Raw genomic sequence first — 57,671 nt, forward strand, 5'->3', positions numbered from 1 at the left:
TAAGAAAATTACGCTAGAACTAGGCAAAAATTTTTATATCTAGTTGTTCTAAATAAAAAATTTTTAACGACGTTATAGTGCAATTTAATTCGTTAAATTGATCAAAGATTTATGCAGGTTGGTATAAGCATTCATAATTTACTAAATGCTACAATGCGGCATATAAACTCATAGGAGGCAGTATGATTGCACCTGTAAAAAACAAAGCCATTTTTAGCAGTAACACATTTTCGATAAACCTTGTTACTTACCCAACCAATCATAGCGTAATGAACCATATTGACCCTGTGCAGCAAGGGCGCTATTACAAGCTTAATTTTGTATTAGAGAAACCTAAAGCGGGTGGGGTATTTAAATGCTCAAAATGCATTATAAATTTATTTAATCGCGTGTATTTGTTCAGACCCGATAAGTACGAACACAGCGTATCTAAAATCGAGTCTGGAAAGCGTGTACTACTGAGCTTTGCGCTTAATATATAATTTGCACTTTTACTTATTAATAGTCGTAGGCCTGTCCGGTGCATAAAACAGATAGGTCGCAGTACGATACAGAGGTTTCACTACAAGAATTAATAGTAAAAGCATTCCCGCCCCTGCGCATAGCATCAGCTTTAAGTAAATCAATCGCGTTTGATTTAGAGCGATTGTAGCTTACATTATTGTTGCCCATACCGTCGCCATCACAGCTTTCACCTTCTATTCGGCCTAAAAGTGTTGCGCCACTTTCGTGTGCTTCTTGGTCGCTATAAAATTGCTGTAAATCTCTTTTATTAACGTAGGTGCCAATTTCTTGAGATAAAACACCGTTGTCTATGTCTGTATGATAGGTCATTCCTGAACAACCGGTTATTGTGGCCAGCACTGTTATTGCCGCTATAAAACGTAGCATATTTATTAGTCCTTTAATTTATTATTTAAAGTAGTAAATTACTAACAAAATCAAACGCTGGCAATGTTTGCTAACGGGTAAATTGTTAGCATTTGTAAATGTATTTAGATTTTACTGAGCATAGGGTAAGTAAACAAAAAGAAGTGAAAAACGTTCACTAACCAGTGGCATATAATAGCCCATTCTAAACGCAGCGTTTTATAAAAAATATAGCTATATCCTAAGCCTGCAATAAATGAAACCAATACATAGTTAATTCCTCCAGCAAAATGTGCTAAAGCAAACACTGCAGCAGTCATTATTGGGGCAAGTAACGCTAGGCGAGTAGATGAGATTATTTGGCTAAGTTTGGTTTGTAATAACCCTCTAAACAAAGCTTCCTCAGTTACACAGGTAAATAAAAGATTAATAGCAATAAAGGCTAACCAAAAGTCGGGCACTTTTGGGTTAAAGCTTACAAGTCCAAGTGTTAAAGCCGCAGTGAGCGAAGCTAAAACAGTAGCAATAATTATAAAAATAGGTTGTTTAACGTTTAATGGGCCTGCTTTATTAGAGTCTGCTTTTAAAGCTTTTTTACTCGAATAAAAGTAAGCACAAAGGAATAACCCAGCCATAGCTTTATCAAAATTAGCATAAAGGGTAAAAGCAATCGCATCGCTTGTAATACGCTCATCTATAACAATAGAGAGGTTATTAAAACCAGGCACCCAATGAAGTGCTAATACCAGTGAGGAAATTATAAAAAAAGTACCTAAAATAGCGCGTATTATTGCCCGCTTTGCATTTAGCACACAGTAGTATAAAACAACGTAAAGCCCAGTGCTGAGCAGAGCATACAAATTTATATAACCTTGAAAATACCCACTTACTACACTTAAAGCCATTAAGTAGTGCCAAAGGGGTTGCCGCATTATTGATATTTTGCAGTACGGAAAAACACATATAATTGATAGTGCTAATAAATAAAAGGTCATTGTTTTTTATTACTCTGTTTTATTTAGCCATTAATCTAACAGATTCGACCTCTCAATATTTTTTTTCTGGTAATATAGATAGGTTATAAGCAGTTTAAGCAGTGAACAAACTATGTTAAGTCCTTTTTTTCAGCAGCATGCTGATTATGTTTCTATCTCTCGTGAGCAGGGTTGTCGCTTCGCTAAATGCGTTGCTGATGATTACAATCCACTTCATGACAAAGATGCCAAAAAGTTTTGCGCGCCAGGAGACTTACTTTTTTCATTGGTACTAGACCGCTACGGTATTAGTGAACAAATGGAATTTACTTTTGCCGGTATGGTTGATGAAAACACCAAACTACATTTCCCTGAGGGAGCCGATGAGTTTGATGTTACCAATGGCGAAAAAGTAATTTTAAAGGTAAAGCGCAGCGGTAAAACCAGCCAATGCCCAGCACTAACTAATAGTCTAATAAAAAATTATGTTGAGTTTTCTGGTACTACCTTTCCGCATGTAATTATCCCATTAATGGGCAAGCAAGAGGTAATGATAAACCCTGCTCGTCCGATGGTAATTTACGAATCAATGCTTATTAATCTTGATAACCTTGATATAACAGCGCCAGTACTTGAATTTGCAGAGCCAAGCTTTGAGTACACTGGTAAGCGCGGAAAAATTACACTACGTTTTAACCTGTTAGAAAACGGCGTTAAAGTGGGTAGTGGTGAAAAGCACATGGTGGTTTCGGGTATTCGCGAATACTGCCAAGCAACAGTTGACGATTTAATAGCGTTTTACAACGAACGTAAAGCGACACTAAAGCCAGCTTAAAGCTACAGCAAATTATAAAAGGCGCTAAATACAACGGTTATTTAGCGCCTTTTTTATTATTTTAGCGCTAAAGCGAAAGAGAGCAATCACGATTAAATACTTTTCTGGACTGGTTAATTTACGCAGTACAGTAATATGCGTACAATAACGCTCTTTGTTATTTTAAAGCTAAGCCTATGTCTGCCACTACGTTCTCATCACTTAATCTCGACCCGTTATTATTAACAGCGATTGAGCAAAATAATTACACTCAACCAACCGCAATTCAGATTAAAACTATTCCGCCTATTTTAGCCGGAAGTGATGTAATGGGCAGCGCGCAAACAGGTACGGGTAAAACCGCCGCCTTTGTTTTACCTCTATTACATAAGCTTTTAAATACCCCTAAAAAGGATGAGCAAGGCCTTGCCCGCGTTGTAATTTTAACGCCAACACGAGAGCTTGCTCAGCAAGTATTTGCCAGCTTTGAAAAGTACGCACAAGGCACTAATATCAATGGTGCCTTAGCCTATGGTGGTGCAAGTATTGGCCCTCAAATTAAAGCACTTAAAACAGCACAAGTTATAGTGGCAACACCAGGGCGTTTACTTGATCATATAGTTAAAGGCAGTGTGGTACTTTCAAGCGTAGACTCTTTAGTGTTTGACGAAGCCGACCGCATGCTTGATATGGGCTTTATTGATGAAATTAGACGTATATTGCGACATATACCGGGCGATCGCCAAACTTTACTCTTTTCAGCTACGTTTGATGACAGCGTGTTTGAACTCAGTAAAAAACTACTTAAAAACCCTGAGCTAATTGAAGTTGATAAACGTAACTCAGCTGCGGTTGAAGTAGAGCAAGTTATTTACGCTGTAGATGAAGACCGTAAGCGCGAACTTGTATCGCATATGATTGGCATGAAAAACTGGCGCCAAGTGCTTATTTTTACGCGCACAAAACAAATGGCCGATCAGCTTGCTAAAGAAATGTGTAAAGATGGGTTAAAAACCGAATCAATCCATGGCGATAAATCGCAAGGCGCACGTGACCGTGCACTGCAAAACTTTAAAGAAGGTATTACACGCGTACTTGTTGCAACCGATGTCGCTGCGCGTGGTTTAGATATTTCTACACTTAGATACGTAATTAATTTTGAACTGCCGTACATTGCCGAGGATTATGTGCACCGTATTGGCCGTACAGGTCGCGCTGGTGAACAAGGGCTTGCTATGTCATTGGTAAGTCTTGATGAGCAATGGCTGCTAGAAGAAATTGAAGTATTACTCGATACGCGTTTAACGCCGCAGTGGTTAGAAGGTTACGAGCCTGACTTAAATAAAAAGCCCAAAGATAATCGTAAAAACACCAACAAGTCGCGAAAAGATCGCGATAAAAAACGCATTACAGGTAAAAGAGAGCCAAGTAGACGTCGTAAATAATAGCTTTTAGTTTACTTTTTTGCCTATACTGGAGCTATTAAATAGCCGAGGTAAAGTTAATGTTTGAAACTGATAAATGGGCATTCTCTGGTGTTGATGGCCAAATATCTTTGCATAAATGGCAAAAAACAATGGACCTTATCACGGGGCTTTTTTCAGCCCCGTCTGGTTATATAGTTCAGGCAACAAGCAAAGGCTATCGCGTTGTTATTAGAAATAACGAAGGTGGCTCAAGCTTTGAAACCAACCCGATACTTCCCCCTCAAACTCCTCTTTTTTGTCGGCACGTCGCTGAAACTAATAATATTTTATATGTTAATGATGCAAGCAATAACGATGCATGGAACACCCTCCCAGAAGTAGTTGAGGACGGTGTTGAATCCTACCTAGGCTTACCTATTCATTGGCCAGAAGGTGAAGTATTTGGCACGCTATGCTTAAAAGACACTAAAATAACTAGCTATACCGATGAATACTTTGAGCTCATAGAGCAACTACGCGATTTAATTGAAGACGACCTAGCGCTTGTTTACAGCTATGAACAAATGCGCGAAATAGCCATGTTAGACTCATTAACAGATATTTATAATCGCCGAGCACTTAACTTACTAGCTCAGCAAAAGCTTAATTTAGCACTGCGTTTGGGCTTCGACGTATGTTGCTTGTTTATTGATATAAACGACTTTAAAAAATTAAACGACACCTTTGGACATGAAGTGGGTGACAAAGCCTTAATTATATTGGCAGATACGCTAAAAAACCATTTAAGGGATGCCGACATAGTAGGGCGTTTAGGTGGTGATGAGTTTGTTGCAGTAATGCAATTAAGTGATAAAAGCAAAATTAACTACATTATGGATAAAATATCCTCTGAGTATACAAATGCTTTACTAAAAGAAGGTGTTTGCGATTTATCGCTCAGTATTGGTTATAGTTTTACTAATAAACAAAAGCAGCCCTTTGAAGCGCTATTAAATGATGCAGACCACGCAATGTATAAAAATAAACAAGCGTATAGGCTCGCTAAAAAAGCACAATAATAAAAGGAAGTTCGTCATGACTCATGCCACAAAAACTTGGCTGGTTTTTTCTGCGATAGGTTTTATTTTTTCATTAGCAATAATAAGCTTATTTGAAGCGCTTCCTAGCATTAGATTTATATCTGATGAGGGAATTATTTTTGGTGTTATGTGCTCCTCTATGGGGTTTGCCTTAAAAAGGCTTGAGAGTAATAACCAAAAATAGCTTCAATGAATAGCTTAAGCTGCAAATTTTTACTTGTACTTCTTAATTTATTTTTCAAAGTACGGACATAAAAAAGCAAGCCATGAGGCTTGCCAAGAAGGGTGTTAATTAGCTCTTACCTAGCCTTTAAGCTATTAGCTTTTCAGCAAGGTTTAATTCCATAATAGCTTTTAATAAACGGTATAAGTTAATTGATGCATCAATTTCTTCTTTACGGTTTGTTAAGCTTTCAATATTTAAGCCCAGCGGTACATCTAAATGCGCACAGCTTTTAAGTATTAAGTCGAGGTTTTCGCGGCAAATACGGACCGATTCGCTTAATGTATTGTCTGCATCAAGCATGCGCCATTTTGTTGCCTCTGGCACTGAGATACCCAACCATTGCATAAATTCTAAGGTTTTTTCGCCGCCGCACGGGGTAAACGTTAATATAATACGTTGTGGTGTAATACCCTGCGCTTTACATGTACGTGCGTAGCTAGTAATTAGCTCTATAGTCGCTTGTGCATCGTAAACAGCTTGCGATATAAAAAACTGACAACCTTGTGCTGTTTTTTCTATTAATCGTTCGTGCTCATTTCGTTTACTTGAATGGCGTTCAGCAATCGTAACGCCACCTAAAAAGAAATCATCTGATTGCTCAGCCAATGCTTTATAAGCATCTGGCAGGCTTAGCTTTATATCGCCTATCGATGATGGGCTACCTACTAAAACAACATTTTGTAAATCGTAGTCGTTTTTAGTTTCACTTAGCCAATCTTTAAATTCGCCTACGCCACGCTGCGCCACACTTTTATAAGTAATTACATCTTGTGCAGATAAATTACGAAGTAAATGGCTGTATTCACGCGGATCAACGGTTTGTTTAAACGCAAATGGACGGTCTTGATTAGTTCGGCTGCTTTCGTCTTGAATGTCGTAAATTATCACGCCGTCGTATTCAATTTCGTGTAAGCGACCTAATAGCTTTTCTGCAATGGTTTTTAATTGCGCTTTATCGGTGCCAATTTTAGGCGGGGTAGTACCAATAAGATAAACACCTTGATTGGTGTCCACTATCTTCTCTTTTAGTGATAAAGCCATAATCCTCATTCCAGCTAAGTTTGTTTTGATGGATTTAATATAGCAGCCATTTAGACGTCTAGATAGATTTATTTAATGAAAGTTTTTCAATTAACATGATGTTTATTCATAGTGCTTGTTCCCATAATTTATAATTGACACAGTTGTTTACACAATAAATTCCCTTGGGGCTCTTATATTTATTGGCTTTGGGGCATAATTAAAGAGTTAAATCTGACAACAAATTTGCTCAATTTAAAAAGGGACAACAATGAAATTTAAATTATTAGCAACCAGCTTAGCGGTATCGCTGGCGTTAACAGGTTGCGCCATGCAACAAAACCAAAGCACGCAGACAACAGCACAACAAGAACAAGTAAATAAAGCTGATGACCGTGTTTTTTCACAAGATTACTTAATTGAAGAGCTAGAAAACGGCTTACGTGTCATGGTTGTTAAAACCGATTACCCTGATGTAGTGTCGCTGCAAATTCCGGTATCGGTTGGATCGCGTAACGAAGTTGAAGAGGGCAAAACAGGCTTTGCTCACTTTTTTGAACACATGATGTTTAAAGGCTCACAAAAATACCCTGAAGATGTGTACTCAGACATATTAAAAAATTCAGGTGTTGATAACCGCGCATATACAACAAACGATTACACAAATTACCATTTAAACTTTTCAAAGCAGCACCTTGATAAAGTACTTGAGCTTGAAGCTGATATTTTTCAAAACTTAACCTACACCGAAGAGCAATTTAGAACAGAAGCGCAAACAGTAAAAGGTGAGTACTTAAAAAACAACGCGAGCCCAATTCGTAAATTATTAAGCGCTGTACGCGAAAAAGCGTTTGATAAGCACACGTATAAACACACCACTATGGGCTTTTTTAAAGACATAGAAGCCATGCCTGATCAAATGGCCTATGGTAAAGAATTTTTTGCTAAGTTTTATAAGCCTGAGTATGTGTCACTTGTCATCGTGGGCGATGTAGACCCACAAGCAACAATGGCAATGGTTAAAAAGCATTGGGGCAGCTGGAAAAAGGGTAACTATGTTGCTGACATTAAAGCAGAACCTGTTCAACAAGCACCAAAATATTTACACCAGCAAGATGAAGCGCTACCAGGGCATTGGTTACTCGTATCGTACAAAGGCGCTGCGTGGGAGCCTGCTAAAAAAGACAGAGCGGCGCTTGATTTAATCTCACAGCTTTATTTTTCTAGTAATTCAGATTTATATCAAGAGCTAGTGGTCGACAAACAAATTGCCAGCCAAATGTTTACCTATAACCCAGAGACTAAAGATCCGGGTTTATTACACGTATTTGTTAAAGTAGAAAACGCAGGCGATTTAGCCACTGCGCGCGATGCCATTAATCGAACTTATGCAAAAGCACGCACTGAGCTTGTTGATGAGCAAAAGCTAAGTGATTTAAAATCGAATCTTAAATACAGCTTTATTAATGGCTTAGATTCGTCGCAAGCGATTGCATCAACCCTTGCCAGCTACATGCATTTTGAGCGCGATCCTGAGGTTATAAACCAGCTGTATAAATCGGCAGATAACATCACCAGCGCAGATATTAAAGCCGTTGCTAATAAATACTTTACTGATAACGCACGTACCACATTAACAATGTCGGCACTTGATAAAGCCCCAGGTTTTGAGCAAGAAGTTAATTTAAATGCGCTTACTGCAAAGCTTGAACAAGCACCTGCGAAGCCTACATTTAAAGTACTTGATAAAACCAATAGCTCGCCATTAATCGATGTTAACTTTTTATTCAATACCGGCGCGGCTGCCGACCCTCAAGGCAAAAAAGGTGTTGCAGCGCTCACTGCGGCAATGCTTGCACAAGGTGGCTCAGAGGCGACAAGCTATAAAGATATTCAAAAAGCACTTTATCCGCTTGCAGGTAGCTTTGGTTATCAAATAGATAAAGAAATGCTGTCGTTTCAAGGGCGTATTCATAAAGACAATGCAGCGCAGTGGTATTCACTTGTGAGCGATCAATTATTAAACCCAGGCTTTAGAGACGATGACTTTAAACGCCTTAAAAAAGAAATGATCGATGGTATTAAATCAGGCTTAAAAGCATCTAACGATGAAGAGCTAGGCAAAGAAGTGCTATACAGTGCACTTTACAAAAATCACCCTTACGAAAGTCACAACTACGGTGATATTTCGGATTTAGAAGCGTTGACGCTAGATGATGTTAAAGCGTTTTATAACATCGAGCTTACGCAATCTAAACTCACGGTTGGCTTAATTGGGGCTGTGCCTGCAAACCTTAAAGCTAAAATGATGAGCGATTTTGCAACGCTACCAAAAGGTGAGCAAAGCCGTTTAAGTATTCCTGATGCGCCAGTGCTTAAAGGTCATCATGCAACTATTGTAGAAAAGTCAGCGCAATCGACGGCGGTATCGTTTGGTTTCCCTATTGATACAATAAGAAGTAGCGAAGACTGGACAGCCCTTTGGCTTGTGCGTTCGTACTTTGGTGAGCACCGTAGTTCTAACAGCTTTTTATATGAGCGCATTCGTGAAACTCGCGGCATGAACTATGGCGATTACGCATACATTGAATACTTTCCACGTGGTATGTTTCAAACCAAGCCAGATGCAAACCTAGGGCGCTCAGAGCAAATATTTCAAGTGTGGTTACGCCCACTTCGCTCTAATAACGATGCGCACTTTGCAACACGTACCGCCTTGTTTGAGCTAGATAAGCTAATTAAAAATGGTATGAGCGAAGGTGATTTTGAAGCTACGCGTAACTTTTTAATTAACTTTGTGCCGCAAATGGTTGCAAGTCAAAATCGCCAATTAGGTTACGCGCTTGATAGCGAATTTTACAACACTGATAACTTTGTAAGTTACGTAACTAATAAACTTAAAACGCTAACGCTTGCTGATGTTAATCGCGTTATTAAAGAAAACTTACAAACAGACAATGTTCACTATGTATTTATTACTGGTGACGGCGCTGATATGCAAAAACGTTTAGCATCGCAGCAAACATCACCAATGGTTTACAACACCGATAAACCTGCCGAATTAGTGGCTGAAGATAAAGTGATTGCTGATTATAAATTAGCAATTCCTGCAAAAAATATTGAAGTGATGAAAGTCGATAAAGTATTTCAATAATTTAAGTGTTTTTTAAGCGTTAAAATAATGCCTCGGTGCTATAAGCATCGAGGCATTTTTATTATTTAATAATGAAACTTAATAAACAGTTATACCTAATAACCAGAACAAATAACTAAGGGATTAACACCTTAGTGGTTAAATCCGTTAGACTTGGGAAAAGGCTATTTTATATCAACTTAAGGCAGTGCAGTATTATGCGTCATGCAATTTGGCAACAGCTTCGCGACGAAGCTAACGATGTAGTAAAACGTGAACCATTATTAGCAAGTCATGTTTATTCATGTGTTTTAAATCATGATTGTTTAGGTTCGGCATTGAGCTTTATTGTTGCTAATAAGTTGGCTGATGCGGTGGTATCTGCATTCACTATCCGAGAGCTGTTTGACCAAGCATTTGTAAAATGTGACCGTATGCTATCTTTTGTTGCTGAGGATATTAAAGCGGTAAAAGACCGCGACCCTGCATCAGAAACCTATCTTACGGTTATATTAAATCTAAAAGGTTTTCATGCTATTCAGGCGCACCGTTTGGCTAATTGTTTGTGGCAACAAAATCGCAAAGAGCTAGCGCGCTTTATTCAAAGCCGTAATTCTGAAGTGTTTGGGGTCGATATTCACCCAGCATGTAAAGTGGGTAAAGGCATTATGTTTGACCACGCAACCGGTATTGTTATTGGTGAAACAGCGGTAATTGAAGATAACGTATCAATTTTGCAATCTGTAACGCTTGGCGGTACAGGCAATGAGCAGGGCGATCGTCATCCTAAAATTAGAGCAGGCGTATTAATTGGCGCGGGTGCTAAAGTACTGGGTAATATTGAAGTAGGTGAGGGCGCACGAATTGGTGCGGGCTCAGTTGTACTTAGCAATGTTCCACCACACACAACCGCTGTTGGCGTACCCGCTAAAATTATTGGTCGACCGGATTGTGAGTGTCCGGCGCAAAGTATGAACCAAAACTTTTTAGCAAATCCTGAGCCTGAAAACGAATCGCACACGAGTGCAATGTTATAAGTAACTAAAAATAATAAAACTTAAAAGGAATTAACATGAACAAGAATAGTTTATTGGCTCTAGGGATTGGGTTTATTGCGGGTGTAGGTTTAACTTGGAGCTACTTTAATGCAGCTTCAAGTCATCCAGAATCTGTTAAGTCGCAGCCAAGTTATGAGAAACAGAAAAAGCTTCATACTGAACAACAAAGTAATGAGGTATTGAGTAATGCAGACTCTGCAGTACCTGAGCAAGTCGCTAGTATAGAGCCCGCTGAAATCTCGTCTACAACCAATTCAGAAACCCAAATGCTTGATGATCTACCTTTAGAAGAGCAAGTAACTCAGCTTAAGCAGCAACTCGCCGAACAGAAAGCGGCGCTCAAAAGTGTTTTAAAGAAAATGAGGGGCCCTTCAGATTTTGAGCAGATTTTACGTGATAAATTTGAAAATCAAACGCGCGATGAAGAATGGGCTTATCGTACTGAAATGGCATTACAAGATTTTTTATTAACAGCTGATTTATCAATTATTCCTGACGTTGTTAGTGCAAAATGTAAAAAAACAGTATGTGAATTTGAACTTGCCGCTCCCACTGATAACGACACTTTTGGTAATGCTCAATGGCGAGAGCTAAACGATAAGTTGATGGAACAAGAGTTTTGGCAACAATTTAAAAGCACTACCTCCACATCGAGCGATAGCGAACTTAAAATGTTGCTAAGTACAGAGCTTTAAATAATTTGTGATTCTATAGAGCCATCGACTAACTCTGTAACTAAAACATCGCCTGTTTTAATTTGCCCCACAGATTTAACTACTTTTCCTTGCTGTGTTTTAGTGATGCTATAACCGCGCGCTAAAACATTAAGCGGACTTACCGAGTCTAACCTGCTTGCTTGCAGTGCTAAGCTATTATTCGCTTGTTGTAACTGATTCTGTATAGCTTGGTTTAGCCTAGCTTGTAATTGCGAGAGTTGATGGCTTGCTGAAGCGAGTTTTTTATCAGGTGATTGGCGCATCAAACGCGGCGTTAAGTTATTGAGTGTGCGTTCTTGTTGGTATAAACGATTACGCATAGCTTGTTGCAGCGCAATGCTTAGCTCATCCAAACGTTGTGATTTTTGACTAAGCTGATTACGCGGATGACACAAATTAAGGCGGTGTTGTAACTGCGTTGCTAATGCGCGTTTATCGGCAATACCGTGCTTAAACGCGTTAGATAAACGATTAACTAATTGTGTTACTTTGTTGTGTAACTCTTGCGTATTTGGGCTTACAAGCTCAGCTGCGGCTGATGGAGTGGCTGCACGAACATCAGCAACGTAATCGCTAATGGTTGTATCTATTTCATGGCCTACTGCACTTACTATCGGTAATTCACTTTCAAAAATAGCTCGTGCGAGCTGTTCGTGATTAAAACACCATAAATCTTCAAGTGATCCGCCGCCTCGTCCTAAAATAAGTACGTCAACTTCATCACGAGCATTAGCTAATTCAATTTGATTAATTAAATGTAGGTGTGCTTCTTTGCCTTGTACCATAGCAGGGTAAATGATTACCTCTAGCTGCGGCGCACGGCGTTTAAGTACCGTTAAAATATCTTTTATAGCAGCGCCGGTTGCAGAGGTAATAACACCAATACGATTAATGTTTTGCGGAAGTGGTTTTTTATACGCAGAGCTAAATAATCCTTCGGCGGCCAAACGCATTTTAAGTGCATCGAATTCTTGTTTTAGCTGACCTTCGCCGGCCGGTTCCATATGCTCAACAATAAGCTGGTAGTCACCGCGAGGTTCATAAAGTGATACACGCGCTTTTACTGTAACTTGCGCGCCATTTGCAGGGCGATAGCTTTGGTTGCGATTATTCCCACGCCACATAGCGGCTTTAATTTGTGCTTTATCGTCTTTTAACGAAAAGTACCAATGTCCAGATGCAGGGGTAATAAAGTTAGAAATTTCGCCCGTGAGCACTAAAGATGCAAAACCTTGCTCAAGAATTGTGCGAATTTCTCTATTAAGGCGTGAAACGGTGTAAACCGCCTGCGAAGGCTTCGAAAACATAAAAAACAACCTAAAACTATTTATAAAGCAAGGGTCTATTGACCTTTGTAGATTAAAATTCGTTCAAACTAGGGGCGATTTAATCGCGGCGCGAGGTTTGTAACCTAGTGGGCTAAGTAAAAACCGAGTAACAAAGAGTTAATCGCCCCTAGGCTGAACCCTTTGGGCAGCGCTTGTTTGGAATTGATGCTACGTTATCGCCTATTTATAGGGAATAACCACACTGCATAGGCTCTGCCTTGCCTAAATACCTAAAAAACTGCTGCAAATTTAACCTTGAAAGGCTAATAGACCCTATATTATCATAAATATTTGCGAAATATTATTTACTCATGCCAACAACGCTGTTAAAATTTGGCCGCAATTCCTTATCTTAGATCCACATGTGAGAAGTTGCCAAAATGCTTAGAATCGCTAAAGAAGCTCTTACCTTTGATGACGTACTTTTAGTACCTGGTCATTCTACTGTTTTGCCACACACGGCAAATATTTCAACTCGCTTAACGCGTGGTATCAAACTTAACTTGCCGCTTATTTCAGCATCTATGGATACTGTTACAGAAGCTCGTTTAGCTATTGCCCTTGCGCAAGAAGGTGGTCTTGGTTTTATTCATAAAAACATGACTATTGAAGAACAAGCGAAAAACGTACGTAAAGTTAAAACCTACGAAGCAGGTATTGTTTCATACCCTGTAACGGTTACTGCCGATTTAACAATTGCAGATGCAATTGAGCTTTCGCACGAAAAAGGTTTTTCAGGCTTTCCGGTTACCGACAGCAACAATGTGCTTGTAGGCATTGTTACCAGTCGTGATATGCGTTTTGAAACTAAGCTTGAACAGCCTGTTTCTACCGTTATGACTAAAAAAGAAAAGCTTGTTACCGTTAAAGAGGGCGCAGCACGCGAAGAAATTTTAGGCTTAATGCACGAACACCGCATTGAAAAAATCCTTGTTGTTGATGATGAATTTAAACTCAAAGGCATGATCACAGTAAAAGATTACCAAAAAGCCCAAGACAAACCTGACGCATGTAAAGATGACCAAGGTCGTTTACGTGTAGGTGCTGCTGTAAGTGTTGGCGCAGGTACTGATGAGCGTATTGCTGCATTAGTAGAAGCGGGTATTGATGTTTTACTTATCGATACATCGCATGGTCACTCTCAAGGCGTTATTGACCGTGTTACTAAAACTCGCAAAGAGTACCCAGACTTACAAATTATTGCAGGTAACATTGCAACGGCTGAAGGTGCGATTGCACTAGCTGATGCCGGAGCGGATGCAGTTAAAGTAGGTATCGGCCCTGGTTCTATCTGTACTACACGTATTGTTACCGGTTGTGGCGTTCCACAAATTACCGCTATTTCAGATGCTGTTGAAGGCTTAAAAGGTCGCGACATTCCTGTTATTGCTGATGGTGGCATTCGTTTTTCTGGTGATATTGTTAAAGCACTTGTTGCTGGTGCATCGTGTGTAATGGTGGGTTCTCTTCTTGCTGGTACAGAAGAAGCACCAGGTGAAGTTGAATTGTACCAAGGCCGTTATTACAAATCTTACCGTGGTATGGGCTCATTGGGCGCGATGGATCAAAAAGAAGGTTCATCAGATCGTTACTTCCAAAAATCAAACGAAGCAGACAAGTTAGTACCTGAAGGTATTGAAGGTCGCGTAGCTTACAAAGGTCCTATTGCAACGATTATTCATCAGCAAGTAGGTGGCTTACGTAGTGCTATGGGCTTAACGGGTTGTGCAACAATTGAAGAGCTAAATACAAAACCACAATTTGTACGTGTTACTTCAGCAGGTATGGGTGAGTCGCATGTTCATGATGTGCAAATCACTAAAGAAGCACCAAATTACCGCTTAGGTTAAGCAGCGTAATTAATTTAATATACTGGGCTTGCTTTGCAAGCCCTCTTTTTAGTCGTTTACATTAACAAACGGCATTTAGCATCAGACTTTACGAGATACTCCATGAGCAAAGATATTCACGATTCACGAATTCTCATTTTAGACTTTGGTTCACAATACACTCAATTAATCGCCCGTCGTGTGCGTGAAATTGGTGTTTACTGTGAACTTTGGGCATGGGATGTGACTGAAGAGCAAATCCGCGAGTTCAACCCACAAGGTATTATTCTTTCTGGTGGTCCAGAATCAACAACACTTGAAAACAGCCCGCGCGCTCCTGAGTATGTATTTAATGCAGGCGTGCCTGTGCTAGGTATTTGCTACGGTATGCAAACAATGGCAGCTCAACTTGGTGGAAGTGTACACAGCTCTGATAAAAAAGAGTTTGGCTACGCACAAGTTGAAAAAGTAGGCAGCTGTGCATTATTTGATGCAATTGAAGACCATATTACTGATGGCGGCAACGGCATACTTGACGTATGGATGAGTCATGGCGATAAAGTAATGGACATTCCAGCTGATTTTACAACAACAGCTAAAACATCTACTTGTCCACATGCTGCAATGTCTAACGAAGAAAAGCGTTTTTACGGCGTACAATTTCACCCAGAAGTAACGCATACTCATCAAGGGTTACGTTTGCTTGAGCGTTTCGCTATTGATATTTGTGGCTGTGAAAAATTATGGACTCCTGCAAAAATCATTGATGATGCTATTGAGCGTATTAAAGAAACTGTAGGTGATGACGAAGTTATTTTAGGTCTATCTGGTGGTGTTGATTCATCAGTTGTGGCTATGCTTATTCACCGTGCAATTGGCGCAAAGCTAACATGTGTATTTGTTGACAATGGTTTACTTCGTTTAAACGAAGGTCAGCAAGTTATGGACATGTTTGGTAATAAATTTGGCTTAAACATTGTTAAAGTTGAAGCTGAAGAGCAGTTTTTAAATGATTTAGCTGGTAAATCAGACCCAGAAGATAAACGTAAAGCCATTGGTCACACGTTTATTAATGTATTTGATGAGCAAGCCAAAAAGCTTAAAAATGCGAAATGGTTAGCGCAAGGTACAATTTATCCTGACGTTATTGAATCTGCGGCATCTGCCACAGGTAAAGCGCATGTTATTAAATCTCACCACAATGTGGGCGGATTACCAGATGACATGAAAATGGGCCTTGTTGAGCCATTGCGTGAATTATTCAAAGATGAAGTGCGTAAAATTGGTCTAGAACTTGGTTTACCGTACGACATGCTTTACCGTCATCCTTTCCCTGGACCAGGCTTAGGTGTACGTGTACTTGGCGAAATCAAAAAAGAGTACTGTGATTTACTACGCCGCGCAGATGCGATTTTCATCGAAGAGCTACACAAAGCTGAGCTTTACCATAAAGTAAGCCAAGCGTTTACTGTATTCTTACCAGTTAAATCGGTAGGGGTTATGGGCGATGCACGTAAGTACGATTGGGTTGTATCACTTCGTTGTGTAGAAACAATCGACTTTATGACAGCACGCTGGTCACATTTACCATATGAGTTTTTAGGTGTGGTTTCAAACCGTATCATTAACGAAATTGATGGTATTTCTCGTGTTGTTTACGATATTTCAGGTAAACCACCTGCAACTATCGAATGGGAATAATTAATTTTAGTTTTAATTAACTAATTTTAAGTGATTAAAAAACGGCGAATTAGCATGCTAATTCGCCGTTTTGTTTATTTAAAAAGCAGTTGAACTAAAAGAGTGATTTTTCTCTTTACCTTTGGCGAAACTTCTCTATAATTCGTCGTCATTGCAGGGGCGTAGTTCCAATTGGTAGAACAGCGGTCTCCAAAACCGATGGTTGGGAGTTCGAATCTCTCCGCCCCTGCCATTTCTTCTTTACATCGTTTTTATTACTTCTTATATTGTTCAAATGTCTAATCTACTGAGTTGTTATGCATCCACGTTACGCAGCTATTTTTGATATAGAAAATCTTGAACTCAATCAGCATTATTGTTCTCAAACAAATGACCAAGCAGATACTTTATCGCAAAGCACGACAGCTAGTTCTTTAACGATAAATGGGCAACTATTTGCAGACATTAAGCTCAGTGCAGGGGCTATTATTATAAATAGCGTTGTACAGGGTAGTGAGATGCAATTAAACGACAATCAGCTTACATTGCCAACCCCACAGCTCAACGCCTCTGAGAAGCGTGCTTTATGGGCTTTAATGAGTGAACACCTTGATAAACTTTAAATCAGTAGATGAAACTGCAATACCTCAATTAATGACCATCGAAACAGCATGTCATAGCCATCCGTGGACTTTAAATACAATGAGTTCATGTATAGGCGGGCGCTATTTTAATGTTGCCGCATTTGATGAGGTGAGCATGATTGGTTTTTATATTGGTGAAAAAGCAGGGCCTGATTTTACGCTTATGGATATTTGTGTAACACCAAGCCACCAGGGTAAGGGTATTGCAAGGCAGTTGTTAGCTCAGTTTATTGAATATGGTGAACAGCAAAATGCTGAAAACCTCTTTTTAGAAGTACGCGAATCTAATACGCGGGCTATTGCGCTATACGAGAACGCTGGCTTTACAGAGATGTCAGTGCGTAAAAACTACTATCCAAGTGATAATCCGGCCAAAAATGGCTTTGAAGACGCTATTTTAATGGGCATGGCATTAGGTTTAAACTTTTCATAATTAAAGTCGGTGGTTAGCGTTTTAAGCATAGAGCACTAACGCACCGAACTTGTACTATTTTGTAAGTTTTCTTTTAGGTTACTTTGCCACTAATTGCTTGCTCAATGGCTGCTATTAATTTATTTACCAGCTCGTCTCTTGGCACTTTATTGTTACTTTTTAAATTTTCTTCAAGTGCCGCAGCGCTGTGATAAATTTCATCAAAATTAAAGCACCCAGAACTACCTTTAATACTGTGCGCTATACTTCTTAATGCTTCCCAGTCATTACAATGTTGCAGAGTTTTAACTTCTTCTAAATAAGTAGGTAAGTTGGCTAAATAGTTATCAGTAATTTGCTGAAACTTTTCGCTTTTTAATAAGCTGTCCCACTTATTTTGATTATCCTTTTCAAGATGTAGGTAGCTTACGAGTACATTTTCCAGAGCATCTTTATCAATGGGTTTAGCGAGTGCTTTGTTGCAGCCAGCTTCTAGGTAAGTGCCTATATCGTGGTTCATTACATTAGCAGTAAGGGCAATAATGGGGCCATCGTATGCTGCATGACGAAGCATTTTAGTCGCTTCTAATCCGCCCATTACAGGCATTTGCATATCCATTATAATAAGCTGATAGTCATTAACGAGTGCCATTTCTACAGCTTGTGCGCCATTACTAGCAATATCGGGTTCAAGGCCCCAAGTTTGCAGTAATAATTTAATTAATAGTTGGTTATCAGGGTTATCCTCAGCGACTAAAATATTAGCCTCAAAGTTATTGGTCGCAAACGATAAGAGAGGGTCTTTCTCTGGTATTAACTGGCTTTCTTGCGTTAAAAACTCAAGCATTGGTTGATCATCAGATAACTGACACGACACCCTAATTGTAAAGCGGCTACCAACGCCAACTTCACTTTCAAGCGTTACATCGCCACCAAGTAACAGTGCTAAATTTTTAGAAATACACAACCCAAGGCCTGTACCACCAAAACGACGTGTGGTTGTGGCATCGGCTTGCTCAAACGGTTTAAACACACGCTCTATTTGATGCTCAGACATACCAATGCCGGTATCTTTAATTACAAATTCTAGCTTTTGACTTGCTTGTAAATAATGCACGCAAATAGACACACTGCCATTTTCGGTAAATTTAACAGCGTTATTTGCAATATTTATAAGTATTTGTTTTAAGCGGGTCACATCACTATAAATGGTGCGAGGTAGCGGCAGTTGGTAATTAATATTAAGGGTTAATTGTTTTTCTTGTGCCAGTGGTTGAATAATTGATTCAATGTCATGCACAAGCTGCACTACGTTTAACGCAGACAAATCGACAGCTAGCTTTTCAGCTTCAATTTTAGATAAGTCGAGTATATTATTTATTAACTCTAGTAAGTGTTTTGAATTACGTAAAATAGTGCTTAGATGTTGTTTGTCGTTGGCTACTTTGTCGTTGTGGAGTAATTGCTCTGTAAAGCCCATAATAGCCGTAAGTGGCGTTCGTATTTCGTGACTCATATTAGCTAAAAAACGACTTTTAAGCTGATTAGCTTGCTCGGCTTGGCCAATTGCAAGCTCTAGTTGGCTGTTCATGGCTTCAAGTGCTTTAGTACGACTTTCTACTTTATCTTCAAGGTGGTGTTTATATTCTTCAAGCTGCTGCTGGTAGTGTCTAATTTGATTAACCATGTGGTTAAAGTCGTTAAACAAAACACCCACTTCGTCATTTGTATGAGCTGGTAAGTGCACCGACAAATCGCCATCACCAACACGGTGGCTTGCAGCACCCAGTAATTCAATTGGATTAAGTAGTAAATTACGTACCACTATAAAAATTAATATTGGCAGGGTGATTATCGAAATAATAACAATTAAGCCTGTTATTAGGCTTATGGCTTTACCAGATTGATAAAGCACACCTTTGGGAATGGTTGAAACGTAATAATATCCACCGGGCATTTGTACGGCAAAAATCATTCGCTCTATTTTATCTATGCTTGAGAGTTCAATGGTAGAAAGCATGCCTATATCGGCAAGATCATGTACTTGGTTAAGTTCATATTCGCTTATGTATTGGCCGCGCATGTTGTAGTCGGAGCTAAATAAAATTTTCCCGTCTTTGGTCAACATTAAATTAAGTGTGTTGTTATATGGCGCTTCTAAAATACTGGAGTTGAGTATTGAAGGCTCAATATGTATTACAATAAAACCAAGCTGCTGTGGACGTTTCAAGTAGTAATCAACGCTGTCAATTCGTTGAATGAAATATAAGCTCGTGGTGCCATCGTCCTTTTGAATCATAAATTGCTGTGTACTTAAATTACTTTGCAATACTCGATTAAAAAATGGATAGCTTTTAGGCGCTGTTGTTAGGTTATTAGAGTAGTAGGCATCACTTTTCCCACTTGCTGAAACTAAATTAATGCTAATTATATCTGGATAAGCTTCGCTGTAACTGGCAAATACATCCATAAGCGCGCCAAGTTTTCGGGTGTAATTACCGTTGGCGCTAATATCGTTTGCTAAAAAGTCACTAAGTACTGGCGAATTTGAAAGTAGTTTTGCAGTAGAGTGAAAAGAGTCGATATAGTTGAATATTTTTTGCTGTTGTTGCTCAACAAAACGGCTCATTATTAAATCAGCTTGTTTTTGTGTTGAATTAGTGACATTGGTGAGCGTAAAGCCACCTAAAAATAGCAGTGGCAGAATAACAAGAGGTGTTATATACCATAATAATCTTATACTTAACTTACTGGTTTTCATGACCAAACGACTTATCCTCCATGCAATCTGCCAATAATATGCGTTACGACCTGATTACACAAGCTTATAGCGGTCTTGGTGGCTAAATTACAATCATTAGTTGCATGATCTTTAGCTCTTTTTTTCTGTTTAAGTTATATAAATTTAACAAATTACACTGAATAATATTAATTCAGTGTTTAAAAACTTACATAGTTTTACATCTTTTAAAGTCAATAACTAAAGTTGATGCATTGCCAGGCGTGACATTAAAAGGACACGTTGACAGTCTAAGTCCAGCAAGTGGTGTAAGTTACTCCACTATTGGTGAGCATAATGCAACAGGCAACTTTACTAAAATAGCGCAGCGCCTACCGGTAAAGATTAGTTTAGATGCTAAGCAGCCTTTACTTAGTCAACTACGTGTTGGAATGTCGGTTGTACCTACTATTGATGTTGTTAAGTAACTACTCATTTTTATTTAAACGATCTACGAGCAAATTGTAGGTCGTTTAAATATCGCTTGCTGTACACATTTATTTTAAAGCTAAGATATTTTTAAGTAGATAGCACACTTTTATACCGACTCCTGTTACAATTGCCATTATTAAAAAATCAACTATTGACGCTTTATTATCAGCTGTTTGCAACGTGAAAATCAGCGAGAATAGTAGTTAATTACGATCAACATAACGGGTTTACTCGCAGACGCTTATTAAAATGCATTCAACCCCGCATATAAACTAAAAGAATTTATCAATGGCAGACCAGACTATTATCAATGAAATCAGCAAGCGAAGGACCTTTGCTATCATCTCTCACCCGGATGCTGGTAAAACAACGATTACCGAAAAAGTATTGTTATTCGGACAAGCTATTCAAAGAGCTGGTACTGTAAAAGGTCGCGGCTCTAACCAGCATGCTAAATCTGACTGGATGGAAATGGAAAAAGAGCGTGGTATATCAGTTACTACGTCTGTAATGCAATTTCCATATAACGACGCACTTGTTAATTTACTTGATACGCCAGGACACGAAGATTTCTCTGAAGATACGTACCGTACATTAACAGCAGTAGATTCGTGCTTAATGGTTATTGATGCGGCTAAAGGTGTAGAAGACCGTACCCGTAAGCTAATGGAAGTTACACGCCTGCGTACCACACCTATTGTTACGTTTATGAACAAATGTGACCGTGATATTCGCGACCCAATGGAAGTGCTGGACGAAGTTGAAACAGAGCTAAATATTGCCTGTGCACCCATTACTTGGCCAATTGGTTGTGGTAAAGAATTCAAAGGTGTTTATCACATTCATAATGATGAAGCTGTTTTATATAAAACGGGTCAAGGTCATAAAATTCAAGATGTTCGCACAATTAAAGGCCTTGATAATCCAGAGTTAGATATTGCCATTGGTGAAGACTTAGCTGCGCAGTTACGCGATGAGCTTGAGCTTGTTATTGGTGCGTCCAACGAATTTGATTTAGATCTGTTTTTAGCCGGTGAGCTTTCGCCAGTTTATTACGGTACCGCACTTGGTAACTTTGGTGTTGATCACGTGTTAGATGGTTTAACTAAGTGGGCGCCAACGCCATTACCACGTGAAACCGAAGATAGACTAATTGTTGCAACTGAAGAAAACTTTACCGGGTTTGTATTTAAAATTCAGGCCAACATGGACCCTAAACACCGTGACCGTATTGCATTTATGCGTATTGTATCGGGTAAGTACAGCCAAGGCATGAAAATGAATCACGTGCGAATTGGCAAGCAAGTGAGCATTTCTGATGCGGTAACCTTTATGGCGGGCGATCGTGAACGTGCCGCAGATGCTTTCGCTGGCGACATTATTGGCTTGCATAACCACGGTACAATTCAAATTGGTGATACGTTCACGCAAGGCGAAAAACTTAAATTTAGTGGTATTCCTAACTTCGCCCCTGAACTATTTCGTCGTATTCGCCTTCGCGATCCGCTTAAGCAAAAGCAATTGTTAAAAGGTTTAGTACAGCTTTCTGAAGAAGGTGCTGTACAGGTATTTAGACCACTTATTAATAACGACTTAATAGTAGGCGCGGTAGGCGTACTTCAGTTTGATGTGGTTGTAGCGCGTTTAAAAGCAGAATATAACGTTGATGCTATTTATGAAGGCGTAAACGTGAATACGGCACGCTGGGTAAGCAGTGATGACGTTAAAAAGTTTGAAGAATTTAAACGTAAATGCGAAAGCAATTTAGCACTCGATGGCGGTGATAACTTAACTTACATTGCGCCGAGCCGTGTAAACCTTAACTTATCGGTCGAGCGTTACCCAGAAGTAACGTTTAGCCATACACGCGAAAACTAGAGCTCATTTACAAGAATTAAAAGAAAACCTGCTTTGGCGGGTTTATAAAGGTAAAAAAATATGAATATTCGTACTATTTTAATTGAAAAAGCCATTGCAGCTATGGTCGGTGCAGGCTTACCTGAAGACACAAACCCGGCAGTAACGCAAAGCACGCGTCCACAATTTGGTGATTACCAAATTAATGCAGCCATGGGCGCAGCTAAAAAAATGAAAAGCAATCCACGTGAGCTTGCACAAAAAATTATTGATAACCTTGATGTAAGCGATATTGCACAAAAGACTGAAATTGCGGGTCCTGGTTTTATTAATATCCATTTAAAGCCTGAGTTTTTAGCGCAAAGCGTTAAAGCGGCTAACAATGATGCAAAACTAGCTGTAAACGAGCACGCTAAGCCACAAAAAGTTGTTGTTGATTATTCATCACCAAACCTAGCTAAAGAAATGCACGTAGGTCATTTACGTTCAACTATTATTGGTGACTCAATTGTACGTGCGCTTGAATTTAGAGGCGATACGGTTGTACGTCAAAATCACATGGGTGATTGGGGTACGCAATTTGGTATGTTAATCGCGCATTTAGAAGATCAAATTAGCCAAGGCGTTGACTTAGATACTGTTGCGCTTGCTGATTTAGAAACTTTTTACCGCGATGCTAAAAAACGCTTTGACGACGAAGAAGGCTTTGCAGATAAAGCACGTGACTACGTTGTTAAATTACAAGGCGGCGATGCGCATTGTGAAAAACTTTGGAAACTATTTATAGCCACCTCAGTTAAACACTCTGAAGAAGTATACAAGCGTTTAAATGTAACGCTTACTCAAGCCGATATTATGGCTGAAAGCGCATACAACGCAGAGCTTAACGATATTATTAGCCTACTTAAAGATAAAAACATTGCCGTAGAGTCGCAAGGCGCGCAAGTGGTGTTTTTAGATGAGCTAGCTAATAAAGATGGCGAGCCATCAGCGTTTATCGTACAAAAATCTGGCGGTGGTTTTTTATATGCAACAACAGACTTAGCAGCATGTGACTATCGTTCAAACAAATTAGGTGCTGATCGCATCTTAATTTTTGTAGATGCACGTCAAAATCTACACTTTAACCAAGTAGAGCTAACAGCGCGTAAAGCTGGTTTATTAAGAGACGAAACAAGCTACGAGTTTTGCCCGTTTGGCACCATGATGGGCGCCGATAATAAACCATTTAAAACACGTACTGGCGGCACAGTAAAACTTGCTGATTTATTAGAAGAGTCAATTAACCGCGCAGCAGCAAAATTAGCTGAACGTGAGTCTGATTTAAGTGATAGCGATCGCAGCGAAATTGCCCGTAAAGTAGGTATTGGCGCAGTTAAATATGCCGACCTTTCTAAGCACCGTACCAGTGATTACATTTTTAACTGGGACAGCATGCTAAGTTTTGAAGGCGCAACCGCTCCTTACTTACAATATGCTTATACACGCGTACGCAGTATTTTCCGTAAGTCAGGCGTTGATGCTGCTACATTAAATTCAGACGTTGCAATTGTTGAGCCTCAAGAAAAAGCACTTGCACTTAAGCTACTACAGCTCGAAGAAGTACTTGATTTAATGATCAGCGAAGCAACACCGCACGTACTATGTGGTTACTTATACGAGCTTGCAAGCTTATACATGACATTTTACGAAGCCTGCCCAGTACTTAGAGAAGGCGTAGAGCCAAGCGTGCGCGATAGCCGTTTAGTGCTGTGTAATTTGGTTTCTAAAACATTAGAGACGGGGTTGGACTTACTTGGCATTGAAGTTATGGAGCAAATGTAATCACCGTCGTATTTTAACCTAATACTGCGTTACCCACCCCGACTTACCCTAATTACATACAAACCGTATGCTCATAGGGATAAGTCGGGTTGGACGCCTTGTCTTAGGCTAAACTACTTAGGTGAACCTTCTGCTGCGTGTAGTTCGCTTTAGCTGCGTTGGTAAAACTATTTAGCCTAAGTCACATACAAACCGTATGCTCCTTGGCATAAATAGTTTTACCGCCTTGCTAGCACTCCTACACTTGCAGATATATATTCTGGCACTGTAGGTTGGGTTGAGTGAAACGAAACCCAACACTAAACAAAACACTTTTATTTTTGCTCTTATAACGATTAATTGCCTGACCTCACTTACCCACATACGCTTAATAAACAGAGAAGGATTTGTTTATGAAACTCGAAGATATCCGTCGTGAATACCTGCAAGACGCGTTAAGCGAAGATAATTTGCAAGATGATCCGTTCAAGCAGTTTGAAACATGGCTTGAGCATGCGGTAGCAAGCAAACTACCCGATCCAACAGCAATGGTTGTAGCAACCGTTGATGAAACAGGTCAGCCTTCACAGCGCATTGTGCTTTTAAAGCATTTGGATGATAACGGCTTTGTGTTTTTTACCAATACCGGCTCGCGTAAAGCGCAAGAGCTTAAAGGCAATAATAAAATTTCCTTGCACTTTCCGTGGCATCACATGGAGCGCCAAGTTATTGTGTATGGCGAGGCTAAACCCTTACCGACTTCTGCTGTGGCAAAGTACTTTTTATCTCGTCCTAAAGAAAGCCAATTAGCTGCATGGGCGTCAGCGCAAAGTCGTCCGGTGTCATCACGTAAAGTACTCATGGAAACCTTTGCTAATATGAAAAATAAGTTTGCTAAAGGTGAAATTCCATTACCTGATTTTTGGGGCGGTTATTGTGTAGTGCCCACTAAAATTGAGTTTTGGCAAGGTGGGGCGCATCGTTTACATGATCGTTTTATGTATCAGCGCCAAGCAGATAACAGCTGGCAAATTACACGCTTAAACCCTTAATAAATAGATGAGTAAGTAACCGTGCAATTTATTGACTCTCATTGCCACCTCGATTTTAGTGAGTTTGATTCAAGTCGTGAATCGCTGATAAACGAGTGTGTAGCAAAGGGAGTGAATCAGTTTGTTGTACCGGGTATTACGCTTGCTCAATCGCATACTCTTATAGAGCTCAAAGCAACCTATCCAAGTATAAAAATAGCGGCAGGGCTGCACCCTTATTTTTTAAAACAGCATGAAGAATCGCACATAGAAGCATTATTCGAGTTTGCAACTACAAATAAGCATCAGTTAGTGGCCATTGGTGAGTGTGGGCTTGATAGAAGCATTGAAAACCTCTCTAAACAAACTTATTTATTTGAACAGCAAATAGGGCTTTCTAATGAGCTAAGCTTACCGCTCATTGTACATCATAGGCAAAGCCATGATTTAATTGCGCAAGCGTTTAAACGTTGTAAGCCAAAAAATGGGGGAGTGATTCATGCATTTTCAGGTTCAATCCAACAAGCGAAGTATTATATCAAACAGGGCTTTAAGCTTGGCGTAGGCGGTGTTATTACCTATCAACGTGCAGTTAAAACCCGTGCTGTTATTGCCGCTATTGAGCCCGAGCACTTAGTGCTTGAAACAGATTCACCTTCAATGCCTTTAAGTGGCTACCAAGGGGAGGTTAACACGCCATTGCATCTACCTGATGTGTTTGACGCACTATGTGATTTAAAGCCACACAGCGAAAAAGAGACGCTTGCAAAGCAACTTTATGATTCTTGTTCAGATGTTTTTTGCATATAACGATTTACTTGCCAGCGCTTTAATCCACGGCCTAACTGCCACGTAAAAATACAAGCAATCACTAGCATTAGTAAAACCTGCCTGCCTAAGTCATGAAAATGATTATGGCTGTCGGATATTGCAGCGCGAGTTAAATAAGTAATAGATACAAAACCTATAGGGCGGTCATCATCGCTTATAACAGGTTCCATAAAAGGTGTTTTTAACTTACTTATTCCGGGGGTAGAATCAGAAAGTTGACCATAAACATGATGCGACTGCCAATTGTCGCTACTGGCTAATAAAATACCCTGTTGATCGTAAATAGTGGCCGAAAGCACGAACTCATCTTTACTTATATCGTTACAAATCGCATTGAGCTGGGGTTTGTTTTTTTCGATTAAAGGTGTTTTAACATTTAAAGCCATAAACTGAGTGAGGCTTTTGGCGGTGCTGTCGGCGCTATCGTAAAGTAACTGGTGGCTCTGAAAACTACTATTAACACCCACCCAGCTTAGTAATACAAAACAGCCAGCCGCAAGAATTAAGCGAACGAGTCGCTTTCTTTGGGATGCGCTTATAGGGTTTTTAATATGGTTATTTTTCATAGTCACCGTTTATGCTACTGACAGCATTTTGATTTGATGTTACAACTACACTAACTATAACCTTAAACCCCACCTGATGGCGAATTTAGTGTTGAGAATAGCAGTTTTGAGATGCCAACTATCAGGAAAATAAAAATAAACACGGAGATCCCATGTCGCAAATCAACATGGCACAGCAAGCTGCTGAGCAACCATTACAACACTTAACTCTAAATAAATGGTTTAGCTATAGTGGTGGTGTATCTACACCTCTCGATTATATTCCAAACAAAGCATTAGGGTTATTTAGCATCGCATTTGCGGGTGATTTTGAAGAAAAACACATTGCCAATATTGTTGACTTTTTAGCGACACATAACCAAAACATCACCGCTATATGCCAATACCAACCTGATTTAGGGCTTGCACCAGCACTGTGTTTTTACGCGCAAAATGCAGATAAAACTATAAACCCGTTAGTACTACAAGAATTTTCAAACACGCTTGATTGTCAATTAGTGCAAGTTACTATGCCGCCTAATTTATATGAGCCTGGTTTATTGGTTATGGATATGGATTCAACTGCAATAACTATTGAGTGCATAGACGAAATAGCACGCCTTGCGAACGTATACGATGAAGTTGCCTCTGTAACTGCACTTGCAATGGCGGGTAAACTTGATTTTAGTGAGAGTTTATATCAGCGTGTAGCTAAGCTTGAAGGTATTGAAAAAAGCTTAATTGAAGAACTGAAAAGTACATTACCATTAATGCCTGGCATTAAAATGCTGTGCCAAATTTTAAAGCAACATAACTGGTATTTGGCGATTGCCTCAGGTGGTTTTGTGCCTTTTGCAGAGCGTGTACAAGAGCTGATTAATTTAGATGAAGTGCACGCTAATGTGCTCGAATTTAAAAACGACAAGCTAACAGGTAAAGTGCTGGGTACGATTGTCGATGCGCAGCAAAAAGCGGTCGTTTTAGAGGTGCTTCAGCAAAAGCTAGGGCTTAAAAAAGCACAAACTGTAGCTATTGGGGATGGCGCAAACGATTTAGTAATGATGGCAAAAGCTGGCCTAGGTGTGGCCGTACATGGTAAGCCTAAAGTGGTTGAGCAAGCACAAGCGGCTATTTGTGAAGGGTCATTATTGCAATTGTTGTATATGTTGGCTATTCCGTTAGAAAAACAACCAACACTTTAAAATAAATTAAGTTAAACCGCTTAACGTAAGCGGTTTAACCAAATTAGCTTACGGCGGCTCATTTGTGCTACTTGCTCTTTTTTTAGTTCTAAATGGCTTAGCGCTTCTTCAGTTATATCTACTACATCACCTACACCAGCTACGGCCCATAAGGCTTCTTCTAAATCTTTAGCTTTGTGCATTGCGTACTGACTTACGTATTTTAGCTCATTAGAAAGATAATCAGTATCGGGGCGACCTGTACGCGATATATACAAACGCATTACGAATATAAGTTGCGATGTAATACCTTTACTAATTTGTTTATAAAAGCTTGAGTAGTCTTCACCTAAAGCGCATTGGCTAACAATAGCCTCTTCAATACTGCCTTTTCGAGGATCGAAGTTAATAGCAAGTGTAAAAGCAAGCGGTGCATCTTGGCGGCTGCGATCTTTAATATTTGGTGTTATTACATTAATAATTTGCTCTTCGGTCAGAATGCTCGAAAAGTCAGTTTTGTTACTTAATAAACCAAAGTTTTGCAAAATCACGTGCATAGGGCTGGCATATAACCCATATCCAATTGCGCCGGTTTTAAAGTGTGCAGCTTCTTTGTGTAAATATAGCGGAAATTGGCAAACGCTTTTTGTAACCATATTTCTAAGTGCGGTAGATAAGCCTTCTACTTTAGGTGCTTCTTCAGATACTTTAAGTTTGTCTTTATTACCTTCTATTAGCTGAGTGAAAAAGGTCACGCCAGCATGGGGTAAATCAGCAATACGATTTGCTTTTAGGTTAATAGTAGTAAATGACTTACTGATGGCCATTACTTCGTACTTTAGTTCACTAAGCTTATGCTTTTTAGTTATTTTTTGAAGTTCAGGGAATGCTAAAAGTACTATATCGCCTTTTTTAAATGTGGCAGGTTGTTCGCACTCTAACTGCAAACCCATTACCGAAAAGTCACGTGTATAGCCGTTAAATACTTCATCATTAATAGTGACACTAACTGGTGTTTTATAAAGATAGCGCTTATGCGAGCGTAAATTTACGTATTCAAGTGGCACAATATCTAAGTAGGGTGGTGTTTTGTGTTTTGCGTGGCCAAAGTGCTTAAGCTGATTTACTAATGCTTTATCAAAAGTAAGTTGTTTATAATTTGCTTGTTCAGCTTTATTGCCAATATTTGTAAGTACAACAATATACTTAACATCTTTTATAAGGCCTTTTACACGAGGTGAAGGTGGCTTATTTAATTTTTCTATATTTTCACCGGCACTATTAGGTAGTGAAAGCGGTATAAAAGAATCATCTGGATGACTTGGCATTACTTGTATTTTAAAGCACTGCCAGCTCTCTTTTTGGCTACCAAAACCTAAAAATAGATCACGTAATTTAGGGTTGTTATTTAACTCTGTACGCGTCGCTGAGTAGTAATAAATTTTACCTGATGATATATGTGTAAATGTATAGAGGTAATCTTCTTTTACTGCGGTAATTTGAGTTAGTAATTGTGTAATACGCTGATGATTAAGTATATTGTACAAACACGGTATTTTTCTTTCATCGGTAAAGTAGCGCTGAATAAAAATATTATTTTCAGTGGTAAGGCTAAGGCTTGGGTAATATTGCTCATCTTTTTTACTTAAAAACACATATAAAGACGTTACGCGAGGAATGTAGTACTGCTCATACCCCTTTGATACTACAGCATCGAGCGTATTATCTAGATTTACTTTATAACGACGCTTATTACCATGAATAAAACTTTCTAAAAAGTCATTAAAGGCATCGTTGTTTTCTATATAAGTGCGCTTTAAGCGGATGTGATTAAATTCACGAGAGATATTTTCTACTGCAACAACTTCGTATTGAATACCGTTTTTTAGGCCAAGTTCAAAGTCTTGCTCAAGGCCTACTAAGCGCATTGCGATGAGTTCGCCTTTTTTTATAGAGTAGCGCGTTGCAAGCTTAACTTTACAACCGCTTAAAGATATATCTGAGGTGCTAGCAGCAATGTTCTTTTTATCTTTGTAATCAATCGTTACTTTTATTGAGTAATTCATCCGTTCTTCACGGCGGCTCTCGTAAGAGGCAAACTTAATTACTTCAGTGTTTAAGTTATTTTCTAACTCTTGTAACTCTGATTTTTCGGCTGCTTGTTTTTGTAATACGCGGTGGTTATTTTCTGTATTCATTACGGCTTCGTAAACAGCTAAGGTGTATTCACCATGTTGTTTAAGCGCTTTTTCAAACACTTCAATGGCTGTGTCATCCATAAAGTGTTGCTTGCCGTTATGCTCATATGGTTTTACTTGGCCTGTCACTAATCCGCGAAGATCAACAAAACGTGCCACTGGCTGAGATAAACGCGACATTTCCATTTTCATTAAAAATTGCTCAGGTTTAGTTAACCCTGCGGTTTTTGATTTGAAAATTAGATCAAATTTAGCGTTGCCTAAATATGTTTTTAACTCATTCACGAGGTCTTCGTGTTTGAGCATTATGTCATCAGCCATTTATAAAACCATCACCGTCTAATTGAAAAAGTAGGTATACTGTTAAGTCCATTTATTAGAAGTTCAATAAACGTTAAATCGCGCTATGTTATTAATATAGGTACAATTATTTGAGTTACTACTGTTTAGCTCTTGTTATGTATGTGTTATTTGCCATTTTATTGGCAAGTTACTTTAAACTATTACAAAGCAAAAAGTATGCCCTAAATTATAGCTAAAAAGAAACACCATGTGTATTTATTGATTGTGACGCTAGATTTTTAAGCAGGCAAGAGTTTGTTGCTAAGTAAATGCCTGAAATGGCAAAATAAGCGCTTAATAGTAAGAATTTTTTTAATTTAAAGAATAGTAGGTAAAGTTATCAATGGCTAAAGCGGCAAAAGTAGAATTTGTTTGTACCGAATGTGGCATGAACTATCAACGTTGGCAGGGTCAATGTCGCTGCGGTGCGTGGAACACATTAGCGGAATTTAAACCTTCAGCAGGGCACAGTAAAAAAGCATCAATACGAGCAAGCGTTGGTGGTTATGCTGGTGGTGTTGGTGGTGGCTCTAAAAAAATCAATGATATTGCTACATCAGAGGCTGAAAAGCAGCTAACTGAAATCGGCGAGCTTGATCGCGTACTAAGCGGCGGGGTGACTACTGGCTCTGTTAATATAATTTCGGGCGATCCGGGGGCGGGTAAGACAACTTTGCTATCTGACCTAGTGGCGAGAATGTCACAGCGGATGCCGTCACTTTACTGTACGGCAGAAGAATCTTTATCGCAGTTTAAAAACAGAGTAAATCGTTTAAAATTAAACTATAACCCGGACGAGCTTTATTTACTTTCAGAAACGAGCGTTGAAACCATCATCGAAGAGCTCGAGAAAAATAAAATTAAGTTTGCTGTTATTGACTCTATTCAAGCTGTTGTAACCGATACGGCAAATGGTAGCCCAGGTTCGCCTTCGCAAGTAAAAAGCGCCGCCCAAGCATTAACTCAGTACTGTAAGCAAAATGACGTAACCATGTTCATTATTGCTCACGTAAATAAAAATAACGAAATAGCAGGCCCTCAAACACTTGTACATATTGTTGATGCGCTTTTACACATAGATACCAACGATGGGCAAATACGAACCCTTAGGGCAAATAAAAATCGCTTTGGTGATATTGATACTGTTGGCATTTTTAAAATGTGTGAACGTGGGATGTTAAGCGTTGATAATCCAAGTGAAATATTTTTATCGGGTTCAACCACCGACTCACCTGGCTCTACTATTACCTGTATTCGTAAAGGGAATCGTAATTTATTGCTTGAGATTCAATGTTTAACTACCGAAACAGAAGCTGAATTTCCGCAGCGTGTTTGTGTTGGTTTAAATATGAATCGTATAAAAATGCTGACCGGTATATTACGTAAGCATACTAAAACTAAAATATTTCACGATACGTTTTTTAATATTGTGGGTGGTTTAAGAATTGATGAGACAGAAACCTGCATCGATTTAGCATTAGTAACCGCGTTACTTAGCAGTTTAAACGAATTTGTTGTACCTCGTACCACGTGTATTATGGGAGAACTTAGCTTAAACGGCGATGTACGCCCAATAGACAGTGGTGTACCGCGTGTTAAAGAGGCTGCACAACATGGTTTTACAGAAATATATATTCCATTTCGCAATTACCATAAATCGATGGAAGGGCTAGGCGCTAAAATTACCCCTGTAAAAACCGTACATGAGTTACTTAGTTTGATTAATTAACACTTATCGGTGATGTTCTTCAGTGTTACTCTTAAGTTGAGACACTTTATAGAAAGAATTAAATAAGGAAATGACATGAAAAAATTAGTTATAGTTGCAGCTCTTGTGGCCGCAGGCGTGGGTGGTGTTAGTTACGCAAACTACGTAGCAACTCAAGAAGTGCGTGCAGAAGTAGATAAGCAACTTGCTTTAGTAAGCGAGCAAACTGGCGCTACATTTAAATACGCTGGTTTATCGGCAAGTGTTATTTCAAAGAGTGTAGAAATAACAAACATGGAAGTAATAAGCCCTGAAGGTGACAATGTTGCTAATATTCAAAGCATTGAAATAACTGGCTACGAGCCGGATAAAATATCACCACATACATCATTTGATGTAAAAAGCTTTCAGTTTGATAAAAGCTTCGTATCAAAATTACCAGCTGATACAAACGAAATGTTAGCGTCGGCAAGTTACGACTTACATTCATCACTTGATTACGATGAAGAGTCTGGCAATAGTGATGTAGTAGTTAAGCTTGATGCAAAAGACATTGTTAGTTTTAATATGGATATGGGTTTAGCTAATTCAAAAGCGTTAATGGATGCTTCATTGGCTATTAGCAAGGCGCAGCAAGAAGCGGGTGATCAACCGCTGACGTATGAGCAAGAATTACAGCAGCAAACACTTGTTATGCAAGCAATGAGTAAATTAGAGCCGCGTAATGTTAGCTTTGCCTTAAATAACCAGGGTAAATTAAAAGATTTACTCTCAAGCGAGCTTGAAAAGCAAGGTATGACGCTTGAGCAAATGGAAATGACGCTAGAGCAACAGTTACAACAAGCTCCTGTAACTGAAGATATTGCAGAGGCTTTAACCAGCTTTGCGAAAGGTTTAAATTCATTCAGTGTGTCTGCAAAGCTACCTGAAGGTAAAACTATGATGGAAATTAACCAACAAGTTATGATGCTAGTAGGGCAACCTGAAGAGCTAGTTAAGTTTATTAACTTAGAAGTTAAAGGTGATTAGGCCTTAGTTCTGTATTAATAAAGGCGCCAATTGGCGCCTTTATTGTAATCTTATTAGCTAAAGCAATTTGCTTTTATAAGATCAGTGATTATTTGTTGTGATGGTTTTATTTTTTCCATCGCTAAAAATTCATCAGGCTGGTGTGCTTGGTTAATTGAGCCTGGGCCCATTACAATCGTTTCACAACCGAGTTGCTGGATAAACGGCGCTTCAGTGCAGTAATTTACTGCGACCGCTTTTTGCCCCGCTATTTTTTCAGCCATTTTTACTAAAGCACTGTCGGTGCTCCCACTAAATGCCGGTATTGGTTCATGTAAATCAATAACGCTCACCGCATTTGGGTATTGCTGATTTATCTCTTTCGTTGCATCGAGTACTAATGCTTGTAGTTCTTGTACACTTAAACCTGGTAATGGGCGCATATCTATATGCATTTCACAGCAACCACAAATTCTATTCGCGTTATCGCCGCCATGAATATTACCTAAGTTTAATGTTGGATAAGGGATTTCGAAGTAGTTTATTGAATACTTATGCTTTAATTGTTCTTTTAAGATCATCAATTTTGTAATCACTTTATGCATTACTTCAATGGCGTTAAGACCACGTTCGGGATCGGAGCTATGCCCAGAGCGACCAACCACTCTTATTGCTGTACTCATATGGCCTTTGTGCATAAATACTGGAGTCATATCAGTAGGTTCGCCTATTATACAACGCGCAGGTTTTAAATTAGGGTGCTTACATATTTGTTGCGCACCAGCCATCGTAGTTTCTTCGTCGGCGGTGGCAAGAATTAAAATAGGCTGAGTTTGCTGCTTTTCATCAAGTTCACTAATCGCTTGTAATACAAAAGCAAAAAAGCCTTTCATATCAATACTTCCTAGCCCATACAATTTGTTATCGAGTTCGGTAAGTTTAAATGGATTATGATTCCAACGACTGTCATCAAAAGGCACTGTGTCGGTATGACCAGCTAGCATTAATCCGCCATCACCTTCTCCGCGTTTTGCTAATAAATTATAGCGCCCTTTACCTCCTTCTAATTCTATAATTTCACACGTAAAACCGATTGTTTCGCACCAACTGGCTAGGAGTTCAATTACGTTTTTATTGCTCATACACAGGTTGTCTTCAATCGCACTAATAGAAGGGGCTGCAATCAATTGTTGGTACATGGAAATAAACGAAGGCAAAGGCATAAAAAAATCCAAAATTATTATTCAATTTAATTGCATAACAATATAAAAGTATTTATGATGAATATCAATTCACTTTTTAAGCATAAATATATTAAAAGTAACGCCATGAAAATAATGCGACGATAATCAAAATTCATTAATAAAAAAGACTTAATTAGCGTCTAAGCTAGTTTAAGCGAACATTATAGATAAGTAGTAATTAATTTTAAGATAACGAGTAACAAATGAATGTAGTGATTATTGGCGCAAGCGGATACAGCGGCGCAGAGTTAGCAAGTTTAGTTGTTAAGCATCCAAACTTAACTTTAACAGGCTGTTATGTATCTGAGGGTAGCTTAGATAAAAATAAATTGCTAAGTGATTTATACCCAGAGCACCTTGGCTTACTAGATTGCCCTTTACTTCCTCTTAGCGTATCAGCTTTTGATGACATTCAAAGTGATGCTGATTACGTATGCTTATGTACCGATCACAAAGTAAGTGTTGATTTAGCGCCGCAATTTTTAGCTATGGGTAAAAAGGTATTTGATTTATCTGGTGGCTATCGTTTAGCAAGCAATGACGACTACGTTACTTACTATGGTTTTGAGCATCAACATCCAGAGCTTTTAAATGAAGCGGCTTACGGTCTAGCTGAGTGGAACCATGATGCTATCGCTAATGCAAAGCTAATTGCTGTTGCAGGTTGTTACCCAACAGCAGCGCTTAATGCGCTAAAACCGCTTAAGCAAGCAGGCTTATTAAGCAGCGAAAGTATTATTATTAATGCGGTTTCGGGCGTTACAGGCGCAGGGCGTAAAGCCAGTGTAGGAACACATTTTTGTGAAGTGTCGCTTGCACCTTATGGTTTGTTTAACCATCGCCACGGCCCTGAAATTGAACAACACCTTGGCCACAAAGTGTTGTTTACACCGCACTTAGGTAGCTTTCCGCGCGGTATTTTAGAAACTATTTATGTACAGCTTAAGCCAGGCGTTACCAAGGAAAACGTTGCATCGGCTTATCAAGTACTTTCGAGCGAGCCATTAATTCGTTTATTAGGCGATAAAGTACCTTCAATTAAAGGTGTAGCTAAGCAGCCATTTGTTGATATTGGTTGGCAGCAACAAGGAACGCAGTTAATTGTGATGTCTGCTATTGATAACTTATTAAAAGGCGCTGCTGGACAAGCTTTGCAGTGTATTAATATTTCTATGAATTTAGATCATACCACTGGATTAAAAGGAGCGTTTTAAATGAGTAAAAAAACGTGGGTAATTAAGCTAGGTGGTGCAGTACTTAATACAGAAAATGCAGCAAAAGCGTTGTTTGATGTATTAAATGAGCAAAAAAATGATGAATTTGTCATTGTACATGGCGGTGGCGCTTTAGTTGATACATGGTTAAAACAAGCGGGTTTTGCCAGTGCTAAACACCAAGGATTACGTATTAGCCCAGCAGAGCAAATGCCTTATATAGTGGGTGCACTCGCAGGTTGCGCTAATAAACAATTAATGACTCAAGCTATTAGTGCTGGGCACAAGCCTGTGGGCTTAAGCCTTTTTGAGGCAGGTGTTACTGCCACTCAAAAGCTAAAAGCGCTTTGCTTAGTGGGTAAATGTAAAAGCAACGACGATTCTATTGTTAATGATTTACTTAAAATCGGTCGCCTACCGATTGTTAGCTCTATAGGCTTTGATGAGCAAGGGCTTTGGTACAACGTAAATGCAGATGAAGCAGCAGCGGCTATTGCTAGTAACTTAAATGCTGAGCTTATTTTTATGACGGATGTTGAAGCAGTGCTTGACGAAAATAAACAGCCGTTACATCAACTTGACACAAAACACATTGATACTTTAATTACAAATGGAGTAATTGTGGGCGGGATGGAGGTCAAAGTTAAGACCAGCCTTCACGCTGCCCAACATTTACGACGCGGTGTGTATATTTCCAGCTGGCAAAAGCCAGAAAATTTAACTGCTCTGCTACAAGGCGAGCATGTCGGAACTAAGATTACACCATAGGTTTATTATGTTTGAGAATTTTTTAACGGGTTTAGAGTTAGACCAAGAAGGCGCACTTAATTTATTAAAGTTAGCGCAAGATATAAAAGCAAAACCAGAAAAATACAGCAATGTATTAGCGGGAAAATCAATCGTAACATTGTTTGAAAAACAAAGTTTACGTACTCGCTTATCGTTTGATATAGGTATTAACCGCCTTGGTGGCCATGCAGTTTATTTAGATCAGCAAAATGGCGCTATGGGTGCACGTGAATCAATTAAAGATTTCGCACTTAATATTTCTACTTGGGCCGATGGTATTGTTGCGCGCGTAAATCAGCACAGCACATTAACTACATTAGGTGAATACGCATCAGTACCGGTAGTAAATAGTTTGTGTGATTTATACCACCCATGCCAAGCTCTTGCTGATTTTTTAACGCTTCAAGAAGTTCACGGCGATGTGAGCGAGCTTAAAGTGGCTTACTTAGGTGAGGGCAACAATGTAACTCATTCATTAATGCTTTTAGCGGCAACGCTTGGCACTGATTTTGTTGCTGTAACGCCAAAAGGCAGCTCGCCTGATTCGCAAATCCTTAAAAAGGCAGAGCAAATAGCGGCAATGAATGGCGCATCAGTGATGGTAAGTGACCGTGTTGAAGCGGCTGTTGGTGCAAACGTTGTATATGCAGATACTTGGGTATCAATGGGTGATACAACACCGCTTGAGCAAGTTAAAGAAAAATATATGCCTTATCAATTAAATCAGGCATTGCTAGATCAAACAGGTGCAACTACGGTATTACATTGCCAACCGGCACACCGTGAATTTGAAATTACCTCTGAGGTAATGGATGGTCCAGCATCGAAAATTATTCAACAAGCAGAGAATCGCATGCACGCGCAAAATGCTTTGCTAGTTACATTACTAAATCCAAATTTTGTTAAGGAACACCTATGAGTTCAATTAAAAAAGTCGTTTTAGCCTATTCAGGTGGTCTTGATACATCGGCTATCGTGCCATGGTTAAAAGAAAACTACGGTTGTGAAGTTGTTGCGTTTGTAGCGGATGTAGGTCAAGGCGCAGAAGAACTTGAAGGCGTAGAAGCTAAAGCAATCGCTTCAGGTGCTTCAGAATGTTACGTAGTTGATTTAAAAGATGAAATGGTAAGTGATTACATTTATCCAACACTTAAAACGGGCTCGATTTACGAAGGTACTTATTTACTAGGTACGTCTATGGCGCGTCCTATTATTGCTAAAGCACAAGTTGAAATTGCACGTAAAGTAGGTGCTGATGCACTTTCTCATGGTTGTACTGGTAAAGGTAATGACCAAGTTCGTTTTGAATCATGTTTTGCAGCCCTTGCTCCAGATTTAAAAGTAATTGCGCCATGGCGTGAGTGGGACTTATCGAGTCGTGAATCATTACTTGATTACTTAGCAGAGCGTGACATTCCGTGTTCAGCATCAGCTACAAAAATTTATAGCCGTGATGCTAACGCTTGGCATATTTCGCACGAAGGTGGTGAGCTTGAAGATCCATGGTGCCAACCAACTGAGCAAGTATGGACTTGGACTAACTCTCCAGAGCAAGCACCAGATAAATCAGAACTAGTAACTTTAAAAGTTGTTGAAGGCGAAGTGGTTGCTGTAAATGGCGAAGAACTTAAACCATATGACTGTTTAGTTAAATTAAACGATATTGCATCGCCTCATGGCGTTGGACGTGTTGATATTGTAGAAAACCGTTTAGTAGGTATGAAGTCACGCGGTTGTTATGAAACACCAGGTGGCACAGTAATTATGGCTGCGCTTCAAGCCATTGACGAGCTAGTGCTTGATAAAGCAAGCCGTAAATGGAAAGAAGTACTAGGTGGTGAATTTTCACATTTAGTATACGACGGACGTTGGTTTACACCACTTAAAGATTCTATTTTAGCTGGTGCAGAAGCACTTTCTAAAGTGGCAACAGGTGAAGTGGTACTTAAGCTATATAAAGGTCAAGTAACTGCGGTTCAAAAGCAATCACCAAATAGCTTATACAGCGAAGCATTTGCTACATTTGGCGAAGATGATGTGTATGACCAGTCACACGCTGAAGGCTTTATTCGTTTATTCTCGCTTTCAAGCAGAATTTCAGCATTGGCTAAAAAGTAAATTATTTATAGCCCCTTATAAAAGGGGCATTACAGGGTTTGGAGAGATTTCATGGCATTATGGGGCGGACGTTTTTCTACGGGTCCAGATGAGGCGTTTAAGCAATTTAACGACTCTCTTCCCTTTGACTACCAGTTAGCAGAGCAAGATATTATTGGCTCTGTGGCATGGGCTGGTGCACTTGAACAGGTAAATGTACTTTCAAGTGATGAGCATACAAAATTAGTTGCTGCATTAAATGAGCTACTTGAAGAAGTTAAAGCTGATCCACAATCAGTTGCTACTTCGGGTGCAGAAGACATTCATTCACATGTTGAAGCTGCTCTAATTGAAAAAGTAGGTGATTTAGCTAAAAAATTACATACAGGCCGAAGCCGTAATGACCAAGTTGCCACCGATTTTAGACTATGGTGCCGTGATACAGCCGATCATTTACTAGATGCCATTGCACAGCTAAAAGGCGAGTTTGTAGCGCTTGCAGAGCGTGAGCTTGGCACAATATTACCAGGTTACACGCATTTACAGCGCGCACAACCAGTATTGTTTAGCCACTGGTGTATGGCGTATGTAGAAATGCTAGAGCGCGATGAAAGCCGCCTGCAAGATGCTAAAGCGCGCATGAATTTTTGCCCATTAGGCAGTGGTGCATTAGCAGGTACAGCTTATCCGATTGATCGCCAAGCATTAGCCCACGGATTAGGTTTTACAGCGGCTACAAAAAATAGCCTTGATGGCGTATCTGATCGTGACTTCGTGTTAGATCTTTTAAGTTGTGCGTCTATTTCGATGATTCACTTATCTCGTATGTCTGAAGATTTGATTTTTTATAATTCGGGTGAAGCCGGATTTATAGAGCTTGCTGATAACGTAACGTCAGGCTCATCGCTCATGCCTCAGAAAAAAAATCCTGATGCACTCGAGCTTATTCGCGGTAAAACTGGACGTGTATTTGGTGCATTTAGCGCTATGATGATGACATTAAAGGCACTGCCACTTGCATACAATAAAGATATGCAAGAAGACAAAGAAGGCCTGTTTGACGCTATGCCAACGTGGCTTGCATGTATTCATATGGCGCAAGCATGTATTAAAGGCGTAAAAGTAAATGGCGATAAAACGTTAGCAGCGGCAAAAGGCGGCCACGCTAATGCCACTGAACTTGCTGATTACTTAGTTGCTAAAGGTGTGCCATTTAGAGAAGGGCATCACATTGTGGGTGTACTTGTACAGCTTGCGATTAGCGAAGGTAAAACGCTTGAGGAGCTATCACTTGAACAGTACAAATCAGTAAACACTGTATTTGAAGACGATGTTTACCCAGTACTTGAAATTGATGCTTGTATAAAAGCGCGTCAAGCGCTTGGCGGAACGTCTATTGAGCAAGTAACTAACGCTGTTAAAGAAGCCAAAAAAAAACAGCAAATAACGGTACGTGATGCAAATTTAGATGATGTAGAGGCAATTGCCACACTTATACAGCACTGGGCAACGGTAGGCGAAAACCTGCCTCGTGCAAAAAGCGATATGGTGCACTCCATTAACGAGTTTGCCGTTACTGAAATAAATGGAAAAGTGTCAGGTTGTGCATCGTTATACATTTACGATACCGGCCTTGCTGAAATACGCTCATTGGGTATAGACCCAAAAAGTAAAGTGACGGGGCAGGGTAGACAGCTTGTAGAGCACCTACTTGCTAAAGCCAAAAAATTGGCACTTAACCGAGTTATTGTATTGACCCGTGTCCCCGATTTCTTTGAACAACAACGTTTTACTTTTTGTAGCAAAGACTCTTTGCCTGAAAAAGTAATGAAAGATTGTGAACTTTGCCTTCGTAAAGAAAATTGTGACGAAGTAGCAATGGAATATATTTTGAAGCTAAGTACACGTGCGGAGATCCCGTGTAAATACGTAGCTTAAACTCCCTGGATACAAAAAACGTACGGTTATCCCTGTGCGTTTTTTTATATTTGCAGCAAACTGGTCGGAGCTGTTTGGTTTGATTATATTTTTGAGTGAATTTTAATGCGTCAAAAAAAGTTGGCACATTGATTGCTAATTATTAGGTAGATAGCAAAATAGCTATCACTGCTTAAAACAGGTAATGCATTTATCTACATAATAATGTGGTTAAAAGTTGCACCAAATATAATTAAAACTTTTACAAGGATCAATCACATGCAAGTTTCAGCTAATAGCCAATTACAAATGCAAGCATACAACAAAACACAACAATTAAAGCCTGCAATGGAACAAACTGCTAGCCCTAAAACCCTGCAATCTGATACAGTGAGCTTTTCTCAAGAGGCTATTGCTGCAGCTGGTGCAGAATTACAGCGCGGTGGTGGTATGATACCTATAAAACCTAAGTGATTAATTAAGGTTATAAATGTTTTTAACTGAGTTTTTTGGCTTTTTTTCCCTTTCTGCATTTACAATGTGGGGGTTTTTAATGGCATTTTTTTTCAATGTCTTTGTTTACTCCCTAAATGTAAAAAGAGATACAAACCTATTGTTCAGTTCGTTTGTAATGATGGTTTCTTATACACTATCAGATTACTTCTTTACATGGCTGTCGATAAAAACTACAGTATATTTGGATTGGGCAATATATGATGTCCTAACTATTCTAATTCTTTCTGTGAGCCTAGCCTGTAAGAAAAAAACCTCCGTTTCATTCATATACTTGACCGTAGGACTATCGATAAATTTAACTTTTTTTCTTTTGATGTATTTTGATTTATATGTACATCAAAACAAAGAACGGTGGTTATTATGGGACATTTACGCAGTTTCAGTTAATATTATAGACGTAATAATGATTGTTGCACTTATTGTTGATAGAGACTTTCTCGGTCTTCATAAATTAAAAAATAAAACTATCAACTACTTCAAGTCAAACGATACCCATAAAGTAACCTAACTTAAATGTACGTTACTGAAGCCCTGATGGATTATGTAGAAGCTTTCTCTCAATGGGGATTTTTAATGGCTTTCTTATACTGTTTAGCTTCCAGTATAAATAAAGAAAATAAATCCTCGGTTTATTTATCAGCGCTTATGCTCTGCTCATATATTTCTAGTGGTTATATAAACTTATTAGAAAGTTTATATTTAAATTGGGCGCTCTACGATTTTATTACAATTTTAGCTTTGTTAACTTTACAGTACTTCAAAGTGCTCCAACGTTCTGCAGCTTTTCACTTCATAATAATTTCGTTAACGATAAATGCAGTACTTACCTTAATACTGCACTATGATCTATATGTCTTGTATAATATTGAGCCTTGGTGGTATTGGAGTTTTTATTCGATAGGTGTTAACTCTATAGATACTCTAATGATGCTTTCATTAGTACTCAATAGGAACATTATACAGATGCTACATTTAAAAGCCTTCAAATTAAACTTGAAAAAGTCGTAAAATAATGGGTGAACTTTTGGTAAGTCCAACAGTGTCATTGTACATAGGTGCATTTGTACAATGGGGATTCCTTATGGCATTTTTATACTCCCTTGCTCATTCGATTAATAAGTCTAATAAAGAAAGAGTTTATTTGTCTTTAGTTATGAGTATTTCATATTCATTTAGTATATTTACAAATCTTAATACGGTAACTTATCTCGATTTTTTATTTTCCGATACTTTAACTCTCCTAGTTATTATTTTCCTTAGGTGGCTCTGGCATGGTGGTATTACCTATTTATATATTATTACTGGTTTAGCTATAAACTCAACTCTGCATTTTCTCATGCATTACGACATCTATATATCAAATAATACAAGCTACTGGTGGCTTTGGAATGCTTACGTAATAGGGGTTAACGCTGCTGATTTCATAATGGTAGCTATATTTTTTATAAACAAAGATTTTTTAGCTTTAGCTGCAATTAAAATATGGTTCCACAATAGTATTATGAAAAAGGAATAGAAGTAGTGGCTGATATACTTTGGGGTCTGGTAGATTTAGGATATAACGTAGCAATACTATTTACATGGTTCTTCCTAATCGCATTTTTATATAACCTATCAGCGAGTATTAATAAAAATGATAAAAGTAGAGCGCATCTTTCATTTATAATGATGGTTTCATATATATCTAGTCTTTTTATGGATCCACTGATTGAAAATCCTCACCTAAATTACTTCTATTATGATCTTGCTACTATTAGCGCCCTGATACTTTGGCGATTTATATATAAAAAATTAGTACCAATTGCTTTTGACTATTTAATTGTAGGGCTTTTTATTAATGCATGTTTATTTTTAGGTATGCATTACGATATTGAAATTGCAGGTACTCTTTACTATTGGTGGTTTTGGACAGTTTATATTTTTGGAATGTATTTTGTCGACTTTACAATGGCATTGGTATTAATCATCAATAAGGATATTTTAGGTTTGTATAAACTAAAAGGGTGGTTGCGAAATAATAAATTCATAAAGGGGCATGATGGCTGATATACTGTGGGATCTGGTAGCGATTAGAGATTATGTAGGTATATTTATTACATGGTTCTTTGTAATTGCATTTCTTTATAATTTGTCAGCAAGCATAAACAGTCCCTATAAAAATACAATGTACCTTTCTGGTATTATGATGATTTCGTATACCTTAAGTACACTGTTCGATATGGTTATAGTGTCTCACTTAAACTATTTTTACTTCGATATTGTAACTCTAATTATTATTTTTACGTTTAGGTACTGCAGTTGTGGCCCAATTCCTAACGCATTTTATTATCTTGTTTTTGGTTTGAGTATTAACGCATCTTTATTTTTAGCTATGCATTACGATATAGAGGTTTTAGGTACTCTATATTATTGGTGGTTTTGGAACGTTTATGTATTTGGTATGTACTTTACAGATTTGATAATGCCATTAGCGCTTATCTTTAACAAAGATTTTTTAGGTCTAGTTAAGCTTACTAAATTTTTAACTGAAAAATTTAAAAGGTCACGCAATGCTTGATTTTTTATGGCAGCTGGCTGGTTTATACGACTATATAACCATTTTTACTACATGGTCTTTTGTACTCGCTTTTTTATATAATTTGTCTGCAAGCATTAACAAGTCTGACAAAAGCTGCACACAGCTTGCATTCATTATGATGGTATCTTACACCTCTAGTATTTTTATGGATCCCTTGAGCAAGACACCCCATTTGACCCTTTTTATATTTGATATCGTAACTATATTTTTTCTGATTATATGGCGGATATACTTTAGTAAAAATCTCCCCGTAGCCTTTTATTATCTTTTAGTCGGACTTAGCTTTAACGCATTTGTTTTTTTTGGAATGCACTACGACAGTATTGTTTTAGGAAATTTAGACTACTGGTGGTTTTGGGCCTTATATGCAATAGGGCAAATAATTTTTGATTTAACGATGCTTTTAGTTCTCCTAATTAATAAAGATTTTTTAGGTTTGGTTGCTTTAAAACGGTATTTACTTAATCGTATAAAAAACACTCATCAAAAAGTTGAATAGAATGGAGGATCTATTTTGGCAATTAAATTCAGTTAACGAATATTTTGGAATACTTATTACATGGCTGTTTGTTTTTGCTTTTTTGTTCACTCTATCAATTGCCATTAATAAGCAAGATAAAAGCCGAGTTCACCTTAGCTTTATTATGATGGCTTCGTATACATCTAGTTTATTTATAGACATAACTACCGCAGCTCCGCATTTAAAGATGTTTATATTTGATGTACTAACAATTGCCGTTATTTTTATGTGGCGTATTTTTTTAGGATGTAAAATACCGTACGGATTTTATTATCTTATTGTAGGGCTTGCTATCAATGCCTCACTGTTTATGAGCATGTATATTGATAATACTCTTTATGGCAATTGGGACTTTTGGTGGCTGTGGATGCTGTATGGTTTTCTTATGCCTATTATTGATATCACTATGGCACTAATATTAATTATCAATAAAGATTTGCTAAAACTTGTTTGGTTAATTAAAAAATTAAAATCATCATCTATACAAAAGCCGAATTAGCGCATACAAGTTATGCGCTAATTCGGGAAGTGTTATTGGGCACCACAGCCCAATTTAGTTTTTAGCGCTTTGACAATTACAGGGTCTACAAACTCGCTTACATCACCATTGTGACGTGCTACTTCTTTAACGAGCGTTGATGAAATAAATGAATTTCGCTCTGCGGGTGTTAAAAATACACTTTCTAAATCAGGATTCAGACGGCGGTTCATGTTAGCTAATTGAAATTCATAGTCAAAATCAGATACAGCCCTAATACCACGAATAAGCACATTAGCATTGTGATCGCGCGCAAGGTCAGCCAATAAGCCAGAGAAACCAATGACCTTAACATTATCTAAGTGACTTAAAATAGAGTTTGCAAGTTCAACACGTTCTTCAAGGCTAAAACAGGGTTTTTTACTTGGGTTGTTCGCAACCGCAACTAATACAGTATCAAACATTTTAGCTGCACGTTGAATAAGATCTGTATGACCATTGGTTAGTGGATCAAAGGTGCCGGGGTAAATTGCAATAACTTTCATAATGTTCACTATTTATGATTTTAGCGCTAGTTTAACAGTGTTTATGCCACAAAGCAGCCTAGCGAATAGAGCATATAAACACTTACTTTCTTTGAACAGGTCAGTCCAAGGTTTGAGTGTTTTAATGATTCATATTTGTTTATACTGTTTACCTCTTTTGAGTGTAATGTAGCCTATAGATAATTTGAGTATTAGCATATGAATACCAAGGATAAAATAATACACACCAGTATTTTGTTGTTTAATGAAAATGGTGAGCGTGCAATAACGACAAATCATATTGCATCAAACTTAGGGATGAGCCCGGGTAATCTTTATTATCATTTTAAAAATAAAGAAGACATTATCCGTCATATTTTTGCGTTGTATCGCGATCATTTAAATACTCACTTTAAACCTATTAATAAAGATGATGATGCATTTAATCATTTAACGGCTTATTTAGATTCGTTATTTGAATTGATGTGGCGTTACCATTTTTTTTACGACAATCTTGGCGATATACTCGCCAGAGACACTGAGCTTAAACAAGCTTACATTGATTTTCAGTTAGAGTTATTAGAGCAAGTTCGCAAAATTATTCTAGGTCTTCGCGATAGTGAAATGATTGCTATTGATGAGCAAGATGTGATTGATTTGGCCCATACACTAAAGTTAACTGTTAGCTTTTGGACGCCTTATATTAAGGCTCGTAGGCCAAGCGGTACCCTTGCTGAGCAAGATATATATCACGGTATTTTAAAAGTACTTACATTATTTAGAGCGTACAGTACCGATAAAAGCATTGATAAAATGAACCTGCTACGCGAAAAATACACCGAGTTAGCACAACAAGCCTTAGGGGCTGTGACCCTTCAAGATTAAAATTTTTCAATCTAGGAGCGATTAAATCGCGATGCGAGATTTGTAAGCCAGTAGGGTAACTGCTCCTGCGTTACCTTACTGACTAAATCTATGTAGGCAACAAAGAGTTAATTGCCCTAAGGCAGAATCCTTCGAGCAGCGTATGTTTAGCATTTATGCTACGTTATCGCCTATTTATAGGGAATAACCACGCTACATAGGCTCTGCCTTGCTTAAATACCAAACACACTGCTGCAAATTTAACCTCGAAAGATAAACCGGCCCTCGCGGTTGCTTAGTCGATAATTATTGGTTGTTTCCTAGACGCTGAATTTTTTGCTATAATCGCGCGCCAAATGCCTGGGAGCGCGAATTCCCGCAGTCTAAGAGTGAACTATGCTTAAATTTATCGTCAAACTACATCCTGAAATAGCCATCAAAAGCCGTTCGGTCCGTAAACGCTTTACTAAAGTGTTAGAAAATAACATTAAAATTGTATTGCGACGTCTTGACGAAAAAGTACAAGTAAGAAATAACTGGGATAATATTTCAGTTGTTACAAAGCTTGAAGATGCACAAGTTCGCCTTGATTTTATCGACAGCCTTAAACGCATACCTGGTATCGTTCAGTTTATTGAAGTAACTGAGACGCAATTTGAAACTCTCGATGATATCTATCAAAAAACAATAGCGTTAGTGGGTCACACAATTGTGGGTAAAACTTTTTGTGTGCGTGCTAAGCGTATAGGCCAACACGACTTTACCTCGACTGATTTAGAGCGTTATGTTGGTGGTGGGCTAAATCAACATATTGAAGGCGCAAGCGTTAAGCTTAGCCGTCCAGAAGTAACAATACGCTTAGAAGTAAAAGACGATAAAGCTTATATTGTTTCGCAAACGCATTTTGGTATGGCGGGCTTTCCACTACCAACGCAAGAAGACGTGCTTTCACTTATGTCGGGTGGTTTTGACTCTGGCGTAGCAAGTTACCAAATGATTCGTAAAGGCGCACGTACGCACTTTTTATTCTTTAATCTAGGTGGCGCAGCGCACGAGATTGGTGTTAAGCAAGCGAGCTATTTTTTATGGAAAAAATACAGCTCAACACATAAAGTGAAATTTATAACAGTTGATTTTGAACCTGTTGTTGCTGAAATTCTAGAAAACGTTGAAAACAGCCAAATGGGTGTTGTGCTTAAACGTATGATGATGCGAGCTGGAAGTGTAGTGGCTGAAAAGTTAAACATTCAGGCGCTTGTCACTGGTGAAAGTATTGGCCAAGTATCTAGTCAAACATTAGCGAACTTAAGCGTGATTGACCGCGTTACTGAAACGCTTATTTTACGCCCGCTAATTCAAAATGATAAACAAGAAATTATTAATCTTGCTCGCCAAATTGGTACAGCTGAAATGGCTGAAACGATGCCTGAATATTGTGGTGTTATTTCTAAAAAACCGACAGTTAAAGCCAAAATTGAAGTAATAGAAGCCGAAGAAGAAAAGTTCGATTTTGATGTGCTAGATACCGTAGTAAATAACGCGCGCATAATGGATGTACGCGATATTGACGTAGAAGCAAAGCAAGAGCTAAAAGAGGCTGAGTCGGTTGCTGATTTACCTGCAGGCTCTGTAGTAATTGATATTCGCTCACCAGAAGAAGAAGAAGCTGCACCGCTTGTAATCGATGGTGTTGAAGTGGTGCATTTGCCGTTCTTCCGTTTAGCTACTAAGTTTGGTGATTTACCAAAAGACACTGACTACTATTTATATTGTGATAGAGGCGTAATGAGCCAACTACAGGCACTTATGCTGCACGAACAGGGCTTCGAAACTGTAAAAGTTTATCGCCCGTAAAGTTAAAAGCTTATATAAGCGTGGTTTATACCACGCTTTTTTTTGCCTGAATTTTGACTAACAACTCATCGTTGTAAGGCGTTGGAATACTGTAAAGTTTACCTTGTTGGCTAATATAGCCACATATAGCTGATATTTCAGTTTCTCTATTGTGAGCTATATCTTGCTGCATTGATGAGTAATTATTTGCGGTTAACTCCATTATTTTATAAGCGGTATTGAGAGCTTTAATTAATGGGATATTAAGCCCTTGAGCCTTTGCAATATTGCATGCTTCAGTGAGTGCATTAAAAATTATTGTATTGTACTTAGGTGCACGTAATTCGCCATTTTTTACATTACTTAAAGCGCTTAATGGATTAATGGCAATATTGACGAGTAGCTTTTCAAAACGAAGCTGCTGAATGTTATTAGTAAACTTTAGGTTGGGTATTACTTTAAAAATATCAGCTATTGGCGCGCTATTTTGAAGTGCAAGCTCATTACAGCCACCAATAACGCTTTGTCCTTCACCTGTGTGTTGCACAATATATTGGTTTGATTTAAAGCCCGCTATGCTTGTCGTTAAAAAGTAGAGTGCTTGATGGGTGTTTAGCTGGTTATTTATCTCATCAACGTTGCCCATTCCATTATGCGAAAGTACAACAGAGCAATGTGTCGGTAAAAATGGCTTTATTTGAGAAAACGCATCAAGCACTTGAAAAGCTTTAACGGTAAATAAAATCACATCAAATTCAGTTGCTTTATCTAACTGATTTAATGAAATAAATTTTGCGTTAATTTTTTTTGATGCACCCTTAGCTCTGCTGTAAAAGCGGGTGTTTGTTGGGTTTTTACGAGTTAAAACACTGACATTATGCGATGCGCTCAAAAAGTGGCTCAGCAATAAGCCAATAGCGCCATCGCCAACGATTAAAATATTAGCCATGTGGGTTCTTTTTTCGAGGTGTAAAAATTACTCTAAGTAAAAAGTAGCTTGCAGCACCTGCAAAATCAGCAAAAAAATCACCAAGTGATGCTTGCCTATAAGGAAGTGCGTCTTGCATTATTTCTATCGAGGCGCCATAGCCTGCTAATAAGAGTATTTGAGCATATAAAGGAAGCTTAAAAGCCTTATCCATTATTATGGCTAATATAAAAAAAATCCCAAAATGGGCGACTTTATCAACATGAGGGAATAAATTTACAACGCCACCTTTTATTTCTTTAGCAAATAAAAAGGTGAAAGCCACTATGCTGATTAAAAAAACTGCTTGATAAACACGCCTTGTCACGACAAATCCTAAAATCGCTTAAAAAAGAGGCGCAAGTATATCAAACTAATTTAGTATCGCACCTGAACAAGATGCAGAAAAATGTAAAGATTTATAATTTTAGCGTTATAATTGCCACATAAAATTAAGATTAAATAGTTAGGAGTATACTAATGCCTTCATTTGATATTGTATCTGAAGTAGAAATGAACGAAGCTAAAAATGCGGTTGATAACGCAAACCGTGAACTAGAGACTCGCTTTGATTTTAGAGGCGTTGATGCTTCTATTGAGCTAAACGATAAAACAATTAAGCTTAAAGCAGAAGCTGACTCTCAAGTTATGCAGTTGTTCGATATTTTAGCGGGAAAAATTTCAAAGCGCGGTATGGATGTAGCTAGTTTAGAACTTCAAGATATTAGCCGTGCAGGAAAAAATGTATTTCGTAACGTTGGGTTAAAGCAAGGTATCGAAAAAGACATGGCCAAAAAAGTGGTTAAAGCCATTAAAGATTCAAAAGTTAAAGTACAAGCCGCTATTCAAGGCGAAGAAGTGCGTGTGACAGGTAAAAAGCGTGACGATCTTCAAGAAGCAATGCAGGTAGTACGCAGTGCCGATTTAGGTCAGCCTTTTCAGTTTAAAAACTTTCGCGACTAATTTATAAACTGTTTTTAATAAAAGTGCTTTAATTTGTCTATATTTGCAGACAGATTAAAGCTACTTAATTTTTTACAACTTTCCCACCTTATCCTCTCGTAGTTCTGCATGTATTAATCCACTTTTTGATATTTAAGCTATTATATTTAATTGAATATAATAAAAACTTCACTCTAGAAGGTATTAAAATGAGACCCCATCAATTATTTCTGTTATTTGTTTTGCTTATATTTGCCAAGCCAAGCTTATCAAAGCCAGTTGATATTGATGTATTGGTCGAAGATGGCTACTTTCCGATTGTTATTAACGCGCAAAAAAAGCAGGGCTTTGCTCCTGAGTTTATTAATATTTTAAACGACGCACAGGAGGAATTTAACTTTATACTTATTTCTTTACCTGTAAAAAGGCTTACTTTGTCTGTTGAAAAAAATAACTTCGACGTTTTATTTTTAATGGCAATGCAATGGTTGCCAAAAAAAACGCAGAAAAATATTGAAAAAACTGAATTTTATACCATCACCAAAAACGAGCTTTATACACTCAAAGAGAATGCATCAGAGCAAACTTATTTTGACAATCTGGACAAATTAACCAAAGTTGGGGTTTTAGGGTACTCGTATCAATTTGCAGGATTTAATACAAATGCCGAATACTTGAGAGAAGAGCACCAGGTAAGCCTTACAATCGATGAATTCAATGTAGTTAAAATGCTGCTATTAAGGCGCGCTGAAGTCGGGGTTTTAAACAGTATTGCTTATCAGTATTTTAAAAAGCAGAATATCTTAAATATGGATTTACTATTTAAGAGTGACGTACCAGATGCAGTGTATGAAACACATTTTTTGATTAACTCACAATCAAATAAAATATCTAGTCACAAAATGGATGAAATATTAAATTTACCTACTACACAAATGCAACTTCAGAAGCTACTTGATAAGTACGGTATTCCTTCAAGCTATAATAATACAGCACTGAACTGAAATAGCTTTTAGCTATATAGACGTCCATTGACATTTGTAAACAAAATGCTCACAATGACGGCATATTTTCAAGGTGCTTGCTAGCCACTTCATGTAATGATTTTTTTAGCAGGATAATCGGGAAGTTGGTGCGTTTTCATGATGACTACAAGCCCAACACTGCCCCCGCAACGGTAGAGTATTGCATGTTTTTATGTGCTTACTGAGTCCGGAGACCGGCCTTGATGCAATCTTACTTACTTAAATCTTTGCGGTGGGCAAAGGTAGGGGATCTCATGTTAAACAAAACAACTCTAGGCGTTGCAATTTCTGCTGCGCTTTCATTTTCTGTGTCTGGTGCAGAGCAATCAATTGAAAAAATAACCGTTACAGCTAATAAGTTTGAGCAATCAATTAACGACGTTTTAGCGAGTGTAAATGTTATTGAACGTGCTGAAATAGAAGCTAGTAACGTACGCGATTTACCTACACTTTTAAGCACGCGAGTGGGTTTTCAAGTTAATCCAAACGGTGGTTTTGGTCAAAATACAGGCGTGTCACTTCGTGGTACGGGCTCTGGCGATACGTTGATTTTAATTGACGGTGTACGTACAGGCTCAGCAACACTAGGTCAAAAAGCATTAAATAATGTTCCTCTAAATAGCATTGAACGCATAGAAATTATTAAAGGCTCTCGCGCGGCTGTTTATGGCTCTGATGCACTCGCTGGTGTTATTAATATTATTACGCGTGAGTCAGATAACTTATCCCTAAGCGCTACATTTGGTTCTGACTCTTATCAAAATTATCAAGTTGCAGGCTCTGTAAAATCAGATGATATAACAACAGCATTTAACGCAGGCTTTGAAAAAACAGATAACTTTGATGTACTGCAAGGCGTAGCACCTGATGAAGATGGTTATGAAAATAAAAACCTTGGTTTTAAAGTAAACTACACCGATGCACATTACGGCGACTTTAAGTTATTAGGCCAATACAGTGAAGGCTATGCAGATTACGACAGTCGCTTTAGCCCAGCAGACAGTACGATTGAACGAGATGATTTTAAAAACTATCAACTTTCTGCAGGTTGGAGTAAAAACTACACTAACCAAACACATAGTGTTGATTTAGCGCTTTCAACAGATGATTCAGATAACACTTATGTTGATTTTTCAGTTGGGCCAACAACAAGTACCTTTATAACTAAACGTACACAAATTGATTATAACGGCCAGTACCTGTTATCTAATGAACTTAACATTAGTGGTGGTATTAATTGGTACAACGATGATGTGTCGCATAGTTCGCAACTATTTGTTGAAGACAGCCGAGATGTACTTGCCGTGTTTGTAGGTGCTTACTACGATGCAGATAAAGTATTGGCTAATTTAACTGTTCGCCAAGATGACGACGAGCAATTTGGCGATGAAACAACGTATACCGCCGCTGCGGGTTATCATTTATCTGAAGATGCAACATTTCGTATAAGCCAAAGTACTGGCTTTAAAGCTCCTACATTTAACGATTTATATTATCCAGTTTATGGTAACCCTGATTTACAACCTGAAAAATCAGTAAACCGTGAGTTAGGTTTGAGTGTAGATTTTGATATCGCGCAAGTTGATATTGCAGTATTTAGAAACGATATAGAAGATAAGATTGATTACGATGCAAACTTTGCATTGGCTAATATTGATGAAGCACGCTACGAAGGGGTTGAATTTAGCTTATCCCAGCAGTTTTTTGGTTTTGATAGCAACCTTAACTTTGCTTACTTAAGCGCTGAAGACGAAGAAACGGGCGCAGAGTTGCGTAATGTTGCTAAACGTACTTTTAACTGGGAACTTGCAAAACAGTTTGGTGCTTTTGATGCAAGCTTAGACATGCAATACCGTAGCGACCGACAAGGTGCTGTGACGCGCTTAGGCTCTTATACACTCTGGAACCTAGCGGGTAATTATCAAGTAAATGAACATATTGAAGTTTCGCTTCGTGTAGAAAACTTATTTGATAAAGAATATAACGCTGTTGATTCAAACGCTGATTTTACAACGGGTGAAGTGTATTACTACAACACGCCAGAGCGTCGCTTTTTTGCAGGCGCAAGCTACCAGTTTTAACTGTATTTATTAATATTAGAAAGCCCGACATATGTCGGGCTTTTTAATGTGTAGCTAAGTTTAACTACTAAAATTAGCTAGTCAGCTAAGAACTCTTTAAATACGGTTTCAAACTTGTGTAACTTAGGTGCTATTAAAATACTACAGTAACCCTGCTGTGGGTTTTCGTTATAGTAATCTTGATGATAATGCTCTGCTGGATAATACGTAGTGGCAGGGCTGACTTCTGTCACAATTGGCTCAGCGACATGGCTTTGCAGTTGAGCTATCATTTCGTTGGTTTGCTTAAGTTGAGCTTCATCGTGATAGTAAACCACACTTCTATATTGTGTGCCTATATCGTTACCTTGGCGATTCAATTGTGTTGCATCATGCAGTGTGAAAAACATTGCTAAGAGTGTTTCAAAGCTAACTACAGTCGCGTCAAATTCAATTTTAACAACCTCAGCGTGACCGGTTGTGCCTGAGCATACAGAATCATATGTTGGGTTATTTGTTTCACCGCCGGTGTAGCCAGAGCTTACGGTTAGTACGCCATTTACACGTCTAAATGCAGCATCTATACACCAAAAACAGCCGCCACCAAATGTTGCTACTTGCGTTGTTGAGCTCATAAGTATTCCTAAAATGTATATGGGGTTTAAAGGCGAGCATAAATTGTATGCGCCGCAACAACAAGGTTACGGCGCAATTAAGAGGCTAGATCTCTTCGAAAGGTTTTTCAGCGGCTTGTTTGTCTAATTTTTGCTGTAAAAATTCAGGTGATTGAGTGTTACGTGCAAGTGCATAATATGCAGCAGGTACAACAAAAAGAGTTAGTAGGGTCGATACAATAACCCCAGTAAACACGACTACACCTATCACCATACGGCTTTCAGCGCCCGGACCTGAAGCAAGTACTAAAGGTACTGAACTCATAACCGTAGTCAGCGAGGTCATAATAATAGGGCGCAAACGCTGAGTTGCTGCTTGCAAAATAGCTTCACTAAATTCAACGCCTTTATCGCGTAGTTGGTTAGTAAATTCTACAATCAAAATACCGTTTTTAGCACTTAGCCCTATGAGCATGACAATACCTATTTGGCTGTAAATATTTAAGGTAAGTCCTGTAGCCCAAAGTCCGAACATAGCGCCCATTAAACCAAGTGGTACGGTAAGCATGATGACGAACGGATGCATAAAGCTTTCAAACTGTGCTGCCAGTACTAAAAAGGTAACAGTGAGTGCAAGTATAAATACGTAGGTCATCGCTGATGCGCCTTCGTAATAAAGCTGCGACTCGCCTTTGTAATCTACGGCGCCATCTATATCGTTTTCTTGCGCGGCTACTTCGTTTAAAAAGTTAAGCGCTTGCTCAAGCGTATAACCGTCGGCTAAGTTGGCGCTTAATGTAATTGCGCGCATACGGTTGTATCGGTTTAAGCGCGATGCGGTTGCTTCTTCTTTTAAGCTGATAAGGCTATCAAGTGGGACTAGTTCACCGCTTCGTGATTTAAGATATATATTTGAAATGTCAGTAGGGTTAGTAAAGTCTTCTTTAGTCCCTTTTAAAATTACATCGTATTCTTCACCACGGTCAATAAAGGTTGTAACACGGCGCTGGCCAAGCATTGTTTCAAGTGTACGGCCTACATCAGATACAGAAACGCCTAAATCAGCGGCCTTGTTTTTATCTATGCTGACTAAAAACTGCGGGAAGGTTTCTTTATAATCATGATCGATTCTTACTAAACCTGGGTTTTGTTCAGCACGCTTAATTATACGGTCACGCCAATCGGCAAGTTGTGCATAATCATTACCTTGCAATACAAACTCAATAGGGCGAGATGAACCACCACCGCCAATACCACGGCGCATAATGGCAAATGCACGAACATCGGTAACTTCTTGCATTTTACCGCTTATTTCGTCCATTACTTCCCATGTTGAGCGTTTGCGTTTATCCCAATCGGCCATACCAACAATAGCAACACCGCCGCTGCCACCCCAGCCAGGTACTCGAACAAGTACGCGACTTAGCTCACCTGCTTGCGAGTAAGGCATTAAGCGTTCTTCAATTTTAGCCATATTAGCGGCATTATTTTCATAACTTGCGCCCTCAGGGCCGCTCATCATAATAAAGAACGTGCCACGGTCTTCTTTTGGCGTTAGCTCAGAGGGGACTTGTAAAAACAACGAGTAACTAACAAAGCCCGCTAATAATAGGCTCACCATTAAACCCCATTTACGGGTTATGTTGGTGGAGAGTGAATTACGGTAACTTACTTCAATTTTAGTAAACTGGCGGTCCATCCATTGGCTAAATTTATTTGGTTTGTCTGATACTTTAAGTACTTTAGAACACAAGGCTGGTGCGAGAGTCAGCGCTGTAACACTTGAGAAAAATACGGCAGCACTTACCGCCATTGCAAACTCAGTAAATAATGCCCCTATACGGCCATCCATAAACACCAATGGCACAAACACCGATATTAGTACAAGCGTGGTTGCGACAATGGCAAAACCAACTTCACGCGCACCTCTATATGCAGCTAGTAATGGCGGCTCACCCAGTTCAATACGACGGTGAATGTTTTCAAGCATTACAATGGCATCATCTACTACTAAACCAATAGCCAGTACTAAGGCAAGTAAAGTTAGTAAGTTGATTGAGTAGCCAATTGCTAATAAAAACATAAAGCTACCAACAAGTGCGACCGGTACGGTAACCGCAGGAATAAGCGTTGCTCGTATATTGCCTAAAAACAAAAATATAACGAGTACGACTAAACCCATAGAGATGGCAAGTGTGCTGTAAACTTCACTAATTGATTCTTTAATAAATACAGACGAATCGTAGCTGTCTTGAATTGTGGTGCCTTCAGGTAGGTTACGTTTGATTTTTTCAAGTTCACTGCGTGCGTTATCTACTACGGTAAGCGTGTTTGCTTTAGCTTGTTTTACAATTCCTAGGCCAATCATGTTGCGCCCGTTACCACGAAATAAGCTTTCGTCATCGGCAGCTTCTAATTTTACGTCGGCAACTTCACCTAAACGCACTAAATAACCTTCTTCACCACGTTTAATAACAAGGTTTTTAAAATCGCGCTGATCTTTATAACTACGTGCGGTACGCACGGTAAAGTCGCGATCTATTGATTCTATTTCGCCGGCAGGTAATTCAACGTTTTCTGTACGCAGTGTATTTTCAATATCGCTCGAGGTAATGCCACGAGCAGCCATTGCTTGGCGGTTTAGCCAAATTTTCATGGCGTATTGGCGCTCACCACCAATACGCACGTTAGATACACCATCTACAACGGCTAAACGGTCAACGATAAAGCGCTGTGCGTAATCAGAGAGCTGTAACGAGTCCATTGTTTCGCTGTTTAATACAAACCATGCGATTGGGCTTTCATCACTATTTGACTTAGAGACTTCTGGTGGGCGTACCTGATCGGGTAAACTATCAAGTGCACGTGCTACACGTTCGCGTACATCGTTAGATGCGGCATCTATATCGCGGTTAATATCAAACTCAATGGTAATGTTTGAACGCCCATTACGACTAGATGAGTTTATACTTTTAATGCCTTCAATACCGGAAATTCGATTTTCTATTATTTGCGTTATTTTTGTTTCTATAATTTCGGCAGAAGCACCTGTGTATTCAGTGCTGATATTTACTATTGGTGTTTCAATATCAGGGTACTCACGAAGTGGCAGCATAGTAAATGCAACCAGACCAAAAGTAAGAAGCAGTAAATTAATTACTATGGCAAAAACGGGGCGTTTAACGCTAGTATCAGTAATTTTCACGTATTACCCCTTTACGCTTACTTTACTACCAGAGCGAATTTTTATTAGCCCTTCAGTAACAATTTGCTCGCCATCATTTAAACCTTCATCGATAGCAACCCAGCCATTATTTCTGCCAGCAACATGCACTTCAACCTTATTGGCTACTCCGTCTTGAATTTGAAAAACAAAGTGTTTGTCTTGTAAAGGGATAACCGCTTTTTCTGGCACCATTAAAGCTTGGTTACTGCTTAGCTCAAGTGCTGTATTTAGTAACATACCAGGGCGAAGTAATCCTGATTTATTAGCAAAACTTGCAGTTACTTCAACACTGCGTGTTACCGAATCAATACGCGAGCTAATATGCGTTACCTTGCCGTTAAATGTCTGCCCTGGGTAGGCATCGTTTTGGGTAAGTACTTTCATACCTATGTTTAATTGTGCTAAATATTTTTCAGGTACTTTGAAGTCAACTTTAATAATACTAATATCATCAAGTGTGGTGATTATTGTTGTGTTGCTTACGTAGGCGCCAACTGATATTTCACGCTTACCTAACAGGCCTGAAAATGGCGCGGTAATAGTCATTTCATTTAACTTTGTTTTAGCGCTTTCTAGTTGAGCTTCAGTGGCATCAACACGAGATAATTGTTCTTCAAGTAATGACTTTGCCGTTGATTGCGAGCGTGAAAGTTCGGTAAGGCGATCTAACTGGCGTTTTTCCTCACGTAAGTTAATACCGAGTTCTTTAACTGCAAGTTGCTCTTGTTGGCTTTGTAACTGTACTAATTTTTGTCCTTTACTGACTAAGTCGCCATCTTTAAAATATATATCTGTGACATAATCGTTTTGCGCACTTTTTATATAAATAGCTTGGTTTGCACGTGCACTACCGATGGCCTCTATCATCACTGCGTTTTCCTCAGAGGTAACAGTATGAGCCGTTACTTGGGTAGACATTTGTGATGAATCGGCTTGTTCGCCGTGGCTAGCGGGTAAATATAAATAAACGCTAAATATTAGAAGTAACGTAATAATAAATGGAAAAAGTGCTTTACCTGATTGTCTTGAGTACATTGATTTCATACCTGAAAATGAATTGTAAGTATTGTACGAAATAAGACCGTGAAAAGACGGTTATGTATCTCATAAATTTGTGCGTTAAGCGTAAAAGTAAATAAGATTTATTCATTGTTCCTATTTTGTTGAGGAAAAAGCGGTAATGTATGAAATTTAAAACTAGCTGTAACTTATGTATAACAACAAGAAAGGTCATAATTTGGGGCATTATTATGTTTGTTTTTTATATGGTGTTTTACCAATATGGATAAATCTGACAATGTCATTAAGTTTCGGGCACAGGGCGCGCGAAACGCAATT

The 57,671-nt window shown here is 38.7% G+C and carries 50 protein-coding genes, 1 tRNA gene and 1 riboswitch (1 of these 52 running past the window's edge); of the genes, 37 read left to right on the forward strand and 14 right to left on the reverse strand.

Annotated features, from left to right (window positions below; genetic code table 11):
• Positions 1-182 precede the first annotated feature (182 nt).
• On the forward strand, positions 183-482 hold the full coding sequence (locus H5116_RS10205; RefSeq protein WP_002958795.1) for a hypothetical protein: 300 nt from the start codon (positions 183-185) through the stop codon (positions 480-482).
• 16 nt (positions 483-498) lie between these two features.
• Here H5116_RS10205 and H5116_RS10210 read toward each other — a convergent pair whose 3' ends face one another.
• Positions 499-891, reverse strand: coding sequence for a hypothetical protein (locus tag H5116_RS10210; protein ID WP_154903480.1), 393 nt, complete (start codon positions 889-891; stop codon positions 499-501).
• A gap of 104 nt (positions 892-995) precedes the next feature.
• Entirely contained in the window at positions 996-1,865 is an 870-nt protein-coding gene (locus H5116_RS10215) for a CPBP family intramembrane glutamic endopeptidase (protein ID WP_182716069.1), read from the reverse strand.
• Between the two features lie 112 nt (positions 1,866-1,977).
• Here H5116_RS10215 and H5116_RS10220 point away from each other — a divergent pair, with 112 nt between their 5' ends.
• The 4 genes from H5116_RS10220 to H5116_RS10235 all read left to right on the forward strand — a co-directional run bounded on the left by H5116_RS10220 (position 1,978) and on the right by H5116_RS10235 (position 5,348).
• Positions 1,978-2,679, forward strand: a complete 702-nt coding sequence (locus tag H5116_RS10220) for a DUF3581 domain-containing protein (RefSeq protein ID WP_182716070.1) — start codon at positions 1,978-1,980, stop codon at positions 2,677-2,679.
• Positions 2,680-2,855: 176 nt separating this feature from the next.
• A complete protein-coding gene (locus H5116_RS10225; RefSeq protein WP_039484965.1) occupies positions 2,856-4,103 on the forward strand; it encodes a DEAD/DEAH box helicase in 1,248 nt (415 codons plus the stop codon).
• A 59-nt stretch (positions 4,104-4,162) separates the two neighbouring features.
• Complete coding sequence (locus tag H5116_RS10230) at positions 4,163-5,143, forward strand: sensor domain-containing diguanylate cyclase (protein WP_182716071.1); 981 nt, start codon at positions 4,163-4,165, stop codon at positions 5,141-5,143.
• A gap of 16 nt (positions 5,144-5,159) precedes the next feature.
• Positions 5,160-5,348: a hypothetical protein gene (locus H5116_RS10235; protein ID WP_039484956.1), complete on the forward strand. Its 189-nt coding sequence runs from the start codon at positions 5,160-5,162 to the stop codon at positions 5,346-5,348.
• 126 nt (positions 5,349-5,474) lie between these two features.
• On the opposite strand, the gene H5116_RS10240 is transcribed toward H5116_RS10235, so the two are convergent.
• On the reverse strand, positions 5,475-6,431 hold the full coding sequence (locus tag H5116_RS10240; RefSeq protein ID WP_024597318.1) for a methylenetetrahydrofolate reductase: 957 nt from the start codon (positions 6,429-6,431) through the stop codon (positions 5,475-5,477).
• 250 nt (positions 6,432-6,681) lie between these two features.
• Here H5116_RS10240 and H5116_RS10245 point away from each other — a divergent pair, with 250 nt between their 5' ends.
• From H5116_RS10245 to H5116_RS10255, 3 genes are all read left to right on the forward strand, one after another.
• Complete coding sequence (locus H5116_RS10245) at positions 6,682-9,564, forward strand: pitrilysin family protein (RefSeq protein WP_182716072.1); 2,883 nt, start codon at positions 6,682-6,684, stop codon at positions 9,562-9,564.
• 197 nt (positions 9,565-9,761) lie between these two features.
• Positions 9,762-10,580 carry a serine O-acetyltransferase gene (gene cysE, locus H5116_RS10250; protein WP_002958786.1) on the forward strand — a complete coding sequence of 273 codons (819 nt, stop codon included), beginning with the start codon at positions 9,762-9,764 and terminating at the stop codon, positions 10,578-10,580.
• A gap of 35 nt (positions 10,581-10,615) precedes the next feature.
• Positions 10,616-11,296, forward strand: a complete 681-nt coding sequence (locus tag H5116_RS10255; RefSeq protein ID WP_182716073.1) for a hypothetical protein — start codon at positions 10,616-10,618, stop codon at positions 11,294-11,296.
• On the opposite strand, the gene xseA is transcribed toward H5116_RS10255, so the two are convergent.
• A complete protein-coding gene (gene xseA / locus H5116_RS10260) occupies positions 11,293-12,624 on the reverse strand; it encodes an exodeoxyribonuclease VII large subunit (protein WP_182716074.1) in 1,332 nt (443 codons plus the stop codon). The two genes, H5116_RS10255 and xseA, sit on opposite strands and share 4 nt — an antisense overlap.
• 401 nt (positions 12,625-13,025) lie before the next feature.
• Here xseA and guaB point away from each other — a divergent pair, with 401 nt between their 5' ends.
• The 5 genes from guaB to rimI all read left to right on the forward strand — a co-directional run bounded on the left by guaB (position 13,026) and on the right by rimI (position 17,231).
• Entirely contained in the window at positions 13,026-14,495 is a 1,470-nt protein-coding gene (guaB, locus tag H5116_RS10265; protein ID WP_002958783.1) for an IMP dehydrogenase, read from the forward strand.
• Between the two features lie 102 nt (positions 14,496-14,597).
• Complete coding sequence (gene guaA / locus H5116_RS10270) at positions 14,598-16,175, forward strand: glutamine-hydrolyzing GMP synthase (RefSeq protein ID WP_002958782.1); 1,578 nt, start codon at positions 14,598-14,600, stop codon at positions 16,173-16,175.
• Between the two features lie 155 nt (positions 16,176-16,330).
• Positions 16,331-16,407: transfer RNA gene (locus tag H5116_RS10275), tRNA-Trp, on the forward strand.
• A 64-nt stretch (positions 16,408-16,471) separates the two neighbouring features.
• Positions 16,472-16,777, forward strand: a complete 306-nt coding sequence (locus H5116_RS10280) for a hypothetical protein (protein WP_182716075.1) — start codon at positions 16,472-16,474, stop codon at positions 16,775-16,777.
• On the forward strand, positions 16,764-17,231 hold the full coding sequence (rimI, locus tag H5116_RS10285) for a ribosomal protein S18-alanine N-acetyltransferase (RefSeq protein ID WP_182694287.1): 468 nt from the start codon (positions 16,764-16,766) through the stop codon (positions 17,229-17,231). The genes H5116_RS10280 and rimI overlap by 14 nt, the downstream gene beginning before the upstream one ends.
• Positions 17,232-17,304: 73 nt before the next feature.
• On the opposite strand, the gene H5116_RS10290 is transcribed toward rimI, so the two are convergent.
• Positions 17,305-19,971 carry an ATP-binding protein gene (locus tag H5116_RS10290; protein WP_182716076.1) on the reverse strand — a complete coding sequence of 889 codons (2,667 nt, stop codon included), beginning with the start codon at positions 19,969-19,971 and terminating at the stop codon, positions 17,305-17,307.
• A 242-nt stretch (positions 19,972-20,213) separates the two neighbouring features.
• On the opposite strand from H5116_RS10290, the gene H5116_RS10295 reads away from it, so the two are divergent.
• The 5 genes from H5116_RS10295 to H5116_RS10315 all read left to right on the forward strand — a co-directional run bounded on the left by H5116_RS10295 (position 20,214) and on the right by H5116_RS10315 (position 25,922).
• Complete coding sequence (locus H5116_RS10295; RefSeq protein WP_310735991.1) at positions 20,214-20,417, forward strand: multidrug transporter; 204 nt, start codon at positions 20,214-20,216, stop codon at positions 20,415-20,417.
• 292 nt (positions 20,418-20,709) lie between these two features.
• Positions 20,710-22,299, forward strand: coding sequence for a peptide chain release factor 3 (gene prfC, locus H5116_RS10300; protein WP_002958776.1), 1,590 nt, complete (start codon positions 20,710-20,712; stop codon positions 22,297-22,299).
• Positions 22,300-22,359: 60 nt separating this feature from the next.
• On the forward strand, positions 22,360-24,102 hold the full coding sequence (gene argS / locus H5116_RS10305; protein ID WP_182716078.1) for an arginine--tRNA ligase: 1,743 nt from the start codon (positions 22,360-22,362) through the stop codon (positions 24,100-24,102).
• 392 nt (positions 24,103-24,494) lie between these two features.
• Positions 24,495-25,133 (forward strand): pyridoxamine 5'-phosphate oxidase, encoded by a 639-nt coding sequence (gene pdxH, locus H5116_RS10310; protein ID WP_096793607.1) that lies wholly within the window; start codon positions 24,495-24,497, stop codon positions 25,131-25,133.
• A gap of 21 nt (positions 25,134-25,154) precedes the next feature.
• Positions 25,155-25,922, forward strand: a complete 768-nt coding sequence (locus H5116_RS10315) for a TatD family hydrolase (RefSeq protein WP_182716079.1) — start codon at positions 25,155-25,157, stop codon at positions 25,920-25,922.
• On the opposite strand, the gene H5116_RS10320 is transcribed toward H5116_RS10315, so the two are convergent.
• Positions 25,889-26,509, reverse strand: coding sequence for an AhpA/YtjB family protein (locus tag H5116_RS10320; protein ID WP_002958772.1), 621 nt, complete (start codon positions 26,507-26,509; stop codon positions 25,889-25,891). The two genes, H5116_RS10315 and H5116_RS10320, sit on opposite strands and share 34 nt — an antisense overlap.
• A gap of 152 nt (positions 26,510-26,661) precedes the next feature.
• Here H5116_RS10320 and serB point away from each other — a divergent pair, with 152 nt between their 5' ends.
• A complete protein-coding gene (serB, locus tag H5116_RS10325; RefSeq protein WP_182716080.1) occupies positions 26,662-27,690 on the forward strand; it encodes a phosphoserine phosphatase SerB in 1,029 nt (342 codons plus the stop codon).
• Positions 27,691-27,710: 20 nt separating this feature from the next.
• On the opposite strand, the gene H5116_RS10330 is transcribed toward serB, so the two are convergent.
• Positions 27,711-30,188: a PilZ domain-containing protein gene (locus H5116_RS10330; protein WP_024596075.1), complete on the reverse strand. Its 2,478-nt coding sequence runs from the start codon at positions 30,186-30,188 to the stop codon at positions 27,711-27,713.
• Positions 30,189-30,552: 364 nt separating this feature from the next.
• Here H5116_RS10330 and radA point away from each other — a divergent pair, with 364 nt between their 5' ends.
• Both radA and H5116_RS10340 read left to right on the forward strand, forming a co-directional pair.
• On the forward strand, positions 30,553-31,938 hold the full coding sequence (gene radA / locus H5116_RS10335) for a DNA repair protein RadA (protein ID WP_182197388.1): 1,386 nt from the start codon (positions 30,553-30,555) through the stop codon (positions 31,936-31,938).
• 75 nt (positions 31,939-32,013) lie between these two features.
• Entirely contained in the window at positions 32,014-32,946 is a 933-nt protein-coding gene (locus tag H5116_RS10340; RefSeq protein WP_002958768.1) for a hypothetical protein, read from the forward strand.
• 53 nt (positions 32,947-32,999) lie between these two features.
• Here the strand turns inward: H5116_RS10340 and argE are convergent, their stop codons facing one another.
• Positions 33,000-34,148, reverse strand: a complete 1,149-nt coding sequence (gene argE / locus H5116_RS10345) for an acetylornithine deacetylase (protein WP_182716081.1) — start codon at positions 34,146-34,148, stop codon at positions 33,000-33,002.
• A gap of 224 nt (positions 34,149-34,372) precedes the next feature.
• Between argE and argC the strand changes: the two genes are divergently transcribed.
• From argC to H5116_RS10395, 10 genes are all read left to right on the forward strand, one after another.
• A complete protein-coding gene (gene argC, locus H5116_RS10350) occupies positions 34,373-35,383 on the forward strand; it encodes an N-acetyl-gamma-glutamyl-phosphate reductase (protein WP_182716082.1) in 1,011 nt (336 codons plus the stop codon).
• Positions 35,384-36,151, forward strand: a complete 768-nt coding sequence (gene argB, locus H5116_RS10355; RefSeq protein ID WP_182716083.1) for an acetylglutamate kinase — start codon at positions 35,384-35,386, stop codon at positions 36,149-36,151. It abuts the gene before it with no gap.
• 7 nt (positions 36,152-36,158) lie between these two features.
• Positions 36,159-37,091: an ornithine carbamoyltransferase gene (locus H5116_RS10360; protein ID WP_002958764.1), complete on the forward strand. Its 933-nt coding sequence runs from the start codon at positions 36,159-36,161 to the stop codon at positions 37,089-37,091.
• Positions 37,088-38,290 (forward strand): argininosuccinate synthase, encoded by a 1,203-nt coding sequence (locus H5116_RS10365; RefSeq protein WP_007377844.1) that lies wholly within the window; start codon positions 37,088-37,090, stop codon positions 38,288-38,290. Before H5116_RS10360 ends, H5116_RS10365 begins: the two co-directional genes overlap by 4 nt.
• 51 nt (positions 38,291-38,341) lie before the next feature.
• Positions 38,342-40,207 carry an argininosuccinate lyase gene (gene argH / locus H5116_RS10370; protein WP_149602222.1) on the forward strand — a complete coding sequence of 622 codons (1,866 nt, stop codon included), beginning with the start codon at positions 38,342-38,344 and terminating at the stop codon, positions 40,205-40,207.
• 258 nt (positions 40,208-40,465) lie between these two features.
• A complete protein-coding gene (locus H5116_RS10375) occupies positions 40,466-40,660 on the forward strand; it encodes a hypothetical protein (protein WP_101164309.1) in 195 nt (64 codons plus the stop codon).
• Between the two features lie 1,054 nt (positions 40,661-41,714).
• Positions 41,715-42,218 (forward strand): hypothetical protein, encoded by a 504-nt coding sequence (locus H5116_RS10380; RefSeq protein WP_182695711.1) that lies wholly within the window; start codon positions 41,715-41,717, stop codon positions 42,216-42,218.
• 5 nt (positions 42,219-42,223) lie between these two features.
• Positions 42,224-42,748, forward strand: a complete 525-nt coding sequence (locus tag H5116_RS10385; RefSeq protein WP_182695710.1) for a hypothetical protein — start codon at positions 42,224-42,226, stop codon at positions 42,746-42,748.
• Between the two features lie 503 nt (positions 42,749-43,251).
• Positions 43,252-43,779, forward strand: coding sequence for a hypothetical protein (locus H5116_RS10390; protein WP_182716084.1), 528 nt, complete (start codon positions 43,252-43,254; stop codon positions 43,777-43,779).
• 1 nt (position 43,780) lies between these two features.
• Complete coding sequence (locus H5116_RS10395) at positions 43,781-44,299, forward strand: hypothetical protein (RefSeq protein ID WP_182716085.1); 519 nt, start codon at positions 43,781-43,783, stop codon at positions 44,297-44,299.
• 32 nt (positions 44,300-44,331) lie between these two features.
• On the opposite strand, the gene coaD is transcribed toward H5116_RS10395, so the two are convergent.
• A complete protein-coding gene (gene coaD, locus H5116_RS10400) occupies positions 44,332-44,823 on the reverse strand; it encodes a pantetheine-phosphate adenylyltransferase (RefSeq protein WP_182716086.1) in 492 nt (163 codons plus the stop codon).
• A gap of 198 nt (positions 44,824-45,021) precedes the next feature.
• On the opposite strand from coaD, the gene H5116_RS10405 reads away from it, so the two are divergent.
• Both H5116_RS10405 and thiI read left to right on the forward strand, forming a co-directional pair.
• A complete protein-coding gene (locus tag H5116_RS10405) occupies positions 45,022-45,687 on the forward strand; it encodes a TetR/AcrR family transcriptional regulator (protein WP_165744837.1) in 666 nt (221 codons plus the stop codon).
• Positions 45,688-46,062: 375 nt separating this feature from the next.
• Positions 46,063-47,520, forward strand: a complete 1,458-nt coding sequence (thiI, locus tag H5116_RS10410) for a tRNA uracil 4-sulfurtransferase ThiI (RefSeq protein ID WP_024595947.1) — start codon at positions 46,063-46,065, stop codon at positions 47,518-47,520.
• Between the two features lie 25 nt (positions 47,521-47,545).
• On the opposite strand, the gene H5116_RS10415 is transcribed toward thiI, so the two are convergent.
• Both H5116_RS10415 and H5116_RS10420 read right to left on the reverse strand, forming a co-directional pair.
• Positions 47,546-48,448: a ketopantoate reductase family protein gene (locus H5116_RS10415; protein ID WP_024595948.1), complete on the reverse strand. Its 903-nt coding sequence runs from the start codon at positions 48,446-48,448 to the stop codon at positions 47,546-47,548.
• Positions 48,441-48,794, reverse strand: a complete 354-nt coding sequence (locus H5116_RS10420; protein ID WP_002958754.1) for a VanZ family protein — start codon at positions 48,792-48,794, stop codon at positions 48,441-48,443. The genes H5116_RS10415 and H5116_RS10420 overlap by 8 nt, the downstream gene beginning before the upstream one ends.
• A 152-nt stretch (positions 48,795-48,946) precedes the next feature.
• Between H5116_RS10420 and H5116_RS10425 the strand changes: the two genes are divergently transcribed.
• The 3 genes from H5116_RS10425 to H5116_RS10435 all read left to right on the forward strand — a co-directional run bounded on the left by H5116_RS10425 (position 48,947) and on the right by H5116_RS10435 (position 52,514).
• Positions 48,947-49,429 (forward strand): YajQ family cyclic di-GMP-binding protein, encoded by a 483-nt coding sequence (locus H5116_RS10425; protein WP_002958753.1) that lies wholly within the window; start codon positions 48,947-48,949, stop codon positions 49,427-49,429.
• Positions 49,430-49,617: 188 nt separating this feature from the next.
• Positions 49,618-50,412 (forward strand): transporter substrate-binding domain-containing protein, encoded by a 795-nt coding sequence (locus tag H5116_RS10430; RefSeq protein WP_182716087.1) that lies wholly within the window; start codon positions 49,618-49,620, stop codon positions 50,410-50,412.
• A 54-nt stretch (positions 50,413-50,466) separates the two neighbouring features.
• Positions 50,467-50,651, forward strand: a riboswitch (cobalamin riboswitch).
• Between the two features lie 36 nt (positions 50,652-50,687).
• Positions 50,688-52,514, forward strand: a complete 1,827-nt coding sequence (locus H5116_RS10435) for a TonB-dependent receptor domain-containing protein (RefSeq protein ID WP_182716088.1) — start codon at positions 50,688-50,690, stop codon at positions 52,512-52,514.
• A gap of 77 nt (positions 52,515-52,591) precedes the next feature.
• Here the strand turns inward: H5116_RS10435 and msrA are convergent, their stop codons facing one another.
• The 3 genes from msrA to H5116_RS10450 all read right to left on the reverse strand — a co-directional run bounded on the left by msrA (position 52,592) and on the right by H5116_RS10450 (position 57,368).
• Positions 52,592-53,128, reverse strand: coding sequence for a peptide-methionine (S)-S-oxide reductase MsrA (gene msrA / locus H5116_RS10440; protein WP_024595951.1), 537 nt, complete (start codon positions 53,126-53,128; stop codon positions 52,592-52,594).
• Between the two features lie 85 nt (positions 53,129-53,213).
• The gene (locus H5116_RS10445; RefSeq protein WP_182716089.1) at positions 53,214-56,312 is read right to left on the reverse strand and encodes an efflux RND transporter permease subunit; all 3,099 of its coding nucleotides are present in this window, start codon (positions 56,310-56,312) and stop codon (positions 53,214-53,216) included.
• A gap of 3 nt (positions 56,313-56,315) precedes the next feature.
• Positions 56,316-57,368: an efflux RND transporter periplasmic adaptor subunit gene (locus H5116_RS10450; protein WP_002958748.1), complete on the reverse strand. Its 1,053-nt coding sequence runs from the start codon at positions 57,366-57,368 to the stop codon at positions 56,316-56,318.
• 246 nt (positions 57,369-57,614) lie between these two features.
• On the opposite strand from H5116_RS10450, the gene H5116_RS10455 reads away from it, so the two are divergent.
• Positions 57,615-57,671, forward strand: the beginning of a protein-coding gene (locus tag H5116_RS10455) for a DUF2982 domain-containing protein (RefSeq protein WP_024596874.1). Its footprint extends 648 nt past the window's final position; the window shows 57 of its 705 coding nt (coding positions 1-57); the start codon lies at positions 57,615-57,617; the stop codon falls past the right edge of the window.

This window comes from Pseudoalteromonas sp. SG45-2 (assembly GCF_014164115.1).
In the GTDB taxonomy this organism is placed as follows: domain Bacteria; phylum Pseudomonadota; class Gammaproteobacteria; order Enterobacterales; family Alteromonadaceae; genus Pseudoalteromonas; species Pseudoalteromonas distincta.

Bases quoted from the DNA above. Each gene is read 5' to 3' on its own strand.
- H5116_RS10205 (WP_002958795.1), top strand. From the start codon at position 183: ATGATTGCACCTGTAAAAAACAAAGCCATTTTTAGCAGTAACACATTT.
- H5116_RS10210 (WP_154903480.1), bottom strand. From the start codon at position 891: ATGCTACGTTTTATAGCGGCAATAACAGTGCTGGCCACAATAACCGGT.
- H5116_RS10215 (WP_182716069.1), bottom strand. From the start codon at position 1,865: ATGACCTTTTATTTATTAGCACTATCAATTATATGTGTTTTTCCGTAC.
- H5116_RS10220 (WP_182716070.1), top strand. From the start codon at position 1,978: ATGTTAAGTCCTTTTTTTCAGCAGCATGCTGATTATGTTTCTATCTCT.
- H5116_RS10225 (WP_039484965.1), top strand. From the start codon at position 2,856: ATGTCTGCCACTACGTTCTCATCACTTAATCTCGACCCGTTATTATTA.
- H5116_RS10230 (WP_182716071.1), top strand. From the start codon at position 4,163: ATGTTTGAAACTGATAAATGGGCATTCTCTGGTGTTGATGGCCAAATA.
- H5116_RS10235 (WP_039484956.1), top strand. From the start codon at position 5,160: ATGACTCATGCCACAAAAACTTGGCTGGTTTTTTCTGCGATAGGTTTT.
- H5116_RS10240 (WP_024597318.1), bottom strand. From the start codon at position 6,431: ATGGCTTTATCACTAAAAGAGAAGATAGTGGACACCAATCAAGGTGTT.
- H5116_RS10245 (WP_182716072.1), top strand. From the start codon at position 6,682: ATGAAATTTAAATTATTAGCAACCAGCTTAGCGGTATCGCTGGCGTTA.
- cysE (WP_002958786.1), top strand. From the start codon at position 9,762: ATGCGTCATGCAATTTGGCAACAGCTTCGCGACGAAGCTAACGATGTA.
- H5116_RS10255 (WP_182716073.1), top strand. From the start codon at position 10,616: ATGAACAAGAATAGTTTATTGGCTCTAGGGATTGGGTTTATTGCGGGT.
- xseA (WP_182716074.1), bottom strand. From the start codon at position 12,624: ATGTTTTCGAAGCCTTCGCAGGCGGTTTACACCGTTTCACGCCTTAAT.
- guaB (WP_002958783.1), top strand. From the start codon at position 13,026: ATGCTTAGAATCGCTAAAGAAGCTCTTACCTTTGATGACGTACTTTTA.
- guaA (WP_002958782.1), top strand. From the start codon at position 14,598: ATGAGCAAAGATATTCACGATTCACGAATTCTCATTTTAGACTTTGGT.
- H5116_RS10280 (WP_182716075.1), top strand. From the start codon at position 16,472: ATGCATCCACGTTACGCAGCTATTTTTGATATAGAAAATCTTGAACTC.
- H5116_RS10290 (WP_182716076.1), bottom strand. From the start codon at position 19,971: ATGAAAACCAGTAAGTTAAGTATAAGATTATTATGGTATATAACACCT.
- prfC (WP_002958776.1), top strand. From the start codon at position 20,710: ATGGCAGACCAGACTATTATCAATGAAATCAGCAAGCGAAGGACCTTT.
- argS (WP_182716078.1), top strand. From the start codon at position 22,360: ATGAATATTCGTACTATTTTAATTGAAAAAGCCATTGCAGCTATGGTC.
- pdxH (WP_096793607.1), top strand. From the start codon at position 24,495: ATGAAACTCGAAGATATCCGTCGTGAATACCTGCAAGACGCGTTAAGC.
- H5116_RS10320 (WP_002958772.1), bottom strand. From the start codon at position 26,509: ATGAAAAATAACCATATTAAAAACCCTATAAGCGCATCCCAAAGAAAG.
- serB (WP_182716080.1), top strand. From the start codon at position 26,662: ATGTCGCAAATCAACATGGCACAGCAAGCTGCTGAGCAACCATTACAA.
- H5116_RS10330 (WP_024596075.1), bottom strand. From the start codon at position 30,188: ATGGCTGATGACATAATGCTCAAACACGAAGACCTCGTGAATGAGTTA.
- radA (WP_182197388.1), top strand. From the start codon at position 30,553: ATGGCTAAAGCGGCAAAAGTAGAATTTGTTTGTACCGAATGTGGCATG.
- H5116_RS10340 (WP_002958768.1), top strand. From the start codon at position 32,014: ATGAAAAAATTAGTTATAGTTGCAGCTCTTGTGGCCGCAGGCGTGGGT.
- argE (WP_182716081.1), bottom strand. From the start codon at position 34,148: ATGCCTTTGCCTTCGTTTATTTCCATGTACCAACAATTGATTGCAGCC.
- argC (WP_182716082.1), top strand. From the start codon at position 34,373: ATGAATGTAGTGATTATTGGCGCAAGCGGATACAGCGGCGCAGAGTTA.
- argB (WP_182716083.1), top strand. From the start codon at position 35,384: ATGAGTAAAAAAACGTGGGTAATTAAGCTAGGTGGTGCAGTACTTAAT.
- H5116_RS10360 (WP_002958764.1), top strand. From the start codon at position 36,159: ATGTTTGAGAATTTTTTAACGGGTTTAGAGTTAGACCAAGAAGGCGCA.
- H5116_RS10365 (WP_007377844.1), top strand. From the start codon at position 37,088: ATGAGTTCAATTAAAAAAGTCGTTTTAGCCTATTCAGGTGGTCTTGAT.
- argH (WP_149602222.1), top strand. From the start codon at position 38,342: ATGGCATTATGGGGCGGACGTTTTTCTACGGGTCCAGATGAGGCGTTT.
- H5116_RS10375 (WP_101164309.1), top strand. From the start codon at position 40,466: ATGCAAGTTTCAGCTAATAGCCAATTACAAATGCAAGCATACAACAAA.
- H5116_RS10380 (WP_182695711.1), top strand. From the start codon at position 41,715: ATGGGTGAACTTTTGGTAAGTCCAACAGTGTCATTGTACATAGGTGCA.
- H5116_RS10390 (WP_182716084.1), top strand. From the start codon at position 43,252: ATGCTTGATTTTTTATGGCAGCTGGCTGGTTTATACGACTATATAACC.
- H5116_RS10395 (WP_182716085.1), top strand. From the start codon at position 43,781: ATGGAGGATCTATTTTGGCAATTAAATTCAGTTAACGAATATTTTGGA.
- coaD (WP_182716086.1), bottom strand. From the start codon at position 44,823: ATGAAAGTTATTGCAATTTACCCCGGCACCTTTGATCCACTAACCAAT.
- H5116_RS10405 (WP_165744837.1), top strand. From the start codon at position 45,022: ATGAATACCAAGGATAAAATAATACACACCAGTATTTTGTTGTTTAAT.
- thiI (WP_024595947.1), top strand. From the start codon at position 46,063: ATGCTTAAATTTATCGTCAAACTACATCCTGAAATAGCCATCAAAAGC.
- H5116_RS10415 (WP_024595948.1), bottom strand. From the start codon at position 48,448: ATGGCTAATATTTTAATCGTTGGCGATGGCGCTATTGGCTTATTGCTG.
- H5116_RS10425 (WP_002958753.1), top strand. From the start codon at position 48,947: ATGCCTTCATTTGATATTGTATCTGAAGTAGAAATGAACGAAGCTAAA.
- H5116_RS10430 (WP_182716087.1), top strand. From the start codon at position 49,618: ATGAGACCCCATCAATTATTTCTGTTATTTGTTTTGCTTATATTTGCC.
- H5116_RS10435 (WP_182716088.1), top strand. From the start codon at position 50,688: ATGTTAAACAAAACAACTCTAGGCGTTGCAATTTCTGCTGCGCTTTCA.
- msrA (WP_024595951.1), bottom strand. From the start codon at position 53,128: ATGAGCTCAACAACGCAAGTAGCAACATTTGGTGGCGGCTGTTTTTGG.
- H5116_RS10450 (WP_002958748.1), bottom strand. From the start codon at position 57,368: ATGTACTCAAGACAATCAGGTAAAGCACTTTTTCCATTTATTATTACG.